Source organism: Ochrobactrum sp. MYb379 (genome assembly GCF_037479515.1).
Lineage (GTDB): Bacteria > Pseudomonadota > Alphaproteobacteria > Rhizobiales > Rhizobiaceae > Brucella.
This window is the reverse complement of record NZ_JBBGYW010000001.1, coordinates 743,503-797,529: the sequence shown is the minus strand read 5'-3', so window position 1 is coordinate 797,529 and position 54,027 is coordinate 743,503. Positions and strand designations below refer to the sequence as shown.

The following is a 54,027-nucleotide window of genomic DNA, read 5'->3' as shown; positions in this document are numbered from 1 at the left end:
CTCTTCGTGCAGATCGCATGTACGAATTCCTTGATCGCCTGATCACGATTGCGCTTCCGCGCGTTCGAGATTTCCGTGGTCTGAATCCGAAGAGCTTTGACGGTCGTGGCAACTTTGCCATGGGTGTTAAGGAACACATCGTGTTTCCAGAAATCAACTACGATAAAGTTGATCAGATCTGGGGCATGGACATCATCGTTTGCACGACCGCTAAGACGGATGATGAAGCCCGCGCTCTTCTGCGCGCCTTCAACTTCCCATTCCGGCAGTAACGGCAAGCGTAGCGAGGTATAATAATATGGCCAAGACTAGCGCAGTCGAAAACAATAAGCGCCGCGAAAAGTTGGTTAAGCGTCATGCTGACAAGCGTGCACGTCTGAAGGCGATCGTAATGGATCAGAGCCTTCCGTTGGATGAGCGTTTTCGCGCTACTATCCAGCTCGCCGAACTGCCGCGCAATTCCGCTAAGGTCCGTATTCGCAACCGTTGCGAAGTTTCGGGTCGCCCGCGTGGTTATTACCGTAAACTGAAGATGTCGCGTATTGCGCTTCGTCAGTTGGGTTCGCTTGGACAGATTCCAGGCATAGTTAAGTCGAGCTGGTAAGGAGTAGCATATGTCTGTGTCAGATCCTATCGGCGATATGCTGACCCGTATTCGTAACGCAGTAGGCCGCAAGAAGTCCAAGGTTTCGACCCCGGCTTCGAAGCTCCGCGCTCGCGTTCTGGATGTTCTTCAATCTGAAGGTTACATCCGCGGATACACGCAGAGTGAATTCGTGAACGGCAAAGCCGAGATCGAAATCGAACTGAAGTATTATGAAGGCGTTCCAGTCATTCGTGAACTGACCCGCGTTTCGAAGCCTGGCCGTCGCGTTTACGTGTCGGTTAAGTCGATCCCGCAGGTCGCGAATGGTCTTGGCATCTCGATCCTGTCCACTCCTAAGGGTGTGATGGCTGATCATGAAGCTCGTGAACAAAACGTTGGTGGTGAGCTGCTCTGCCGCATCTTCTGATGCGGCTGACAGTGAACAGATAGAAGACAGGTATAAAAATGTCTCGTATCGGTAAAAAACCCGTGCCGGTCCCGGCAGGCGTAACAGCCAGCGTTGAAGGTCAGACCGTCAAGGCTAAGGGCGCGAAGGGCGAATTGTCTTTCGTTGTGCACGATGAAGTACTGGTTAAGCTCGAAGACGGCGCTGTAAGCGTCGATCCTCGTGATCAGTCTAAAGAAGCTCGCTCCAAGTGGGGCATGTCGCGTTCGATGATCGTAAACATCTTCGAAGGCGTCGAAAAGGGCTTTGAAAAGAAGCTTGAGATTAGCGGCGTTGGTTACCGTGCTGCTATGCAGGGCAAGAATGTCCAGCTTTCTCTCGGCTTCTCTCACGAAGTTATCTATGACGTGCCAGCCGGCATCACTGTTGCTGTTCCAAAGCCGACGGAAATCGTCGTCACTGGTATCGACAAGCAGCAGGTCGGTCAGGTCGCCGCTGAGATTCGTGAATATCGCGGCCCCGAGCCTTACAAGGGCAAGGGCGTCAAGTATGCTGGCGAAAAGATCGTCCGCAAAGAAGGCAAGAAGAAGTAAGGGAAGCGCGTCATGGCATCGCCAAAAGAAACTTTGCAGCGTCGCGCTGCTCGTGTTCGCCGTCAGGTCAAGGCCGTCGCAAACGGCCGTCCACGTCTCAGCGTACACCGCTCTTCCAAGAACATCTACGTTCAGGTTATCGACGACGTTCGCGGTATTACCATCGCAGCGGCATCGACACTGGATGGCGACCTGAAGGGCCAGCTCAAGACCGGCGCCGACTCAGCAGCAGCTGCTGCCGTTGGTAAGCTTGTTGCAGAGCGTGCCGTTAAAGCAGGCGTCAGTGAAGTAGTGTTTGATCGTGGTGCATTTATTTACCACGGTCGCGTGAAGGCTCTCGCCGAAGCTGCCCGCGAAGGCGGTCTTAGCTTCTAATATTTTGTGCTTCCGGAAAATAATAAAGGAATAGGATATGGCACAGAGAGAACGTAACCGCGAGGACCGCGGTCGTGAGGAGCGTGACAGCGAATTCGTTGACAAGCTCGTTCACATTAATCGCGTCGCTAAAGTTGTTAAAGGTGGCCGTCGTTTTGGTTTCGCAGCGCTCGTCGTTGTTGGAGATCAGAAGGGTCGCGTAGGCTTCGGTCATGGTAAGGCTCGTGAAGTGCCTGAAGCGATCCGTAAGGCTACTGAAGCTGCCAAGCGCGATATGATTTTCGTACCACTGCGTTCGGGTCGTACACTGCATCACGATGTGCAGGGTCGTCACGGCGCTGGCAAGGTTCTGCTTCGTGCAGCTCCTGCTGGTAAGGGAATCATTGCTGGTGGTCCTATGCGTGCAGTGTTCGAAACGCTTGGCGTTCAGGACGTTGTTGCTAAGTCGCTCGGCTCGTCGAACCCTTACAACATGGTTCGCGCAACCTTTGACGCTCTGAAGCATCAGATGCATCCAAAGGATATCGCTGCACAGCGCGGCATCAAGTACTCGACCCTTCAGGCTCGTCGCCATGATGTGGTCGGTTCCGAAGAGTAGCCGATAGTTTGTGCCAGTCCGGTGCGAGAGCACCGGATACGCCATAGACAAGGGATTTGAGTGATGGCTGAGAAGAAGGGTAAGACGGTTACGGTCGAACAGATCGGAAGCCCTATCCGTCGTCCAGCCGAACAGCGCGCAACGCTGATCGGTCTGGGACTTAACAAAATGCACCGCCGCCGCACACTGGAGGATACTCCTTCAGTTCGTGGTATGATCGCCAAGGTTCAGCATCTCGTCCGCGTTGTGGACGAGGTCTGATAACGCAGGGGACAGAGACATGAAACTCAACGATCTGCGTGACAAGCCAGGTTCAGTAAAAGCGCGCAAGCGCGTTGGCCGTGGTATCGGCTCCGGCACCGGCAAGACCGCTGGCCGCGGCGTCAAGGGACAGAAGTCCCGTTCTGGCGTAGCGATCAATGGCTTTGAAGGCGGCCAGATGCCAATTTACCGTCGTTTGCCAAAGCGCGGTTTCACGAACATCTTCGCAAAGAGCTTCAATGTTGTATCGCTCGGCCGTGTTCAGGCTGCGATCGATGCAGGCAAGCTGGATGCGAAGGCTGTGGTGAACATTGAAACCCTCAAGGCTGCTGGCGTGATTCGCCGTGCGCTTGACGGTGTTCGCGTTCTTGCTGACGGTGAACTGAAGGCTAAGGTAGCTTTTGATGTTGCTGGTGCTTCCAAGGCTGCGATCGAAAAGATCGAAAAGGCTGGCGGTAGCGTAAAGCTTCCTGAAGCAGCTGCTGAATAAAGCATCGACATAAAAATAAAAGCGGCGGCCTTAGTGCCGCCGCTTGCACATTTATGCCAATGCGCATATCTGGGTAGAGTCTTTTGTCCGAAGGCATGCGGATTTTTAATGCGTGCTGTTGGGGTAGGGGGCCGGATACTTTTCACCGGAGTAATTTAATGGCATCGGCTGCTGAACAGCTAGTTTCCAATCTTAATTTTTCTGCTTTCTCGAAAGCTGAAGAACTCAAGAAGCGTATCTGGTTCACACTGGGCGCTTTGCTCGTGTACCGTTTTGGTACCTATATCCCGCTACCCGGCATCAATCCTGATGCGCTTGCGCAGGCTTTCCAGCAGCATAGCCAGGGTGTGCTCGGACTCTTCAACATGTTTGCCGGTGGTGCTGTTGGTCGTATGGCCATTTTTGCGCTTGGCATCATGCCTTACATTTCCGCTTCCATTATCGTGCAGCTTATGACGTCGGTTGTTCCGACGCTTGAAGCGCTGAAAAAGGAAGGCGAATCGGGCCGTAAGATCATCAACCAGTACACACGTTATGGTACTGTGCTTCTGGCGATCGTTCAGGCTTATGCGATTTCCGTTGGTTTGCAGGCTGGTAACGGCATTGTTACGAACCCGGGCCCAATGTTCCTCGTTTCATCGGTCATCACGCTTGTTGGCGGTACGATGTTCCTGATGTGGCTTGGTGAACAGATTACAGCGCGCGGTATTGGTAACGGTATCTCGCTGATCATCTTCGCAGGTATCGTTGCAAACCTTCCGCATGCTATTTCCGGTACACTGGAACTGGGCCGTACAGGCGCTTTGTCGACTGGCCTGATCCTCGGTGTTATCGTTCTTGCTGTGGCGCTGATTGCGATCATCGTGTTTGTTGAACGCGCTCAGCGTCGTCTTCTGATCCAGTATCCGAAGCGTCAGGTCGGCAACCGCATGTTCCAGGGCGATACATCGCACCTGCCACTTAAGCTGAACACTGCGGGTGTTATTCCTCCGATCTTCGCTTCGTCGCTTCTGCTTTTGCCTGCGACTGTTGCTGGTTTTGCAAATACGGCAGAAATGCCTGCTTGGGGCACGACTATCCTCAACGCTCTTGGCCATGGTCAGCCGCTTTATATGCTGTTCTATGCGGGCTTGATGGCATTCTTCTGCTTCTTCTATACGGCCATCGTGTTCAATCCTAAGGACACTGCTGACCAGCTTAAGAAGCACTCCGGCTTTATTCCGGGCATTCGTCCGGGTGAGCGTACAGCCGAATACATAGACTATGTGTTGACCCGCATTACGGTTGTCGGCGCCATCTATATCGTGCTTGTCTGCCTTCTGCCGGAATTCCTGATTTCTGCGACCGGTGTACCTTTCTATCTTGGTGGTACTTCGCTGCTGATCGTGGTCAGCGTTACGCTCGATACGGTTGCGCAAATTCAGGGACATCTTGTCGCCCATCAGTATGAAGGGTTGATCAAGAAGTCCAAACTCAGAGGTGGGAAACGCAGTAAATGAGACTAATACTTCTTGGGCCGCCCGGAGCAGGTAAGGGGACGCAGGCTGGACTTCTTACCAAGAAGCATGGAATACCTCAGCTTTCGACTGGTGACATGCTGCGTGCAGCAGTCGCTCAGCAGAGCGAAATCGGGAAACGCGCTAAGGCCGTCATGGATGCTGGTCAGCTCGTTTCTGATGAGATCGTAAACCAGATCGTTTCGGAGCGCATTGATGCTCCGGATTGCGCAAGTGGTTTCATTCTCGACGGATACCCGCGTACGGTTCCACAAGCGCAAGCGCTTGGTGAAATGCTTCGCGGCAAAGGCCTGAAGCTTGATGCGGTCATTGAGCTGAAAGTCGACGAAAACGCTTTGGTCAGCCGGATTGAAAGCCGCGTGGCTGAGACGATTGCTAAGGGTGGTCAGGTTCGTTCTGATGATAATCCTGAAGCTTTCCGCAAGCGTCTGGTCGAATATCGTGAAAAAACATCGCCGCTTTCGGAATATTATGCTGGAACTGGTGAACTGCGTGTTTTGAACGGTATGGCACCTGTTGAAGAAGTTACTGCTGAAATCGAGAGAATTCTCGTTCCCGCATAAGCGGTCAAGCATAAGGCTCACATGAGCCTTCAAGGATTACGGGCAGAGAAGCATTTTATGTTTTTCTGCCCGTTTATTGCTTCCAAAAGTTGCTTTTAATGTCTGCAAGGTTACTGCGGTGACGTTACGGACAGTTAAGAGTTGACTTTTTCGGGCGATTCCGTCAAAGACTGCGCCACTTCAATTTGTTTTGAATGGTCGGTTCTGGCGGAAATAGTAAGAGGCCGGGACCGGTCAAACAATGCTGTCTGGTTGATCGCATCTGCCAGATGGATTTTTATATAACCAAGGAGAACAGACGTGGCACGTATAGCTGGCGTCAACATCCCAACGAACAAGCGCGTTATCATTGCGCTTCAGTACATTCATGGGATTGGACCAAAATTTGCTCGTCAGATCGTAACGAAAGTTGGGATTGCTGACGACCGTCGTGTAAATCAGCTTTCGGATGCTGAAGTACTTCAGATCCGTGAAGCAATCGATGCTGATTACCGCGTTGAAGGTGATCTGCGTCGTGAAGTTTCCATGAACATCAAGCGTTTGATGGACCTTGGCTGCTACCGCGGTCTGCGTCATCGTCGTTCGCTGCCAGTTCGTGGTCAGCGCACGCATACCAATGCACGTACCCGCAAGGGTCCTGCAAAGGCTATCGCAGGTAAGAAGAAGTAATTTTCGGCAGAACCATTCGTTCTGCCGGGCTTGCCCTTGATTGGGTGGGTTCGGTGCTAGTCCTTTTCAAAGGACTGGTGGAGCCGCTGGAATTACGGCGGTGTCGAGATCGAGTTTTGAAAGGACTATCATGGCTAAGGAAGCCCAGCGTATTCGCCGTCGCGAGCGCAAAAACATCTCGTCGGGCGTTGCCCACGTAAATTCGACGTTCAACAACACCATGATCACCATCACGGATGCACAGGGCAATGCGATTGCCTGGTCTTCTGCAGGTGCTCAGGGTTTCAAGGGTTCGCGTAAGTCGACCCCGTTTGCCGCACAGATCGCTGCTGAAGATTGCGCCAAGAAGGCTCAGGAACATGGCATGCGCTCCCTCGAAGTCGAGGTTTGCGGACCGGGTTCAGGCCGTGAATCTGCGCTGCGCGCCCTTCAGGCTGCTGGCTTTGTGATCACGTCGATCCGCGATGTTACGCCGATCCCGCACAACGGTTGCCGTCCGCGCAAGAAGCGCCGGGTCTAATTTCTTTTATATGCTGCATGAACCCCGAAGGTGACTTCGGGGTTCCTCTGCGGTTCTTCACAGGATCGCTACGATTGGATAGTAGCGACAGTTGATAGAGGAAAAATACATGATCCAGAAAAACTGGCAGGAACTTATTAAGCCGAACAAGGTGGATTTCATCACCAACGGCTCCCGCACGCGTGCAACCGTTGTTGCTGAACCGCTGGAACGCGGTTTCGGTCTGACACTCGGTAATGCTCTGCGTCGCGTGCTTCTGTCGTCGCTTCGCGGCGCAGCAGTTACCGCTGTTCAGATCGACGGCGTTCTGCATGAGTTCTCTTCTATTCCGGGCGTCCGCGAAGACACCACGGATATTGTTCTGAACGTCAAGGAAATCGCCATCCGTATGGAAGGCGAGGGCCCGAAGCGCATGGTTGTCCGTAAGGAAGGCCCGGGCGTTGTTACGGCTGGTGACATTCAGACCGTCGGCGATGTCGAGATCCTTAATCCGGATCACGTCATCTGCACGCTGGATGAAGGCGCTGAAATCCGCATGGAATTCACCGTTAACACCGGTAAGGGCTATGTGCCTGCTGATCGTAATCGTGCGGAAGATGCTCCAATCGGCCTTATTCCGGTTGATAGCCTTTATTCGCCGATCCGCAAGGTATCGTACAAGATTGAGAACACCCGTGAAGGTCAGGTTCTTGATTACGACAAGCTGACGCTCAACATCGAAACCAATGGTTCGGTGAGCGGTGAAGATGCAGTTGCTTATGCAGCGCGTATTCTTCAGGACCAGCTGGCTGTCTTCGTTAACTTCGAAGAGCCGCAGAAGGAAGCTCCGCAGGAACAAGTTGCGGAACTCGCTTTCAATCCGGCTCTGCTCAAGAAGGTCGACGAACTCGAGCTGTCAGTACGTTCGGCAAATTGCCTGAAGAACGACAACATCGTCTATATCGGCGATCTGATCCAGAAGACGGAAGCCGAGATGTTGCGGACTCCGAATTTCGGCCGCAAGTCGCTCAACGAGATCAAGGAAGTTCTGGCGTCGATGGGTCTCCATCTTGGTATGGAAATCCCAGCCTGGCCGCCTGAAAATATCGAAGATCTCGCCAAGCGCTACGAAGACCAATATTAAGACCGGAAAATTCCGGCTGAACTGAATTAAAGGAGAAGGCCATGCGCCACGGTAATGGACAGCGTAAGCTGAACCGCACTGCCTCGCATCGCAAGGCAATGTTCGCCAACATGGCGGCTTCGCTCATCGAGCATGAACAGATTGTGACCACGCTTCCTAAAGCTAAGGAAATCCGTCCAATCGTAGAAAAGCTTGTCACGCTCGGCAAGCGCGGTGATCTGCATGCACGTCGTCAGGCGATTTCCGCCATCCGCGACGTACAGCTGGTTGCTAAGCTGTTCGACACACTTGCTACACGTTACGCAACCCGTAACGGCGGCTACATCCGCATCATGAAGGCAGGCTTCCGCACCGGTGACAATGCACCGATGGCAGTTGTCGAATTCGTTGAACGCGATGTCGATGCAAAGGGCAAAGCTGATCGCGCACGCGTTGAAGCTGAGCTTGCAGCAGAAGCAGACGCAGCGTAATTCACGCTTCGTAATGATTAAAAAGGGTCGCCTTGTGCGGCCCTTTTTGCTTTTCAGCCTTGCTCAAGCCAAGCATTACAAAGCCGTAATGCTGTTTGCCACAATACAGCCCTTTATCCTTGGCCTTGTTGCCTCCATACTATTTTCAACCTGATGAATCGGGTTTCGGAAAGAAAGCTGGAGTGAGCGGATGAATTTGCGGCGTTTGGGAATTACTGGTGTTGTTCTAACTTCTGTCAGTATGATGGTTTTGCCGACGTTGGCTCAGGACAATCCTGCTCCGGTTCAAGGAAAACAGATTCCGCTAAGCCGTGGCGATATGCAGCTATCGTTTGCGCCGCTCGTCAAAGAGACCGCGCCGGCTGTGGTGAATGTTTATGCTGCGCGCCAGGTGCAGCAGCAAGCGTCCCCGTTTGCGGGTGATCCATTTTTCGAGCAGTTCTTTGGGAAGCAATTTGGCGGCACCGGCAAACCACGCACGGAGCAATCGCTCGGGTCTGGTGTGATCGTCGATTCATCGGGAATTGTCGTGACCAACAACCACGTCATTAAGGACGCAGACGAGATCAAGGTCGCTCTGTCTGATGGTCGTCAGCTCGAAAGCAAGGTTTTGCTACGTGACGAGACCACCGATCTTGCGGTTCTTAAGATTGAAGCAAAAGAGAAATTCCCAGTCGTTTCGCTCGGTAACTCTGACGATGTTGAAGTTGGCGATCTTGTACTGGCAATCGGCAACCCATTTGCGGTCGGACAGACTGTCACCAGCGGTATTGTGTCGGCGCAGTCCCGGACGCAGGTCGGTGTTTCCGATTTTGACTTCTTCATTCAGACAGATGCAGCGATCAATCCCGGTAATTCGGGTGGCGGTCTGATTGATATGCGAGGCCGCCTGATAGGCATCAATACCGCTATTTACTCCCGCTCGGGCGGCTCCGTGGGTATCGGCTTTGCTATCCCATCGAATATGGTTCGCGCGGTTGTTGATGCAGCATTGAGCGGAAGCACGAGTTTCGAGCGTCCTTTTATTGGTGCAACCTTCCAAAACATCACACCTGATGTCGCCGAAGGCCTTGGGATGGATAAATCCTTCGGCGTTCTCGTCACGGCCGTTACCAAGGGCGGACCAGCGGAGCAGGCGGGCCTGAAAGTTGGTGATGTTGTTCTTTCGGTTCAGGATGTTCGCGCCGACAATATCGATGTCCTCGGCTATCGCCTTTCGACGGCTGGCATCGGCAATACTGTTACGCTCGACATCGTTCGCAACGGCAAGGACAGCAAGCTGCCGGTGAAACTGGCAAAAGAGCCTGAAGCCAAGCCACAACAGAAGCAGACGATTAAGGGCGATAACCCATTCGAGGGTGCTGTTGTTGAAGAGATTACCCCTGCAATGGCTTCGAAGATGCGACTGCGTGAAGGTTCGCGCGGCGTGATCGTCACCGATGTTGTTGTTAATTCGCAAGCGGCTCAGCTTGGCCTGCGCCAGCGCGATATCATTCGCGGGATTAACGGCAATCCGATCCGTACGATTAATGATTTGACGACGGCGCTTAATGGCGGACGGGGTCTGGCATGGCGTCTTGAGGTTGAGCGTAATGGTGCGTTGATTCGCCAGTTTGTGCGCTGATCTCGTATCTTAGCATTTAAAGTTGCATGTCGTTTCAGGCGGGACTATGCCTGAAACGACATTTGTTTTTATGGCATTGAGCGAAGCGTAATGAGCGATCTATTTTCCACTGCGGCTGATCCCAATGCCGACCGTAACAGGCCGCTTGCTGACCGCCTTCGCCCGCGCCAACTTTCAGAAGTTACAGGGCAGGAACATCTGACGGGACCGGAAGGCATTCTCACACGGATGATTGCCTCTGGTTCGCTTGGCTCGATGATTTTCTGGGGGCCGCCGGGAACTGGCAAAACTACTGTCGCCAGACTACTTGCAGGCCAAACTGAATTAGCCTTTGAGCAAATTTCGGCAATTTTCTCCGGTGTGGCCGATCTTAAAAAGGTATTTGAGGCTGCGCGAGCGCGCCGCATGTCGGGCCGTCAGACATTGCTGTTTGTGGACGAAATTCATCGTTTCAACCGCGCGCAACAGGATAGTTTTCTTCCCGTTATGGAGGATGGCACCGTTATTCTCATTGGTGCGACGACGGAAAATCCGTCCTTTGAGCTCAACGCCGCTTTGCTGTCGCGGGCGAGGGTGCTGACATTCCATTCGCACGACGCGTTGAGCATCGCGACCCTTCTGACACGCGCCGAAGAGCAAGAAGAACGTCCATTGCCGCTCGATGAGGAAGCGCGCGCAAGCCTTATCCGCATGGCGGATGGCGATGGCCGCGCATCATTAACGCTCGCAGAAGAAGTCTGGCGCGCCGCCCGACCGGGCGAGATATTTGATGCGGAAAAGTTGCAGGATGTCGTGCAACGTCGTGCGCCTGTTTATGACAAGGGGCAGGACGGCCACTACAATCTCATTTCCGCGCTGCATAAATCGGTGCGTGGATCTGACCCGGATGCGGCACTCTATTATCTCTGTCGCATGTTTGATGCAGGTGAAGACCCGCTTTATCTCGGGCGACGTCTCGTTCGCATGGCGGTAGAGGACATCGGTCTTGCAGATCCGCAAGCGCTGGCTATCTGCAATGCTGCCAAGGATGCCTATGATTATCTCGGCTCACCGGAAGGTGAACTGGCTTTGGCGCAGGCCTGCGTTTATCTGGCAACGGCTCCAAAATCCAATGCGGTTTATATGGCCTATAAAGCGTCTATGCGTGCCGCCAAAGAGAATGGTTCTCTATTGCCTCCTAAGCATATCCTCAATGCGCCAACCAAGCTTATGAAGAGCGAAGGCTATGGCGATGGCTATGCCTATGATCATGACCAGCCGGACGCTTTTTCGGGGCAGGACTATTTCCCGGAAGCGATGGGTCGTCAGGTTTTCTACGATCCACCGGAACGCGGTTTTGAGCGTGAAATTCGTAAGCGATTAGATTACTGGTCGCGATTACGTGCCGAACGTCAGGGTCGCAGATGAACGCTGATCGCTATATTTAATACTATTCGTGCGGCCTTAAAGTCACATTTCGGCCTTCATCTATCAGCTTAGAGCGAAGAAAACTGCAACCTATGGATTTAGTCCACAGGTGGCGTCATTTATTTATTCTCTAATAAATACAATGGTCCGGCAACCCAAAGCGGTATGCTTAAACAATCTGGTAACCATATACAGATCAGGCACTTAGCTTGAGTTGCACTTAATGTTTAAAATTCATCAAATTTTATAGATCCTACGAGGTTTGTTCATGACGCGCGTTTTGTTGCTCGTCGCGCTCGTTATTCTTGGTGGCTGCGCGACCGCCCCACGGCAGATCAGCAATGTATGCGCTGTTTTTGATCAACGGGATGGCTGGATAAATAACTGGCAGAAGGACGCTACACGTGTCTCTCGTGAGTATGGAGTTCCGGTTCACGTCCTTATGGCGACGATCTACGCTGAATCCGGCTTCCGCCCCTATGCACGTCCGCCGCGCACAAAGCTACTCGGCTTTATTCCATGGAAGCGTGCATCGACTGCCTATGGCTATTCGCAGGCACTTAATGGAACCTGGGATCGTTACAAGCGCGAGACGGGCCGTTGGACGGCATCACGCAGCAATTTTGGCGACGCCATTCATTTCATCGGCTGGTATCATAATGAAAGCAGCCGGAGAAATGGTATCAATCGGAATGATGCTTACAGCCTCTATCTTGCATATTATTCGGGTCATGGCGGCTATTCGCGCGGTGTCTGGCGTAACAATTCCACAGCATTAAATGGTGCAAAGCGCGCTCAAAATATGGCCAGCCGCTATGCTTCGCAACTGCGCTCTTGCGGGCGAATAGGCTAAAATGTCTTGGAGTGTGCTCTAAAATTGGCGATAAAAGGATTTAAAGCCACCATCCAGCCGCAATCGAAGTTATCATTCGCGGCGAATCGAACATTGAGGATGACGTTTTTTATGCTGAAGAAACTCGGAATTGTTTTAATCGGAGCCACATTTCTGGCAGGCTGTACATCGACTGACCCTTATACTGGCCAGGAAAAGATGTCGAACACCGCAGGTGGTGCCGCTATCGGCGCAGCCGTTGGTGCTCTCGGTGGTCTGATGGTCGGTGGTTCGAGCCGCGCACAGCGTAATGCTGTCTTGATCGGTGCTGGTATTGGCGCGCTTGGTGGCGGTGCTATCGGTAATTACATGGACCGTCAGGAATCCGAACTTCGAAATCAGCTTCAGGGCACAGGCGTCTCCGTCACCCGTAATGGCGATCAGATTATCCTGAATATGCCTTCGGCAATTACGTTCGACACTGATCAGGATCAGGTGAAAAGCCAGTTCTATTCGACGCTGAACTCGGTAGCGATTGTCTTGCGCAAATTCAATCAGACACTGGTTGATGTGTATGGCTTCACCGACTCGACCGGTAGTGCAAGCTACAATCAGGGTCTGTCGCAGCGCCGTGCAGCCTCCGTTGCAAGCTATCTTGGTTCGCAGGGCATTGATCCACGCCGCTTTGCTGTTATCGGTTACGGTGCAAGCCAGCCGGTTGCCAGCAACGCAACACCGGAAGGCCGTGCACAGAATCGTCGCGTAGAAATCCAGATTTCCCCGCTGCGCGGCGCACAGCAGTAATTCACGTTCGGCATTCTTAAGCAATTTGGCGCAGCCCTTCGAAAGAAGGGCTGCGTTTTCATTTGTGAGCAGCGAATCGAGCGGTAAATTTCCATGCTTTTTGCAACTAAAGCGTGGACAGTTTTGAAGATTATAGTTTTCTAATATATAAGAACAATAAAAGAACAAAAAATCTTAATTGTTTAAAAACAATAATTTAACCTTATTGCAAAATGAGAACAAAACAGATACAAATAGATATTGGCGATAAGCCCGATGGGCTTCTAGCGAGGCAAGAGGATGGTGTAAGATGTCTCAGAAATCATTGCGACTCGTTGAGGATAATTCAGTGGATAAGACTAAAGCTCTGGATGCGGCGTTGTCGCAAATTGAACGTGCGTTCGGCAAGGGCTCTATCATGCGGCTCGGTCAGAACGAGGTCGTTGATATTGAGACTGTGCCAACCGGCTCGCTTTCTCTCGATATAGCTCTGGGCGTCGGCGGTCTGCCCAAGGGACGTATCATCGAAATTTATGGACCTGAAAGCTCGGGTAAAACCACGCTTGCGCTGCATACAATTGCAGAAGCACAGAAGAAGGGCGGTATCTGTGCATTTGTGGACGCGGAACATGCACTTGATCCAGTCTATGCGCGTAAGCTGGGCGTTGATCTTGAAAACCTTCTGATCTCGCAGCCCGATACGGGTGAGCAGGCGCTTGAAATCACGGATACGCTCGTGCGTTCTGGCGCGATTGACGTTCTGGTTATCGACTCGGTTGCAGCCCTTACCCCGCGCGCTGAAATTGAAGGCGAGATGGGTGATTCTCTGCCAGGTCTACAGGCTCGTTTGATGAGCCAGGCACTGCGTAAGCTCACTGCTTCGATTTCACGTTCGAATTGCATGGTCATCTTCATCAACCAGATTCGTATGAAGATCGGCGTCATGTTCGGATCGCCTGAAACGACAACTGGCGGTAATGCTCTCAAATTCTACGCTTCGGTTCGTTTGGATATTCGCCGTATTGGCTCGATCAAGGAGCGCGATGAAGTTGTCGGCAACCAGACCCGCGTGAAGGTGGTTAAGAACAAGCTTGCTCCTCCGTTCAAGCAGGTCGAGTTCGACATCATGTATGGTGCCGGTGTTTCTAAGACCGGCGAACTGGTCGATCTTGGTGTGAAGGCTGGTATTGTTGAAAAGTCGGGCGCTTGGTTCTCTTATAATTCGCAGCGTCTGGGGCAGGGCCGTGAAAACGCCAAGCAGTACCTGAAAGACAATCCGGAAGTCGCAAAAGAGATTGAAACCACACTTCGTCAAAATGCAGGGCTCATCGCTGAGAAGTTCATCGAAGATGGTGGCCCGGAAGCTGACGACGGTCCGGATGCAGCTGAAGCATAAGCTTCGTGTTGATATGAAGCAAAGCAAGCCCTGCACGAAAGTGTGGGGCTTTTTGCTTTTCAGGTTCAATACTGTTGCATAGTTGCCGTTTTCTGCGTTTGCGGCAGAAATTGCTTTTATAGCGCACACTGCTTATCTGGACAGAAAAGCAGTGCCCCGTTAAAAGCGGACAACCGAAATTCCACCTCACGGGCTTTCCATTATAGGGCAGTCGAAGCGTGGCGGCAGAATATGCCGTAAGTTGACGCGTTCCTGCGGGTGGAGATTATAAAATTGATGCGTGTTCGATTGCGCATCTCATGCAGGGCAGAAAATGTCCAAGGGTGAATTATGGCTGGCGTCAACGAGATAAGGTCCACATTCCTCGACTATTTCCGTAAGAACGGACATGAAGTCGTTTCATCGAGTCCGCTCGTTCCGCGTAACGATCCGACGCTGATGTTCACCAATGCGGGCATGGTGCAGTTCAAGAATGTTTTTACTGGTCTTGAGCAGCGCCCTTACAGCCGTGCAACCACGTCGCAGAAATGCGTGCGTGCTGGCGGCAAGCATAACGATCTTGACAATGTGGGCTATACCGCGCGTCACCATACCTTCTTTGAGATGCTTGGTAACTTTTCCTTTGGAGACTACTTCAAGGAAGAAGCAATCACGCATGCTTGGAACCTGATTACCAAGGAGTTTGGCCTGAATAAGGACAAGCTGCTGGTCACGGTTTACCATACCGACGATGACGCCGCGAATTTCTGGAAGAAGATTGCCGGTCTTTCTGATGATCGTATCATCCGCATTGCCACGAATGATAATTTCTGGGCGATGGGTGATACTGGTCCTTGTGGTCCGTGCTCGGAAATCTTCTATGATCATGGCGATCATATCTGGGGTGGACCTCCCGGATCGGCTGATGAAGACGGCGACCGTTTCATCGAAATCTGGAACCTCGTTTTCATGCAGTTCGAGCAGCTCTCTCCGGAGCAGCGCATTGATCTGCCGCGTCCGTCAATTGATACCGGCATGGGCCTTGAACGCGTTGCAGCTGTGCTACAGGGCGTGCATGACAATTACGACATCGATCTGTTTAAGGCACTGATCCGTGCTTCGGAAGAAGCAACGGGCGTTAAGGCTGAAGGCGATTTCCGCGCTAGCCATCGCGTGATTGCCGATCACCTGCGTGCATCAAGCTTCCTGATTGCTGATGGCGTTTTGCCATCGAATGAAGGTCGCGGTTATGTGCTGCGCCGCATTATGCGCCGCGCCATGCGTCATGCGCAGTTGCTAGGCGCGAGCCAGCCATTGATGTGGCGTTTGTTGCCAGCTTTGCTGCGTGAAATGGGTCAGGCTTATCCTGAACTTATCCGTGCGGAAGCATTGATTTCCGAAACGCTGAAGCTTGAAGAAACTCGTTTCCGTAAAACCCTGGAACGCGGTCTCGGTCTTCTTTCTGATGCTTCGGAAAATCTCGTTGAAGGTGATCGCCTTGATGGCGAAACCGCGTTCAAGCTTTATGACACCTATGGTTTCCCGCTTGATCTGACGCAGGATGCTCTGCGCCAGCGCGGTGTCACGGTCGATACTGATGGCTTCAACACGGCTATGCAGCGCCAGAAGGCCGAAGCTCGTGCCAACTGGACCGGTTCGGGCGAAGCCGCAACCGAAACTATCTGGTTTGGTATCAAGGATAAAGTCGGCGCGACCGAGTTCCTCGGCTATGAAACCGAAAGTGCAGAAGGCGTTATTTCTGCTCTCGTGCGCGATGGTGCCGAAGTTTCTTCAGCTGCGGAAGGTGAAACCGTATCCGTGGTTGTCAACCAGACGCCATTCTATGGCGAATCCGGTGGTCAGCAGGGCGATACGGGTACGATCTCCGGCGAAGGCTTTGTCATTACTGTTCGCGAAACGCTCAAAAAAGGTGAAGGCCTTTTCGTCCATATCGGCGAAGTTACCAAGGGTTCGGCTAAGGTCGGCGATGCGGTTGAGCTGAAGGTCGATGGTGAGCGTCGTACGCGCATTCGCTCTAACCACTCGGCCACCCATCTTCTGCATGAAGCGCTGCGTGAAACACTCGGCTCGCATGTAGCCCAAAAGGGTTCGCTCGTTGCTCCTGATCGTCTGCGTTTCGACTTCTCGCATCCTAAGCCGATTTCGGCTGAAGAACTGACGGCTGTTGAAAATCTCGCCAATGAGATCATCTTGCAGAACGCGCAGGTTACCACGCGCCTGATGGCTGTGGATGATGCGATTGCTGAAGGTGCGATGGCACTTTTTGGCGAAAAATACGGCGATGAAGTGCGTGTTGTTTCGATGGGCACGGCCAAGCATGGTGAAAAGGCTGGCAAGCCTTATTCGGTTGAGCTTTGCGGCGGTACGCATGTTCGCCAGACTGGCGATATCGGTCTCGTTCGTATTCTCGCGGACAGTGGTGTTGCTGCCGGTGTTCGTCGTATGGAAGCGTTGACTGGTGAGGCAGCTCGCCTTTACCTCGAAGAACAGGACGAGCGCGTTAAGGCAATCGCCGGTGTGTTGAAAACCTCGCCATCGGAAGCTCTAGATCGCGTGAATGCTCTGGTTGACGAGCGCAAGAGGCTCGAACGCGAACTGACCGAAGCACGTCGACAGCTCGCGCTAAGTGGTGGTTCATCGGATGGTGGCAGCGCTGTTGAAACAGTCAACGGTGTCAATTTCCTCGGCAAGGTTGTGACTGGTGTTTCACCGCGCGATCTCAAACCGCTTGCTGACGAAGGCAAAAAGCAGGTTGGCTCCGGCGTTGTTCTCTTCGTTGGTGTTAGCGAAGATGGCAAGGCGAGTGCAGTTGCTGCTGTGACCGAAGATCTGGTTGGTCGGTTTAGTGCGGTTGATCTGGTACGTGCGGCATCGGGCGCTCTTGGTGGCGCTGGCGGCGGCGGTCGTCCTGATATGGCACAGGCAGGCGGTCCAGATGGCACTAAGGCGAATGACGCCATAGCGGCTGTAAAAGCGCTGATCGTCTGATAAGTTGCATATAGAAATGAAAAAGGCCGGGATTTTCCCGGCCTTTTTCATGCAGCATGCATCTTGCGACTATCGTCAGGTGCTTCTTCGCGTTGATCTAGCCCATAATCGCGTGCCACATTCGCAACACGCAGGCGGTAGTTTTCAAAAACGCCGCCACGCCCCTTCGTCTGCGCTATCCGATGAGTTGGCAGATTACGCCACTGCTTTACCGCCTCTTCATCGCGCCAAAAGGAGAGAGACAGCAGCTTTTCTGGCTCAACCAGACTTTGAAAACGCTCAATGGATATAAAACCATCGATTTGAACCAGATCGGCACGAAGGCTTGCGGCTATATCGAGATATTGGTCGCGCCGCTCATCATCCGCAGGCCAAACTTCAAATATGACAGCGATCATGGTTTGATAAACTCCGCATGTGGAGCTGATTGCAGCTTAAGAAATATGCGCTCTTCTGAGCGGATAAACTGTTCGCGCTTCGCAAACTCATAATTTGCCCGACCGATTGGGTCAGCGGCCAGACGTGCACGAAACTGTTCATAGGCGGCGAGATTTTCGACAGAGTAGACGCCATAGGCGGTCGTGGTTGAGCCTTCATGCGGACCGAAATAGCCAATGAGGTTTGCGCCGCAACGTGGGCTTGCTTGTCCCCAGTTGCATGCATATTCGGCGAAAGCATCGGCTTTGAATGGATCGATTTGATAGCGGATGAAGCAGGTAATCATTCATATCTCCTGATTGTTGAAGTTTCTGGAGATGGTTTTAGCTTATTGAATGTTATCCATGCTTCGGTTAGCATCGAAGTATGAAAGATGGACCAATCATAGCATCTGTTGCAGCCTTATTGGGCGATCCGGCGCGCGCCAACATGTTAACCGCGCTTATGGATGGGCGCGCTTTGACGGTAAGCGAACTCGCTGCCGCGGCAGGCGTGACGATCCAGACCGCCAGCGGACATCTCTCAAAACTTGATGCAGCCAATTTGCTGGTGGCTGAGAAGCAGGGCAGACATCGGTATTTCAGGCTGTCAGGGGCTGATGTAGCGCAGGTTCTGGAAGGGCTGATGGGGCTTGCGCAACGTACAGGTGCTGTTCGTGTTCGCACTGGTCCGAAAGACAATGCTCTGCGTAAGGCGCGCATTTGTTATGATCATCTCGCGGGCGAGCGCGGCGTGGAAATGCTGGACGCCTCTCACAGGCTTGGTTTGATTGACGAGACCAGTGAGCCAGCATTGACCCATGAGGGAAAAACATTCTTCTCGTGCCTTGGCATTGATGTCGATGCGCTGCAGAAAGGCAAGAGACCGCTCTGCCGTCATTGTCTTGACTGGAGCGAGAGACGCAATCACTTAGGCGGTGCGCTTGGTGCTGCCCTATTGAAAAGCTTTATCGACAAAGGTTGGGCGCGACGGGAAGAAGGTCGTGTTATTGCCTTCTCACCCAATGGCGCTCAAGCTTTTACAAAAGCTTTTCAGCTCTGATATTAGTCCTTCTCTACATATCAAGAAGTGGGAACTTCACTTCCTTAAAGCGCCTTACGATATTGAATGAAGCCGGACGCTTGCGCGATGTTGTCGTATAGACGCCGTGCAGTGGCGTTGCTTTCATGCGTGAGCCAGTAGAGACGTCCTGCACCTTCTGCGCGAGCGAGATCGGCGACCGCTTCGATCAGAGCGGCGCCTGTACCTTTTCCGCGCTGGCTGTTTTCAACATAGAGGTCCTGCAAATAGCAGGTCCATTTCGGCAGCCAGCACGAGCGGTGAAAGATCGCATGCACGATGCCAACAAGGCTTCCATCGTCATCGAATGCACCAAGAGCGTGCATGGGTTCCGCGCTATCGTGGAATCGTTGCCATGTTATGTCGGTGGTATCGGATGGAATATCGACTTCATAAAAGACCTGATAGGCTTTCCATAACGGCTCCCATGCAGCGCGGTCTTGTGGCGTCAAAGCCCGAATTGTCGACATATCAATCCTCCCTGTTTCTGTAACAACAGACTATCGAGGACTAATTGTGCTTGCGAGGGATAAATAGTGGCGCGCAAATAAAAAACGACGGGAAATTCCCGCCGTTTTCTTTGTTTATTCAGGTTGGCTTACACAGCCATTGCCTTCTGAAGATTTTCGTCGATCTTGTCGAGGAAACCAGTTGTCGAGAGCCATGGCTGATCTGGACCGATAAGCAGCGCCAGATCCTTGGTCATGTAGCCGCTTTCAACTGTGTCCACGCAGACCTTTTCCAGCGTGTCAGCAAATCGCTTCAGTTCTTCGTTGTTGTCGAGCTTTGCACGATGTGCAAGGCCACGGGTCCATGCGAAGATCGAAGCGATTGAGTTGGTCGAGGTTTCCTCGCCCTTCTGATGCTGGCGATAGTGACGGGTCACGGTGCCGTGTGCAGCTTCTGCTTCAACAGTCTTGCCATCTGGCGTCATCAGAACTGAGGTCATCAGGCCGAGCGAGCCGAAGCCCTGTGCCACGATGTCCGACTGCACGTCGCCGTCGTAGTTCTTACAAGCCCAAACATAACCGCCCGACCACTTGAGAGCCGATGCAACCATGTCGTCGATCAGGCGATGTTCGTACCAGATCTTTGCTTCTTTGAACTTGTCTGCGAATTCAGCCTGATAGACTTCTTCGAAGATGTCTTTGAAGCGACCGTCATAAGCCTTAAGAATTGTGTTCTTGGTCGAGAGATAAACCGGATACTTGCGCTGCAAACCGTAGTTCAGCGACGCGCGCGCAAATTCACGGATTGATTCGTCGAGGTTATACATGGCCATGGCCACGCCAGCAGCAGGAGCCTGATAGACTTCATGCTCGATGGTTTCGCCGTCTTCACCTACGAACTTAATCGACAGTGTACCTTTGCCCGGGAATTTGAAATCAGTCGCGCGGTACTGATCACCGAAAGCATGACGGCCAACGATGATTGGCTGTGTCCAGCCTGGAACCAGGCGAGGAACGTTCTTGCAGATGATTGGTTCGCGGAAAATAACGCCGCCGAGGATGTTGCGGATTGTGCCGTTTGGCGACTTCCACATCTTCTTGAGCTTGAATTCTTCAACGCGTGCTTCGTCTGGCGTGATGGTTGCGCATTTTACGCCAACGCCGTGTTCCTTGATGGCGTTTGCAGCATCAATGGTAACCTGATCGTTGGTTTCATCGCGGTACTCGACCGACAGATCGTAATATTTCAGATCGATGTCGAGGTAAGGATGGATCAGCTTGTCCTTGATGAACTGCCAGATGATGCGGGTCATCTCATCGCCGTCAAGTTCAACGACCGGGTTTGCAACCTTGATTTTTGCCATTGATAATGCCTCTCATTGAATGCGTCGCGCCCGTATAGCATCGGTAAGCGCTGAGGCAAAGTGTCAGAGGCTTATTCTTTGGCCTATAGGCGATTTTTCATGCCGCGTGGTGTGCAGATTTTTGCCAGCTGGAATGCGGATCGCGATAGGTTTCCTTTTCGCGCCGCAATATTTCTTCCGTATCAAGTGTGGATATTGCGGTTGTTCTGTCGGTCGGAATAAGTCCATTGACCTGAAGTGCGAGATAGCGCCCGCAACACACACGCAGAAATGATGCGAAATTGTCGAGGTCGTGGCCTTCTGCGCGCGATTCCTCATAGAGTTTGCCCAGTAGACGGCTGACACTCATGTCATCACGCCCGGCAATATCTTCCAGTGCTGACCAGAAAAAGTTCTCCAGCCGTACACTGGTCACGACGCCATCAATGCGCAGTGAACGCGTGACGCTTTGCCAAAGCTGCGGTTCTGCCCCGATGAACAATCTGCACATGACTTCCTCCCAAAAATCTCTTCCGGCAGTGTCGCGCAGATTTTAGCTGCCTGCAACTTACTTCAACGGTTGAACCGTATAAGTGATGCTTCCAGCTGTCGCTTCATCAATGTTGAAGGTGAGGTCGCGGATTGTGACCTGCCGTTGATCAGCGGGGAATTCTATCGTCTGACCACTTGCTGGAAATTCCAGGCTATCAATTGAGTAGCCTCTGACTTCAAATTGCATCTGGTCTGCTTGAACGCCGACAAAAACAACATCATAGATTCTTCCGCTTTCATTAGACTGGTAGTCGTCTTTGGAAGGGAGCCCGGTTCCTTTGCTGTAGTCGCGCGGAGGAACGATTGGGTTGCCGGACAGCACGAACTGAGCTTTGCCGAAAGTATCGGGCGAGGGTGCCGGATATTGCTCTGAAATGGCCGCCACTTCTGCGCCAGCGGCTTCCTGCGCTTGGGCCATATCTGATGCGTTAGCAAAAATTGCGCTGATGCATGCAGCAAAAGAGAGAGCGAGGAATTTGGTGGTTTTCATCAAGGCTTCCATCATACTTCAAGAAAACCTCTCCGACAGTTTTGCCGGAAAGGTTCTGATTTGGCATTTTTAGCGAAATGCCTTGCATGATGAAAGGCGTGGTTTCAGCGTTTGCTCAGCTATGCGTGATTTTTGTTCCGAGAACTGCGAGGAACTGCGAAAGCCATGCAGGATGCGCAGGCCATGCGGGAGCTGTCACGAGGTTTCCGTCTGTTACGGCCTGATCGACTGGGATATCGGCATAGGTTCCGCCTGCAAGTTCAACCTCGGGACGGCAGGCCGGATAAGCGGAGCAGGTGCGGCCTTCGAGTACACGAGCGGCGGCGAGTAGTTGCGCCCCATGGCATACGGCTGCAACAGGCTTATTTGCTTCAAAGAAATGCTCAACAATGGCGATGACTTTGTCATCGAGGCGCAGATATTCCGGTCCGCGTCCGCCGGGAATGACCAGCGCGTCGTAGCTCTCGGCTTTCACATCTGCAAATGTCGCATTGAGAGTGAAATTATGACCGGGCTTTTCAGTGTAGGTCTGGTGGCCTTCGAAGTCGTGAATAGCAGTCGCAATCGCGTCGCCAGCCTTTTTGCCGGGGCATACGGCATGGACTTTATGTCCAACGGCCAGAAGCGTTTGAAACGGAACCATGGTTTCGTAATCTTCGCAGAAATCACCACAGATCATGAGAATCTTTTTGCCGGACATGATTTTCCTCCCTGTCAGATATGATGTAGGTAGCAGTAGTCTGGCATGGAAGGCCGGGAGACTGGTGTTATTCCGCTACTACACGCGATTTTTGACGATGTTTGTAAGGGGAATCTTTGCGATTTTCTTTCAAACATGTCAGGGAAACGCCACGATCCTAAAGCATAAGCGGAAATTATCATGGCAGGAACAGACAAACAGCGCCCGTTGATCACCGAAGGCCCGGCGATCATTCTGGTTAATCCCCAATTGCCGGAGAATATCGGCATGGTGGCGCGCGCCATGGCAAATTTTGGTCTTGCCGAATTGCGTCTCGTGCAGCCGCGTGAAGAGTTTCCAAGCGAGAAAGCACGTGCGGCAGCCAGTAAAGCCGATCACATCATCGATAATGCAGTGGTTTACGATGATCTCCCATCGGCGCTCGCAGATCTGAATTTCGTCTATGCCACTACAGCACGCGAGCGCGATGGTTTTAAACAGGTGCGCAGCCCTGTGGAAGCGAATGGCGAATTGCGTCGTCGTTTCACGGCAGGCGAAAAGACCGGCATCATGTTCGGGCGCGAGCGTTTTGGTCTTAGCAATGAGGAAGTTGGCCTTGCGGATGAACTGGTGACGTTCCCGGTTAATCCAGCCTTTGCATCGCTCAATATCGCCCAAGCCGTTTTGCTCATGTCTTATGAGTGGATGAAATCGGGTCTTGCAACCGAGACTGATACGGTTTTCCGTGGACCGGAAATGGAAGCAGCACCCAAGCTCGAATTGCAGAGTCTTTTCAATCATCTGGAAGAAGCGCTTGATATTCGGGGTTATTTCCGCCCCGAAGCCAAGAAAGAAATCATGGTCAATAATCTGCGTTCGGTGTTGACGCGCGCAGGTTTTGCATCGGCAGAACTGAAGCTTCTGCGCGGCGTGATCACCTCGCTTGATGTGTTTACACCAAAAAAGCCGCGTGGTTCTGGCGCACCGGAAAGTCGTGCACGTAAGCCCGCAACAGAGGACAAGGCTGAATGAAACCAGCACCCGCAGCAGAGCATTTCAGCAAGTCTTTTACCGTGATGGAAAGACCGATTTTGGTCTTTGACAGCGGTATCGGCGGTCTGACGGTTTTGCGCGAGTTGCGGGTGATGATGCCGGATCGGCGATTTGTTTATATCGCTGATGATGCCGGGTTTCCCTACGGGGATTGGGAAGAAGAAGCGTTACGCGCGCGCATTGTCGAACTGTTCGGTAAGTTTATCGCCGAGCATAATCCTGAAATTGCGGTGATCGCGTGCAACACGGCCTCAACGCTGGTGTTGGATGATTTGCGCCGCGCTTATCCATTAGTGCCGTTTGTCGGAACAGTTCCGGCAATAAAGCCTGCTGCCGAGCGCACGTCGTCGGGGCTTGTTTCTGTTCTGGCAACACCGGGGACTGTCAAGCGTGCTTACACGCGTGATCTGATCCAGTCATTTGGCTCACAATGTCATGTGCGGCTTGTTGGAGCTGACCGGCTTGCAGGTGTTGCAGAAGCACATATTCGCGGCGAGAAGATTGATGAGGCGCTGGTCGTTGAACAGATCACGCCGTGTTTTGTCGAAATGGACGGTAAGCGCACGGATATTATCGTGCTTGCCTGCACGCATTATCCGTTTCTCGTCAATGTTTTTCGCCGGCTGGCACCATGGCCGGTTGATTGGCTCGACCCTGCCGAAGCGATTGCAAGACGCACGGTTTCACTTTTGTCGCCACGCGAGATTGATGAGGCGCTGCATCATCACGATGATCTGGCAGTGTTCACATCGAATAAGCCGGATTATGCCATTCGTCGTTTGATGCAGGGCTTTGGATTGCAGTTTTCAGAATAAAATCATAAAGCTATTATCTAATAAAATATTATAAATTATTGTTTTTAAAAATAAATCACCCGAAAATGAAACGCATTTTCGGGTGATTGTGAAAGTTGATTAGCTTGCTGCTTCCTGTCGGGAATCGCGTTTTGCTTGCGCTACGCTGGCGGCTTTTTTCAAACGACCGCGCTCCATGGGGCGAATGAGGCTATCGGCTTTTTCATTGGGAATATTGCGCATTCCATGACGCGCGTGCCGCGTGTTGAAAGTCGTTTCGCTCTTTTCGCTGGCTTTCTTCGTTGCCAAAGCCTTTTTCGCATTAGCGATAAGATCGTTGCTTGACGACATGCTGCGGCGGCGATCAACTTCTGCATTGATGCGGCGCATAGCCATGGCTAGAACAGAAACTTTCAGATGCGAGCCTTCGTCAGCTTTTGATGCAGATGCGCCTCGTGCAGTTCCTTTTCCTCGCATTTCGCGGCGGCGCTGATGGGCCTGATCGCGGGCTTTGCTGCGGCGGTCGCGCAAAAGCTTTGCAAGCTGCGAGAGCTCAGAGTCGGGAACTTCCTGAAGAATTGGGTGGTGGGATTTTTCTACCAGTTCGCGTTCTTCTGCATTCAACGCGCGGGCTTCTTCCTTTCGTGTGATGGCCATGAGATGTCCTTTCTGGTTGTAATAAATGCAGGTGCATTTTTGATATAGGCATCAGAAGTTGCAGGGAAAGGTGAGCGCCGCAGTTTTTGAGGGAACAATCCACGCGATGCTCCGTTTTCATTACAGATAAATGCGGAGGTGAAATCATGGATATCGTTGAAACTCGTGTGAGTTCCCTTGGTGGATTTGCAACCTATCTGGTCGAGTTTGTAACCGAGGGCGAAGAGCGCATTTCGGTTAAAGTCGAGAATGAGACCGGAGCAGAGCTTCCTCGCGATGCAGTGATACGCAAAGCCGCGCTAAAGCTGGGTGAGGCGCTCGGCGTGGCATGTCTTGAATGCGGCATTGAGCCAGTAAACCAGATCACGCTTCCAAGTGCGCGCCGGGCTGGGGATCGTTCAGAACTTGAGCGTCAGCTGGATGAGGGCTTGGAAGATAGTTTTCCGGCAAGCGATCCTGTCTCTGTGACAAGTTCGGCCATTGCCGGTTTTGCGGGACCCAAGAACTGACTGGTCTCCAAATGATGAAGCCGGACTGTTAGTCCGGCTTGTTAAGTTGCTCATAAAAAGAGTCTCTTATGCGTTATATCTTGCTGATATTATTCAGAGATTACGACGCTTGCCTTCCATGAGATCAAGCACTGCGCGCGCGCAATCAAGCACGTTTGTTCCGGGACCGAAGACTGCCGAGACACCATGGTCAAACAAATACTGGTAGTCTTGACGCGGAACCACACCGCCACAAACGACGATGATATTTTCGGCGCCTTTTTTGCGAAGTGTTTCGACAAGCTGCGGAAGCAGTGTCTTGTGCCCGGCTGCCAGCGATGACACGCCCAGCACATGCACCTTTGCCTTGATTGCCATGTCAGCTGCTTCATCGGGCGTTTGGAATAACGGGCCAGCCAGCACCTCAAAGCCAATATCGCCAAAGGCGGAGGCAATAATCTTTGCGCCGCGGTCATGCCCATCCTGACCGAGCTTTGCCACCATCAGACGAGGCTTGTCGCCTGTGTGCTTGGAAAATTCTTCAAGTCGCTCCACAAGCGTCAAATATTCCGGTTCATTCTCGTAAGCCGCACCATAGACGTCTTTGACAACCTTGGGCACCGCAGCATGATCACCAAATGCTTTGCGCATCGCATCTGAAATTTCACCAACTGTTGCGCGTGCGCGCGAGGCCTCGACAGCTGCTGCGAGAATATTGCCTTCACCAGTCTTCGCGACCTTTTCAAGTTCTGAAAGTGCTGCTTCGACTTTAGCTTTGTTGCGGGTTTCTTTGATGCGGTTGAGCCGCGCGATCTGCGATTTGCGCACGGCGGTGTTATCGATTTCGAGAATGTCGATATTGTCTTCCTGTTCGAGACGAAACTTGTTGACGCCGACAATCACTTCTTCGCCCTTATCGACTGCGGCCTGCCTTCGGGTGGCTGCTTCTTCGATCAGGCGCTTTGGCAAGCCGCTTTCAACGGCCTTGGTCATGCCGCCTAAGCCTTCCACTTCTTCAATCAGCGCCCAAGCTTTTTCGGCCAGCTCGTTGGTCAGACTTTCAATGTAGTAGGAACCTGCAAGTGGATCGACGACTTTAGTAACGCCGGTTTCATTTTGCAGAATAAGCTGTGTGTTGCGGGCAATGCGCGCAGAAAATTCTGTCGGCAAAGCAATGGCTTCGTCAAAAGAATTGGTATGCAGCGATTGCGTGCCGCCCAGCGCTGCCGACATAGCCTCAAAAGCTGTGCGCACGATGTTGTTGTAAGGGTCTTGCTCCTGCAATGACACGCCCGATGTCTGGCAGTGCGTGCGTAGCATCAGCGATCCCGGCTTTTTCGGGTCAAATTCCTTCATGATGCGCGACCAGAGCAGGCGGGCTGCGCGCAGCTTGGCGATTTCCATGAAAAAGTTCATGCCAATGGCGAAGAAGAACGACAAACGCCCTGCAAACTCATCGACATTCAGGCCTTTGTTGAGCGCCGCTCGCACATATTCGCGCCCATCGGCCAGCGTGAAGGCCAGTTCCTGTACCAGCGTGGCACCGGCTTCCTGCATGTGATAGCCGGAGATGGAAATCGAATTGAATTTCGGCATTTCCGTTGCGGTATATGCAATGATGTCCGCAATGATCCGCATGCTCGGTTCCGGCGGATAGATATAGGTGTTGCGGACCATGAACTCTTTCAGAATATCGTTCTGAATGGTGCCGGACAGCAGATCGCGCGAAACGCCCTGTTCTTCACCCGCGACGATAAAATTGGCGAGGATCGGGATGACAGCGCCGTTCATCGTCATGGAGACGGAAATCTTTTCAAGCGGGATGCCATCAAAGAGGATTTTCATGTCCTCAACTGAATCAATCGCCACACCTGCCTTACCCACATCGCCTTCAACGCGCGGATGATCGCTGTCATAGCCGCGATGCGTCGCAAGATCAAAAGCAACCGATACGCCCTGCTGGCCAGCTGCGAGTGCCTTGCGGTAGAAGTTGTTCGATGCTTCGGCAGTCGAAAAGCCCGCATATTGGCGGATGGTCCACGGACGTCCTGCATACATGGTGGCACGCGGGCCACGCAGAAACGGTTCAAAGCCGGGCAGGGTGTCGAGATGCTCGATTGGAGTCAAATCATCAGCCGTGTAAAGCGGCTTTACGTCAATGCCTTCCGGTGTGTGCCAGACAAGGCTATCTGCAGGGCGCTTCAGTTCCTTTTCGGCCAGTTTCGACCAATCCTGTTTTGTGGGGCGCTCGCTCATATCGGTCCTCACACAAATTCCATGATAAGCTCATCAACGGCAAGGCTTGCACCTTCTTCCGCAGCGATGCGCTTAACCGTTGAACGGCGTTCGGCGCGCAGTACGTTTTCCATTTTCATGGCTTCTACGGTTGCCAGTGGCTGACCGGCTTCGACCGTATCACCATCTTTGACGAGAACAGATGTAATCACGCCGGGCATCGGACAGAGCAGCATTTTTGATGTGTCCGGCGGCAGTTTTACCGGCATAAGCTTTGCAAGTTCCGCCACACGTGGTTTGCGGATATGGGCGATTGTATCGATCCCGCGCCAGCGCAGTCGCCAGCCCGTCCCTGAACGCAAAACCTTCATGGCTATTGCCTTGCCGTCAACGGTGAAAGAGGCAAGCTGTTTGCCGGGATGCCAGTCGCTGGCAACAGGCAGGCTTTTACCATCGGGAAAGCTGATGACGGTGCCGCCTTCGCCTTCTGAGATTTTGATCGGCAGGCAGTGGCCGCCAAGCGTCACTACCCATTCAGTCGCAACGGACTGTGCTTGTGACGAAATACGACCAGAAATTTGCGCGTTGCGTTGTTCGACAACCATGTTGATTTGGGCGGCGACGGTGGCGAGTACATGCGCATCATCTTCCGAAACGGAAACGCCCGCAAATCCATCTGGATATTCTTCTGCGATGAAAGCCGTTGTCAGTGCGCCAGCACGAAAACGTGGATGCTCCATAACGGCTGAAAGAAAAGGCAGATTGTGGCCGATGCCTTCGACTTCAAATGCATCAAGTGCGCCGCTCATGGCAATAATTGCGCTGGTGCGATCCGGTCCCCAACTGCATAGTTTTGCAATCATGGGATCATAATACATGGAAATTTCACCGCCCTCAAAGACGCCGGTGTCATTACGAATGACAGTGCCGTTTGCATTACGTCCCTCGACGGGTGGGCGATAGCGAGTCAGTCTGCCAATGGAAGGCAGGAAATTGCGATAAGGGTCTTCGGCATAAAGGCGGCTTTCAATAGCCCAGCCGTTGAGTTTCACGTCGGCTTGGCTAAGTCGCAGCTTTTCGCCAGACGCGACGCGGATCATTTCCTCGACCAGATCAATGCCAGTTATGAGTTCGGTCACTGGATGCTCGACCTGCAACCGTGTGTTCATTTCCAGGAAATAGAAGTTGCGATCTCCATCGACGATGAATTCGACGGTGCCTGCGGAGAAATAGCCAACCGCTTTGCTGAGTGCGACCGCCTGTTCGCCCATCGCCTTGCGGGTTGCTTCATCCAGAAACGGCGAGGGCGCTTCTTCAATCACTTTCTGGTTGCGGCGCTGAATGGAGCATTCGCGCTCGCCAAGATAAATGACATTGCCGTGCTGATCGCCCAGAACCTGAATTTCGATATGGCGCGGCTGGGTGACGAATTTTTCGATGAATATACGGTCATCGCCGAAGGAGGATTTCGCCTCGTTGCGTGAAAGCTGGAAGCCTTCGCGGGCTTCGTCATCATTCCATGCAATACGCATGCCTTTGCCGCCGCCGCCTGCGGAAGCTTTGATCATTACTGGATAGCCGACCTTGCGCGCGATTTGCACGGCTTCTTCCGCGTCTTCAATCAACCCCATATGGCCGGGAACAGTAGAGACACCGGCTTCGCTTGCCAATTTTTTGGAAGTGATCTTGTCGCCCATTGCTTCAATAGCGTTCACTGGCGGGCCGATGAAGGTCACATTGGCAGCTTTCAGCGCTTCGGCAAAGCGTGGGTTCTCTGATAAAAAGCCATAGCCCGGATGCACCGCATCTGCGCCAGTCGCTTTGATTGCCGCGAGAATTTTGTCGATGACGATATAAGACTGGTTTGAGGGCGCTGGTCCGATATGGATTGCCTCGTCGGCCATTTTGACATGCAGCGCATTGCGGTCTGCGTCCGAATAGACTGCGACCGTCGCAATGCCCATTTTCTTCGCCGTTTTGATAACCCGGCATGCGATTTCGCCGCGATTGGCAATGAGGATTTTTTTGATCATCTCTATCGTACCCGTAGCAATCTTACAGCGGAATGGTGTCGTGTTTCTTCCATGGCGTGTTCTGGCTTTTGTTACGAAGCGCAGAGAACGCACGGGCGATACGGCGGCGGGAAGAATGCGGCATGATTACTTCATCAATGAAGCCGCGTTCGGCAGCAACGAATGGATTGGCGAAGCGCTCTTCATATTCTTTGGTACGGGCGGCGATTTTTTCCGCGTCGCCTAGCTCCGAGCGGTACAGGATTTCGGTGGCTCCCTTGGCTCCCATCACTGCGATTTCCGCTGTCGGCCACGCATAATTCATATCCGCGCCGATATGTTTTGATGCCATCACGTCATAAGCGCCGCCATAAGCTTTGCGTGTGATGAGCGTCACCATCGGGACGGTGGCTTGTGAATAGGCGAAGAGCAGCTTGGCACCGTGTTTGATCACGCCGCCATATTCCTGTGCGGTACCCGGTAGAAAGCCCGGAACATCAACCAGTGTCAGGATCGGAATGCTGAATGCGTCGCAGAAGCGAACAAAGCGTGCGGCCTTGCGCGATGAATCAATATCGAGACAACCTGCGAGCACCATCGGCTGATTGGCGACGACACCGATCGTCTGCCCTTCCATGCGGATGAAGCCGGTGATGATGTTTTTGGCAAAAGCTTCCTGAATTTCAAAGAAGTCGCCTTCATCCGCCAGAGCGAGAATCAGTTCTTTCATGTCGTAAGGTTTGTTGGCGCTGTCTGGGATCAGCGTATCAAGGCGCATTTCAAGGCGAGCCGGGTCATCATGGAACGGACGGGTCGGCGCTTTCTCGCGATTGTTCAGCGGCAGAAAGTCGAAAAGCATGCGAACCTGTTCAAGCGTTTCGATATCGTTTTCGTAAGCGCCATCTGCAACGGATGATTTTTTTGTATGGGTCGATGCGCCGCCTAATTCTTCTGCCGTGACGATTTCGTTGGTGACGGTTTTCACCACATCAGGGCCAGTTACGAACATGTAGGAACTGTCGCGCACCATGAAGATGAAATCGGTCATAGCTGGTGAATAGACCGCGCCACCCGCACATGGGCCCATGATAACAGAAATCTGCGGAATGACGCCCGATGCATCGGCGTTGCGTTTGAAAACATCGGCATAGCCTGCAAGGGACGCCACGCCTTCCTGAATGCGTGCGCCGCCAGAATCATTCAGCCCAATGACTGGAGCGCCATTCTGCAAGGCCATATCCATGATCTTGCAGATTTTCTGTGCGTGCGTTTCAGAAAGCGAGCCACCAAGAACGGTAAAGTCCTGACTGAACACATAGACCTGACGGCCATTGATGGTGCCCCAACCTGTCACCACGCCATCGCCCGCGATCTTCTGCTTTTCCATGCCGAAGTCAGTACAGCGGTGGGTGACATACATATCAAACTCTTCGAACGATCCTTCGTCGAGAAGCACGTCTAATCTTTCGCGGGCGGTGAGCTTGCCTTTGCCGTGTTGCGCATCGATGCGCTTCTGTCCGCCGCCAAGACGGGCTTCGGCACGACGGGCTTCAAGCTGTTCGAGAAGTTCCTGCATTCGCTATGACCTTGGAAAGCTAAGAAATTACGGAATTATTGTCTCAATGCTTAGAGCCAGTATGCCGCATTCTGAAAGCTTGAAAAGGTGCGATTGTGTAATTTATAAATTTGCAAATAGCGAAATGCAAATTTGCAAATATGGCACCCTGTTATGGCACCCAAAAAACTCTATGTTGGCAGGAAGATCCGCGACATACGCGAGCAGCACAAGGCAACCCAGTCTGGTTTTGCTGAACGCTTAGGTATTTCAACGAGTTATCTCAATCAAATTGAAAACAATCAGCGGCCTGTATCTGCCGCTGTGCTGCTGGCACTGGCAGAAAATTATCAGATTGATATTGGTGCCATTTCGCTGGGCGATGATGATCGGTTGTTATCGGCTGTATCGGAAGCGTTGGCCGATCCGGTGTTCGATAATTACAAGCCGAATTTGCAGGAATTAAAGCTGATCACGCAGAATGCGCCTGGGCTGGCTCATGCGCTGATTGCCTGTCATCAGGCTTATCGACGTAACAGTGAGCAGCTCGCGAGCCTTGATCACCAGCTTGGTCGTGCGCCGTCAGTGGCAGAACCTGCGCCTTATGAAGAGGTGCGCGATTTTTTCCATTTTATCGATAATTACGTGCACGAGCTTGATATCGCTGCAGAAAAACTTGCAGACGAGTTGAGGATTCCATTTCGCGACATCGGCGTGGCACTGCCGCAATATATGGAAGAGCGTTATCGTGTCCGTGTAGCACGCGCTGATCCCGATGAAGCCATTTTGCGGCGATTCGATCCCGTTGCCCGGGTGCTTTATCTCAATCCCTATTCGCCAGCCTCGACGCGCAATTTCCAGATTGCGTTTCAGATTGCCGAATTGGAAATGGAAGAGCTTGTCACCGCAATAGCAAAACGTGCTGATTTTCGCTCAGCCGAGGCAGTCGAGATTTGCAAAATCGGCCTACGCAATTATTTCGCTGGTGCGCTGGTCTTGCCCTATCAGACGTTTCTGTCGGCTGCCAAAGAGCTGCGGCATGATCTGGAATTGCTGGCATCGCGCTTTGGAGCCAGTCTGGAGCAGGTCGCGCATCGTCTGAGTACATTGCAACGCTCTGGTCAGCGCGGTGTGCCGGTATTTTTTGCACGTATTGATCGTGCCGGGAATATCACTAAGCGGCACAGTGCCGCCAAGCTGCAATTTGCGCGTTATGGTGCTGCTTGTCCGTTGTGGAATGTGCATCAGGCGTTTGAGACGCCGGGGCGGATTATCCGCCAGCTTGCCGAGACACCGGATGGGGCGCGTTATCTCTGCGTTGCAACCGAACTGACCAAGAGTGAGGGCGGCTTTCACGCGCCGCAGCGCCGCTATGCCATTGCTCTGGGCTGTGAAGTCACGCATGCGCAGGATTTTGTCTATGCGGATGGGTTGGACATTGCCACACGCTCGGCATTCGATCCGATTGGCGTTTCCTGCCGAATTTGCGAGCGGGCGGAATGTGTTCAGCGTGCCGTGCCACCGCTGAAAAGCAGGCTGGCGGTCGATCACGACCGCCGTGGAATCCTGCCATATAAACTTCTTTAAAAATTAAAATCCGGAATGCTCTTTGAGAAATTCGGCTTCTTCCGCTGTTGTTTCGCGGCTCAGAACCTTGTTGCGGTGCGGGAAACGACCAAAACGCTCAACAATATCGTGGTGCTGGCGGGCAAAACCCAGTGAAAACTCGTTGCCGAGCTTTTCATAAAGATCGAGGCAGCGCTTCTGATCGCTCAGATCTTCGCTGTGCATGAAAGGCAGATAGAAGAACTGGCGCTCATCAGCAGAAAGATTGCGATCAAAATCGTGGTCCAGCGCCCGTGTCGCCACATCACGAGCAAGGCCATCGCTTTCAAATGAGCGTGGCGAACCGCGGAACATGTTGCGCGGAAACTGGTCAAACAGAATCGTCAGCGCGAGTGCGGTTTCTGGCTGTTGCTTCCAGTCTTCAAATTTGTCGGCACGCGCATCTTCATAGGCTGCCAGAAACTTTTCGCGAATTTCCGCATCGATTTCATCGCTCTTGGTGAACCAGTTTTCGCGCATTTTTGCTGAAAACCAGAAATCAAGGACGTCTTTTGGTTGAATGGTCATGGCGGCTCGCTTTGTTTATGGGGTCTGGTTCGGATTGTCTGGCGAAGGGCACGGCGTTTCGCCCTTCATATTGCGGGACATGCAGCCAAATCGGTCAAAGCCTTTGCCTGCATCCATCGCCGCTTTGCCTGCTCCGCAGCCCGAAAGAACTGCCAGCGACATAAGTAGGACAACTTTATTCATCTGGGTTTCCTGTTGGGTGTCTGGTTCGGATATAGGCAATGTGATTTGTGCGGCAATAGATACAGGTTTTTGCGATTAGCCGCGACCGCGATAATTGGGTACAGACTGTTCAGGAATCCAGACATTTTTCGGTGTTTCGCCAGTCTGGTAGAATACATCAATCGGAATGCCGCCGCGCGGATACCAATAGCCGCCAATGCGCAACCATTCTGGCTCTAGCAGTTCAACAAGCCGCTTAGCGATAGTGACGGTGCAGTCCTCATGGAATGCGCCATGATTGCGGAATGAAAACAGGAACAGCTTGAGTGACTTGCTTTCAACCAGCCACTTGCCCGGCACATAATCAATCATCAGATGCGCGAAATCCGGCTGTCCGGTCATAGGGCAAAGTGAAGTGAACTCCGGTGCGGTGAAGCGAACGCAGTAAGGCGTTCCTGCTTGCGGGTTTGCAACTCGTTCGAGAATTGCTTCTTCAGGAGACTGCGGGGCAGCGGTGTTTGAACCGAGCTGCTTAAGATCAGAATATATCGTCTTTTCAGACATTTACGTGCCTTTACTTAAAGCCACGGTGCAGTCTTAACGCTTAAAGATAAAGCGCTTGTCCTTGTTTTAACCGGGTAGGCTGCGACCGGTGGCAGATTGCCAATGGCTCCGAGTAGCAGTCTTGGCATGGCTGGTAAACCCCATAGAAAAAGCCCGCGCTGGGAGGGCGCGGGCTTTTGCGTAAAACGAATAGTGTTTAGCGGCGGTCGGACAATACGCAGCCAATTGCCACGCCAATTGCAATGCCGATAAGACCAGCCGTGCCAAACAGCGTGGTCGCTGTGCCGGGATTTTCTTTTACCGTTTCGGCGACGGCCTGTCCGCGTTCGCGAACAACCTGTGCTGCATGACGAAAACGACCCGAAGCATCATCGAATGCATCTTCTGCACTATCGCGCAAATCGTTCGAGCGGGAAGCCAAAGACTTAGACAGGCGCTTCAGCTCACCGCGCAAATCAGCAACCTGCTGTTCCAAAGCCTGCTGAACGTCATTAGCTGTCTTGTTATCGGCCATTTCAAACCTCCATTGGAATTGATGAACATAAAACGATCATGCAACCTTTTGGTTCCGTTGGAGGAAAAGTTTTTATTTCGATTTTTCTGTAAAGATGGGAAGTAAGCTGAGGCCGCGCCCGATGCATACGCCAGCCATTGCGCCGACCGCTTTGAAGACAAAATCGGCAAACTCGCCATGCCGTCCGGGTGCCAGCCGTTGCAGCAGTTCAAACATGCCGGCGCATCCGATCGTGAGCAGCAGCACAGCGATCCAATGGCGGGGATAAGCAAGTGCGAATAGAAAGCCCACGAGGAAGAAGGCTGCAAAGCGTTCAAGATCGGCGGGTTCACCCGTTATGGGACGAAACTGAATCGGGCTGATGGTCACGATAAGGATGAGAGCCAGTACCAGCCATGCGGCAAGGCGAAAAAGTCGTGTCATTCGGTATGGCCTTTTATTCTGCCGTATAATTGCCGACAGGTTCATCCTGAGCCGGATCGCCACACCGAGAATACATCTGGTCGGTTATCGACTTTTTGAGTGCATTGCCAAATGGCAATTCATAATTTGCGATAACATCGACGCCCATGCACCATTTCACATTGTCTGGAGAGAGGCCGTAATTGGTTTCTAAAAAGCCAATCGCATAGGTCATGCCTTCTTCGCAATTATCTGTTGTGCAGAAATTACCGTCTTTTGCGAGTTGGCGGATTGATCCTTCGCCGATCTTTTTGACAATGGGCTCAATCGCAAAAGGTGCAGCACCGCCAAGTGCAATAATGACCAGTCCGATGATCGTAAATTTAATGGAGCGCCGCATGAATCGCTGTCAATTATTGATACTGTTATCATTTTATAACGCATGAGCGGCATGATAATGGCAAGTGCATCACCAAATGTACCTGCAACTTATAATCATTATGACTAATTGTGACGGTTTAATATTGACTTTTACGTAAGTCCGGCTGCACAACAATCGCCTGCATACTGCAAGGCCGGGATATAGTTGTGCGCGAATATTATACGATCACAGAGCTGACACGGGAATTCGGGATTTCTACCCGGACTTTGCGTTTCTACGAGGATGAGGGTTTGATTGCGCCTGTAAGGCGTGGTCGCACACGCTTGTTCAGGCCTTCTGACAGGCATCTTCTCAAGCAAATCATGCGTGGCAAGCGCCTTGGTTTCTCAATCGCCGAAATCCATGAGATCGTGCAGATGTATCGTGAGCCGCCCGGTGAGACCGGGCAGCTCAAGCTCTTGATGAAGCGCGTGGAAGAAAAGCGTGCCGATCTTCGTCAGAAGCGCCGGGATATTGACGAGACGCTCACCGAGCTTGATCAGGTGGAAGAAGCTTGCATCGAACGTCTTGCAGAACTCGGCGTTTCTACCTGATTTTTATTGATTATCCGGTACGGGTGAGCACATCTGCGCGATTTGCTGAACCGTACTGTTGTTGTTTTGATCAGCCTTGCCGCTAAAGACATCATCAAAAAGTTTCGCTTTATCAAGCTCACTGACCACGCAGCCGCAGAATGCATTGCACAGCGCTTCGCTGCCACTTGGCAGGCATGATGCGACGCAGGATTGTGTAAAGACGGGGCGCTGGTCGGGCGGCGAGATTTGCGCAAAGCAATAAACGAGCGCGATCAGCACAGGTTGGTGGATCAGATAGAATGCGAGGCTGTGGCGACCAATGAAGGTTAATGGCTTTTGCAGCAGATGCGGTTGAATGCCGCCTGCGAGTGTTGATAGCCAGTTGAACCGCTCAAAGATGCGGGCTGTTGCAATGCCAATGAGCACCGCACCAAACCACGGAAAAAGCGGCACATAGTCGTTTGAACGTGGCGGGATTGTTGAAAGCCCAACCCATGCAAGCCACATCTGATTGAAAAAATCGGCCTGTACATATAGCGGCGCGGTGATGACGAATGCTGCCACGATCAGCGTTATCACTGGCGGGACGCGCAGGAATAAGAGCCCGAGCAAGCTCGCCAGTGCGATCTGGTGCAGAATGCCAAAGAAGATGAAGTTATCCGGCGACATGTAATAGGTGACGGCGGAAATCGCAGCAGCGGCAGCGGCTATCTGTAGAAAGCGTTTTCTGACTGCGTTCCAGCGAATAGCGCGGCCATGCGCCAGAACCAGACTGAAACCGACCAGAAACAGGAAGCTTGACGCAATGCAGCGTGCAAAGAGCTTCCAGCCGCCGTGTCCGGTAGTTCCCGCTGCCATGTAGCCGAAAAACTCGAGATCCCAGCCGAAATGATAAATCGCCATCGCAACCAGCGCCAAACCGCGCGCTATATCGATACGTTCGAGACGTGGGCGGCTTGATGACGTCAGTTTGATTTCGGCATTGCTCTGCATAATGCGTCCCGGGCTTTGACAGTGAGAGTCGCGAAGATTCTTATCACAAGCCATTCAATGGCTATAGTATGTCGAAGAACCGGATTCGTCCGACCCGTTTGAAATCAGCAGCGTTTGTTGGAGATCAGTTTGTTTTTCAGTGTTTCGAAACTTTTCTGGCTGTTTTTCCAGCCGCTGACGATCATCTTTGTATTTCTGCTGCTCGCACTCATATTGGTATGGACCGGCTTCCGAAAGCTCGGTCTTGCGGCGACGATAAGCGCCGCGATTGTTCTGTTTTTCAGTGCATATACAACACTTGGAAGCTTGCTTCTCGTGCCGCTGGAGGATCGCTTTCCGAAGCAGGCAGAACTGCCGTCCCATGTGGATGGGATTGTGGTGCTTGGTGGCTATATGAATGGCGATATTAATGCGGGAAGGCCGGGGTTTGAGTTAAATAGCGCCGCAGATCGCATCTTTGAAACCATGCGGCTTGCTAAGCTTTACCCAGACGCAAAAGTGATTGTGTCCGGTGGTGATGGTGCTTTTTTTGAAGAAGCTGTACCCGAAGCTGAGAGCACGCGCATGATGCTTGCTGATTTAGGCTTTTCCGGCGATCGTTTCATTTTTGAGAATAAGTCGCGCAACACCGTTGAAAATGCCGAGTTTTCGAAAGAGCTGGCTCAACCGAAGCCTGGTGAGACATGGCTGCTTGTCACCTCAGCCTATCATATGCCGCGATCAATCGGCTGCTTCCGTAAGGCCGGATTCGATGTCGTTGCCTGGCCGGTAGATTACAAAACGCCAGCCAAACAGAATTTCTCACTTTACTTTGAATCGCCCAATGAAGGTCTGTCACGCTTTAGCGTAGCCATGCGTGAATGGGTTGGCCTTACCGCTTACTGGTTGACGGGCAAGACAGATATGCTCCTTCCACAACCCTGATGCCCCAATTCTGCCGTGACTTTAAAGCTTTTGTTAAACATACGCCTTGTTAACGTTTTGATACTAAATGGATTTTTGAAACGTGCTGCGATGGGGTGGATTTACGCGCCGTATTTCTGCCATTTTTCACAGTTGCGTTTCATATGTGTCAGGGCTATATCTCAGGTAACAGCGTTGTGAAGGACGCTGCTTGCAAGAGTTGCACAACAAGGTTGTAAAAAATCTCCATGGACGAAACCGTTCAAAAATCCTGCTGGGGCGTTACGCTCTGGGCAGTCGTTGGCCTCGCTACAATCATTCTTATGGCTTACCTCTTCTCGGTCTGATGCCGAGAAGGATGCGTAAAGCGGAAACTTAATGCCGCATTTCGGCAATCGGTTTGCGTTGTTCCGCACTTAAACTATCTATATGGTGTAATATCATTTTGCTGCCTGCTTTGCGTGGTTGGCATGTGGAATTGCGCAGCCCGTTTTGGGTTGGATAGGTGTAGAATGTTTCTGTCGGTATTCGATCTTTATAAAATTGGCATTGGTCCTTCGAGTTCACATACGATGGGCCCGATGACTGCCGCACATATGTTCCTTAAAGAACTGATCGGTGGCGATTGGCCAAAACCTGCCAATGCCAAAGTATATCGACTGAAAGCCAGCCTCCATGGCTCGCTGGCCTATACCGGCATAGGGCATGCCACAGATCGCGCAGTGATTCTCGGCCTTTGTGGCTTCACGCCCGATTCGATCGATCCTGATATTATGGATAGCGAAGTCGAAAAGGTTTCTCGCGCAAAAACCGTGCAGCCCGCTGGTCATCCTGCTTATCAATTTGATCCGAAAACCGATCTGGTTTTGGATCGTAAGACGCCATTGCCGGGCCACGCCAATGGCATGGCGTTTGAAGCTTACGATAAAAGTGATCGGTTGTTGCTGCGTCGCGTTTATTTCTCGATTGGTGGCGGCTTCGTTGTTACAGCCGAGGAATTAAGCCGCGTGCAGACCAGCGGTGGCCAGCGTGAGGAAAAGGCTGATGTGCCTTATCCGTTCAACAATGCGGCTGAAATGCTCACCATGGCGAATAAAAGCGGCCTCTCTATTGCCGATATGAAACGCGCCAACGAAGAGTGCCATATGTCATGCCTTGATCTCGATGAAGGGCTGGACCGCATTTGGGGCGCGATGCGTGGCTGTATTGAGCGTGGTTTGAGCCGCGATGGTATTATGCCGGGTGGCCTGAAAGTGCGTCGCCGTGCGCGTCAGCTTTTTGAACGGCTTGAAGACGACTGGCGTAACAACAAGGTCAACCCGCTGCTAGCAAATGACTGGCTGTCTGTTTATGCAATGGCGGTCAATGAAGAGAATGCCTCCGGTGGACGTGTTGTGACTGCCCCAACCAATGGTGCGGCTGGCGTCGTGCCTGCGGTTTTGCGCTATTATCTGCATTTCCATGATGATGCAGATGCAAAGGGTATTCGTGATTTTCTGCTCACCTCTGCCGCAATTGGCGGTGTGATCAAGCATAATGCTTCGATTTCAGGCGCGGAAGTTGGTTGTCAGGGTGAGGTCGGTTCGGCTTCTGCTATGGCGGCAGCGGGTCTCGCTGCTGTTATGGGCGGTACACCTGAGCAGATCGAAAATGCTGCTGAAATAGCACTTGAGCATCATCTTGGCATGACATGCGATCCAGTTGCCGGTCTTGTGCAGGTGCCATGTATTGAACGCAATGCGCTGGGTGCGGTTAAGGCCGTCACCGCTGCCTCGCTTGCAGTTAAGGGCGATGGTCAGCATTTCGTGCCGCTCGATGCCTGTATCGAAACCATGCGTCAGACCGGACACGATATGAGCGAGCGCTACAAGGAAACCAGTCAGGGCGGTTTGGCCGTGAATGTGGTCGCCTGCTGAAGATAAAATTCTTATGACTTGAAGACTGCATTCGGCTTGGCTAAATCATCGCCATGGCACTCAATCTCGTAAAACTTTGCGTCGGTTGCGACAGTATCGAAGATCTCGCAGCCTGGATCGATTTTCGGCTGGCGGAACAACGTGCTGCTGGACTGGTCCCGGAACAGTTTCATACGACACGTATGGTTCCCAAGCGTGCCGATGAATTGCTCGACGGTGGCTCACTCTATTGGGTGATCAAAGGCAATGTGCAATGTCGACAGCGTTTTCTGGATATACGACCGTTTACGGATGAGCAGGGCATCAATCGTTGCCATCTGGTGCTGGAGCCAAAAATTCATCCGACGGATTGGCAGCCACGTCGTGCTTTTCAGGGGTGGCGCTATCTTAATGAAAATGAAGTTCCGCTCGATGAAGCTGCAGGCAAATCGGGAAGGGCTGCTTTGCCTTCCGAATTGCGACAAGAACTAGCGGCCTTGGGTTTGCTGTGAGCAAATAAAAAAGCCTGCCGAACCGGCAGGCTTTTTTGATGAAATTTTTTTAAATCAGTTTTCGATTGTGAGACGTACCGAAACCTTATCAGCCGTAACGGGTAACGTCATGCGCATCATTGTGCGCGGCTTAACCATGCGGCGATTGCGGGCGGCGTGGCTGACCAGCACGCCTACCAGATCGCGCGTATGAAACGCCTTGCCATGGCGCACGTCAGCAATACGAAGTGCGGCCTGCTTCAAGGCTTGTACTGAAAACAGCGACCCGAGTGTGGACGGGCGGTGTGCCTCATCTGTCCACAGGTTGGGTGCCAAAGCATGTTGTGTCAGTGTCTCGTTCATATTCGACATCTCGAAACCCTCTACGCAATACAAATTTCGGGTTTAAAGCTATGCGGGAAAGCGAACTCTCCCACGTTTGTTAGTTTGCGACTGCGTAGCAGCCAAAGTTCTTCTTTTTCAGCGATGCACATGCATCCCATGCGGCTTGTTTTGAATTAAAGCCGACAAAACGGGCACGGTAGAAAGTCGCGTTACCCTTCACAAAAGTCTCGGTATATGGCGATGCCGAACGCAGCGGCGCGCCAACCGACGACGAAACCTTGGTCAGCATATCGCGGGCCTGACCTTCGCTTGGTAGCGATCCGACCTGAATAGCCCAGCCACCAGATGCAGGTGCAGACGCTGTCGTTACTGGATCAATTTCATGTGGCACTGGTGCGGAAGGAACAGCTGCCTTTGGCGTTGGGCGAACTGCTGCCTGCGCGGCCATTGCTGCGGGACGCTGGGTAGGAGCTGCAAGCGCCAGTACCTGTGGCTGCTCATTGTCACCTTCACCAGTTTCATTGTTGATCACGTCTTCAACGGCGACGACCTGACGGGCGACTGGAACAGGCGCGTTGCGTGCCTTTGGCAATGCGGCAGAGGCTACGACCTGCGGCACTTCACTACGCATCGCAATGAGAGGCTCAGATGCACGGCCACGCGTTGCTGCTGGCAGATATTGCTTGATAAGCTGTGCCATATGCGCATCGCGGCTTGCGCCAGTGTTGCCGCCCATAACGACTGCTACGATACGACGACCATCAAGATTGACTGATGAAGCAAGGTTGTAACCGGATGCATTGGTATAACCGGTCTTGATTCCGTCAACGCCTTCAATACGGCCAAGAAGACGGTTGTGACCGCGAATGGTTTGACCGCGATAGTCAAAGCTGCTGCGCGAGAAATAAGCGAAGTCGCGCGGGAAATGCTGACGAAGGGCGATGCTGAGAATCGCCATATCACGCGCAGTAGTCACCTGCTGCATGTTTGGAAGGCCGGAGGCGTTGCGGAATGTGGTGTTGCTCATGCCAAGGCGACGCGCTTTTGCCGTCATCATCTGGGCAAAACGCTCTTCTGAACCGCCGAGGAATTCGCCGGATGCTGCTGCAACGTCGTTGGCGGACTTTGTCACCATCGCAAGAATTGCATCTTCAACGCGAATGGTCTGGCCTTTTTTGAACCCGATTTTTGTCGGCGGGCGAGCCGCTGCATAGGCTGAAACTGGAATACGCGTGTCTTTGTTGATGCGGCCGGTCTGCACTGCTTCAAGTAGCATGTAGATGGTCATCATCTTTGTCAGCGACGCCGGATAGCGTTTTGCATCTGCGCTTGAGGCAAACAGGGTTTTACCCGTGTTCGCATCGACAACAATGGCGGCATATCTGTCATTGGCGACAGCTGGAACGGTCGTCGAGGCCGTAGAGCAGCCTGTTACAACAGCTAGAAGAAGGGTGGCTTGCGCCGCTCTTTTCAAGGCATATGCTACGTTACTGAATGCTATACGCACGATAATGACCTGCCTGTATCCCGGTTTTTTTTAGCTGCGGCACAAAGGGCACACAGCAATCTAATTCGGGAACCTTACTGTCATCAGCGTTACCAATCCGTTTATGGTAACCGCATTATTTATAATTTCTAAAAAAAAGTTGATGGGCAAGCTGTGAAGTTGTGCGCAACAAATACGCAATTCGGTGAGCAAAGCCTTCTGCGCCGGGCGTTCAAATTTTCATTATTGATGCAAACTGGCCAAGATAATTGTGCCAATGCGGCACCTTGCAAGAAGTCTCGGTTGCAAGTGGCAAGGAAGGGCTTAAAATCATCGCATGACGCCCTACATAAAAGGGCAAGCAGGCCATAGAGTTGGGCATCGGGTGATAGGTTACATGCGGCATTTAAATCCAGTCATGCAAAGCAAAGCAAACGGCGGGAACGGACCAGATAATGGGACCGTTGTGGTCACGCGCACGCAGACCAAAACCAAGAAGCCAAGTCTCTATCGTGTTCTGCTTCTCAATGATGACTATACTCCTATGGAGTTTGTCATTCATGTCCTGCAACGTTTTTTCCAAAAAGACATGGACGACGCGACGCGTATCATGTTGCATGTCCATAATCATGGTGTCGGTGAGTGCGGCGTATTCACATACGAGGTTGCCGAAACCAAGGTTAGTCAGGTCATGGATTTTGCCCGCCAAAACCAGCATCCATTACAATGTGTAATGGAGAAAAAGTGAGGTCATATGCCATCGTTTTCTCCCAGCCTTGAAAGGGCGCTGCATCAAGCGCTTACCATCGCGAACGAGCGGCATCACGAATATGCCACGCTCGAACATCTTTTACTTGCCCTGATCGACGATCAGGATGCGGGCGCAGTGATGCGCGCTTGTAACGTCGATCTTGAGCATCTTAAAAAGATCGTTACCGATTATATTGACCGTGAACTGGACAACCTTGTCACCGGCTACGACGAGGATTCCAAGCCGACGGCGGCTTTCCAGCGCGTGATCCAGCGCGCTGTCATCCATGTTCAGTCGTCAAACCGCGAAGAAGTGACCGGCGCAAATGTGCTGGTGGCTATTTTCGCTGAACGCGAAAGCCATGCTGCCTACTTCCTGCAAGAGCAGCAGATGACGCGTTATGATGCTGTGAACTATATTTCGCACGGCATTTCCAAGCGCACGCAGGGCAGCGAACCACGCACCCCGCGCGGTGCTGAAAGTGCGAGCGAAGAGCGCACAAGCGTAGAACCGGAAGAAAGCGCGAAGAAAAAGCAAGATGCCCTGACCGCCTATTGCGTCAATCTGAACGATAAAGCCAAATCAGGCCGCATCGATCCACTGATTGGTCGCGATAGTGAAGTCAGCCGGACCATTCAGGTTCTTTGCCGCCGTTCCAAGAATAACCCGCTTTATGTGGGCGATCCTGGCGTTGGTAAAACCGCGATTGCCGAAGGTCTTGCAAAGCGTATCGTTGAAGGCGATGTGCCGGAAGCGCTTGCTGACGCCACGATCTTCTCGCTTGATATGGGTACGCTGCTCGCTGGAACACGCTATCGCGGTGATTTTGAAGAGCGCTTGAAGCAGGTTGTTAAAGAGCTCGAAGAATATCCGGGCGCGGTTCTGTTCATCGACGAAATTCACACAGTCATCGGTGCCGGAGCGACTTCCGGCGGCGCGATGGATGCATCGAACCTGTTGAAGCCTGCTCTGTCTTCGGGTGCGATCCGTTGCATCGGTTCGACGACCTATAAGGAATATCGTCAGTTCTTCGAAAAGGACCGCGCACTGGTGCGTCGTTTCCAGAAGATCGATGTTAATGAGCCATCGATCCCGGATGCGATTGAGATCATGAAGGGGCTGAAGCCGTATTTTGAAGACTTCCATAAGGTCAAATATACGGTTGATGCTATCAAGTCGGCTGTGGAGCTTTCGGCACGCTATATCTCTGACCGCAAATTGCCTGACAAAGCGATCGACGTGATCGATGAAACGGGCGCAAGTCAGATGCTTCTTCCGCAGAACAAGCGCAAGAAGACGATTGGCGTCAAAGAAATCGAAGCAACGATTGCCACAATGGCACGGATTCCGCCTAAGTCTGTTTCGAAGGATGACGAGCAGGTGCTCGCACATCTTGATGCCGAGCTTAAGCGTGTCGTCTATGGTCAGGATCTGGCGATTGAAGCGCTTTCGTCAGCAATCAAACTCGCGCGTGCTGGTCTTCGTGAAGCAGATAAGCCAATCGGCTCCTATCTGTTCTCAGGTCCAACTGGTGTCGGTAAGACGGAAGTTGCCAAGCAGCTTGCTTCGTCGCTGGGTGTCGAACTGCTTCGTTTCGACATGTCGGAATATATGGAGCGTCACACCGTATCGCGTTTGATCGGTGCACCTCCCGGCTATGTTGGCTTCGATCAGGGCGGTCTTCTGACCGATGGAGTCGATCAGCATCCGCATTGTGTGTTGTTGCTCGATGAAATCGAAAAGGCGCATCCAGATCTCTACAACATTCTGTTGCAGGTTATGGATCATGGCTCGCTCACTGATCACAACGGCAAGAAGATCGATTTCCGCAATGTGATCTTGATCATGACCACCAATGCCGGTGCTTCCGACATGGCAAGGGCGGCGATTGGTTTTGGTTCGACACGGCGTGAAGGCGACGACATGGAAGCGATCAACCGGCTGTTCACGCCGGAATTCCGCAACCGTCTCGATGCAATCGTTCCATTCGGCCCGCTGCCAGTTCCGGTCATCCATCAGGTCGTGCAGAAGTTCGTGCTTCAGCTTGAAGCGCAGCTTGCTGAACGTGGCGTGACATTTGAGTTGACCGAGCCTGCCATCGCATGGCTTGCTGACAAGGGTTACGACGAGCGCATGGGCGCACGTCCGCTGGCTCGCGTCATTCAGGAACACATCAAGAAGCCACTGGCCAATGAAGTGCTGTTCGGCAAGCTCAAGCATGGCGGTACGGTGCGGGTCGATGTGATCACGAAGGACGACGGCAAGACTGATCTTGCTCTTGAGACTGTTTCTGACACCACGGTTGTTCCTAAGAAGGATATTCCGGCTGAAAAGAAGCAGCCCGTGCGCAAGAAGGCAGCACCGAAGAAGGTCGAGAAGGAAAAGGTTTTGGCTGGCAAGGACGAGGCCGCACCAAAACCCGCCGCAAAGGCTTCCGCGACGAAGTCCTCGGTACCGAAAGTGCCGCGTAAGAAATAACAACTGCAAAAGGCCCTTCTCACGAAGGGCCTTTTTTCATGGTGCAAGTTTCCGTGTAAATGGCCTAATCTCAACCATGTCTTCGAGTCGCTCCACCATTCCCGGTTCATCATCGCCTGAACAAAATAGCCATCTTGCTTGGTTTTTCCGTGGTACGAGCCGCATCGCGAGCGTGCCCGCTATTTTGCTAATGAGTTCGTTCATCGGCTTTTCAGGGCTGGCAATTGAAAGCGGCATAACAGTTGGGCAAGCGGTGTTTATGACACTGACCATCTGGGCTTTGCCTGCAAAAGTGGTGTTGATCGGCGCAATCAGTGCGGGAGCGTCGATCCCAGCCGCTGCTTTGGCTGTAGGCTTGTCTTCTGTGCGTCTGATGCCGATGGTGGTGGCGCTTCTTCCTGAATTGAAAGGGCCTGAAACACGTAAGCTGACACTTGCTGCCCTTTGCCATTTTGTGGCGGTGACAGCCTGGGTAATGGCGATGGACGAGCTGCGCAACGTACCGCGCAATATGCGAACGAGCTATTTTGCAGGTATTGGCACAGTGCTTGTCGGTACGAACGCGCTTGTGGTCGCTTTGGTATATACGCTGTCGGCGTCATTTCCGCCGGTGGTGTTTGCAGCACTTTTCATGCTCACACCGATGTATTTTCTAACGTCGCTTTGGAGATCGGCGCGTGAACGGGCAGGGCAGATTGCCATGGTGTCCGGGATTGTGCTTTTCCCGATCTTTCACCAGTTTGCACCCGGCTATGATCTTCTCATGACCGGAATTGTTGGTGGCGTGATCGCATTCGCCGTTCATCGTGCGCGCAAGCCAACGGAGCCCGTCCAATGAACTGGGATAGTTACTCAGACTGGTGGTGGCCGCTTCTTTTCATCCTGCTTGCAGGTGCGCTTCCAACATATCTTTTCCGCGTCATGGGTGTAATTGTCGGTGGGCGGGTCCGTGAAGATTCGGAAGTTCTGGTATTCGTGCGCTGCGTTGCGACGGCACTTGTTGCGGGCGTTATTGCGCAGCTTATACTTTATCCGAACGGGGAACTTGCAAACTCCCCCATGTGGCTGCGTGTCGGCTCGGCAGCAGCGGGCTTTATTGCTTATCTCATTGCCGGAAAGCGTTTGCTTGTTGGCATCATAGTGACAGAAGCCCTGCTCGTCACAGGGCTTCTAAGCTTATAAAGCGCACTCTTATCAAAGTGCTGCGCGTATTTTCTCAGCATTTGCTGTAAGGACGGCTGCGTCTTCCATATTTCCCGTATGAGGCTTCAGTTCTACGCCTTCAAAACGCGGGATGACGTGGAAATGCAGGTGGTAAACTGTCTGTCCGGCAGCAGGCTCATTGAACTGAATGACGGTGATGCCATCGGCATCAAAGGCCGTCTTCACGGCATTTGCGATCTTCTGAACGACCTTGATTGTCTCGGCCAGAGCTTCGGGCTTTGCATCCAGTAGATTGCGTGACGGCGCTTTTGGAACAACCAGTGTATGGCCGTTTGCTTGCGGCATGACATCCATGAAAGCCACAACGTCATCGTTTTCATAGACGCGGATGGATGGGATTTCGCCGCGCAGGATTTTTGCGAAGATGTTGTTGTCATCATAGGTGGCGGACATGCTGGTCTCTCCGGTTTAGTCAATTATAGTAGTCGTTACGTTTGCCTGAAAGGCGTGTGCTCTTCCAGTGCTGAATGTATCTGATCGATCTCGCGGCGTTCACGCTCAAGGTAATCACTGACGGCTCGGCGAAAACCTTCGTGCGCAATGTAATGCGCGGAATGAGTTGTCACCGGAACATAGCCGCGTGCAAGTTTGTGTTCGCCTTGCGCTCCGGCTTCGACAACGCGCAGTTTACTATCAATCGCAAAATCAATTGCCTGATGATAGCAAACCTCAAAATGCAGATATGGGTGATCCTCGATGCAGCCCCAGTGGCGACCATATAGCGTGTCGCTGCCAATGAAATTGATCGCGCCTGCAATATAGCGTCCATTACGCTTTGCCATCACGAGCAGAATGTCGTCGGCCATGCTCTCGCCAATCAGCGAGAAAAAACTACGGTTGAGATAGGGGCGTCCCCACTTGCGATTGCCGGTATCGACATAGAATTCGTAAAAGTCATCCCAGACCGATTCAGTCAGCTCCTTGCCGGTTAGCCAATCGATTTCAATACCTTCTGAAAGCGCGTCGCGACGTTCTTTTTTAAGCGCTTTTCGTTTGCGGGAAACAAGCTCATTCAGAAAATCATTATATTCTGAAAAGCCATTGTTTATGAAATGAAACTGTTGATCGGTTCGATGCAGAAATCCGGCTGCTTCGAGCGATGAAATCTCGGTCTGAGGCGCGAATGTAACGTGAGCAGAAGAAGCGCCTGTCTGATCGGTTAGTTGACGTAACCCGGTTCCCAGCGCGACCTGAATGGCCTCTGGTTCAAAATCGCGATGATGAAGCAGACGTGGCCCGGTTGCGGGTGTGAACGGAATGGATGCCTGAAACTTGGGGTAGTAACGTCCGCCCGCGCGCTCAAAGGCATCTGCCCAGCCATGATCGAAAACATATTCGCCTTGGCTATGCCCTTTTAAGTAATTGGGGACCGCACCAATAAGAAAACCTTTGTCATCTTCAAGACGCAGATAGTGCGGCAGCCAGCCAGCGTGTTGTGACACAGAGCCTGATTGTTCCAGTGCCAGAAGAAAAGCGCGGGAAATGAAGGGATTATAGGAGCCGCCTTGCCGGGATGTCCCGGCAAGGCGGTTCCATTCGTCTTCAGAAAAATCGCCAACGCTTTCGACAACCCGGAGAGCGAAGCTTTGTTCAGTCTGCCTTTCGTCGTCATTCATGGCGAAGTGTCCTGCTAGGCGACTAAAGTGCGCGGATCAAAACCCTCAAAGGTGATCTGATCCACGTTCAGATCGCTATGTGTTTTCATTTCAGGATTGCGCACTGTCCAGCTGATGACCGGAAGGTCGAGCTTTTCGCGCACAAAGCTGACAAACGGGTTTGGCAGGTGATGCACATTATAGGACACGAAGGAAATCTGATGCGCGAGCATCGAGAAGTGCGCTTCGAAGTGCTTCATCTGTGTGCCTTCTGCAGTGAGCCCGCCCGGAATTCCCGGAGCATCGCTTGGAAAAAGCCTGACCAGATAATGGTCGAACGACATGATTGCAGCTTCGCCTTCGTAAGAGGCGAGGTCTTTAGCAACCGCTGCAACAAGACCGTCATCGCGGCCTTCTATACCTTTCAGCTCAATCACGACCGGCACGCGACCGGCAACCAGATCAAGCATCTCCCGCAATGATGGCGCGTGGTCATTTGTGCCGCCAATTTTCAGAGCTGTTGCTTCCGCAAGTGTCAGATCGCTAATGCGACCTTTCTGACCTGTGAGGCGTTCAAGATCGTCATCGTGGAACACAATCACGCTGCCGTCTTTGGTCAGGTGCACATCGCACTCGATCGCAAACCCTGCTTTTGCAGCTGCGTCGAAAGCTGCAAGCGTGTTTTCCCAGCGCGTATTGTTGAGGTCGTGGAGGCCGCGATGTGCAATCGGCTGCTTCTTGAGCCATTCCGGGGATGACATTATGCAACCTCGATAATGGCTTCGATTTCAACTGGCGCATTAAGCGGCAAGCTTGCGACGCCGACAGCCGAACGAGCATGCTTGCCTGCATCGCCGAGAACAGCAACGAGAAGGTCAGATGCGCCGTTGGCAACCAGATGCTGTTCCACGAAATCGGTGGTCGAAGAAACGAATACGGTAATTTTTACGATACGCTTGATCTTGTGCAGGTCGCCAAGCGCTGCTTTCGCCTGTGCAAGAATGTTGACCGCGCAAGCGCGTGCCGCAGCCTGACCATGGGCAACCGTCAGTACATCACCGACCTGGCCGGTATGAACGAGTTTGCCATTTTCCAGCGGAAGCTGACCTGAAGTCAGCAGCAGCGAACCAGTTTGTGCGAAAGGTACGTAGTTTGCGGCTGGTGCCGCAGCTTCTGGCAAAGTTATACCCAAATTTTGCAGGCGGCTGTCGATGGTGTCGGTCATTCCATTAATCCTTGCTAACTTAGTGCCGTAATAGATAGAATCGGTGAAGCTTTTGGGAAAGGTGCGTTTTTTGCCTCGCTTCCGCCACGAGTTTTTTTATCATGCTGCTCAACAGTTCGGGAGATTCTTATATGCATTTTTTGAGAATGGCGTTTGCGGCGAGTGGAGCGGCAGTTTGTGTTTGGGGTGGCGTTGCCAATGCTGCTTCTACAGTGTCGCTGATTCCGCATCGCGCCGTTTATGATCTCACATTGGATCGTGCCGATGAGAAGTCTGGGATCAGCGGGCTTACAGGGCGCATGGTCTATGAGTTCAATGGTTCTGCGTGTGAAGGCTATACGACGAATTTCCGTTTTGTAACGCGTATCGATATGGATGAGCAGCCACAGCGTGTGACCGACCAGCAGACGACAAGCTTTGAGAGTGCTGATGGAAAAGACTTCCGCTTTGCCAATAAGACCTTTGTCGACAAAGAGCTGGTTAAGGAAGTGCGTGGCGATGCCAAGGTCGAAGACGGGAAAACCGTTGTCGCATTGTCTAAGCCCAAAGAAGATAAGCTTGATCTGAAAGCCACGCAGTTCCCGACAACGCATATGGAAGAGTTGATTGCAAAGGCAGCAGCTGGCGAAAAATTCTATCAGACGACACTTTATGATGCTTCCGAAGATGCGGATCGTGTTGTCGCGACCACCGTTGTTGTCGGCAAAGAACAGGAAGCCAAGAACGACGAAACCAAGGCTATGGGCAAGTTCACGCAGGACAATGTCTGGCCGGTGACGATTTCCTACTTCGATGACAAAGAAAAGCAGGATGGCCTGCCGATCTATCGCATCAACTTCAAGCTTTATAAGAATGGCATCACCCGCGACCTGACCATGGACTATGGTGATTTCTCGATGCGCGGCAAGCTGGTTAAGCTCGATCTATACGATGATAAGGCTGCAAGCGCTGACTGCAAGTGAGGCATTTGCCGAAGCTATATGCGTTAAAATCGGCGCAAGACTTGCATTTATCGGCGTGTTGGTTTAACAGCGCGCCTATTCCACACACGGGATTGGGCTTTTGCCGGGAGAAATCCGGCCTCAGCCTCCGGTGGCGAGAAATCGCCTCAGCCCGTGGAGGTTAAACCGGAAAAGGAAAATACACATGGCATTGCCAGAATTCAGCATGCGTCAGCTTCTTGAAGCTGGTGTTCACTTCGGTCACCAGACTCACCGCTGGAACCCAAAGATGGCCCCATTCATCTATGGCGCACGCAACAACATCCACATTCTCGATCTGTCCCAGACCGTTCCTCTGCTGCACAATGCTCTGAAGCTCGTTTCAGACACTGTTGCTCGCGGTGGTCGCGTTCTGTTCGTTGGTACGAAGCGTCAGGCTTCTGACATTATTGCTGATGCTGCAACACGTTCGGCTCAGTATTATGTCAATGCACGCTGGCTCGGCGGCATGATGACCAACTGGAAGACGATTTCGAACTCGATCCAGCGTCTGCGCAAGCTCGACGAAATTCTCGCTGGCGACGCTCAGGGTTACTCGAAGAAGGAACGCCTGACTCTCGAACGCGAACGCGAAAAGCTTGATCGCGCTCTCGGCGGCATCAAGGACATGGGTTCGGTTCCTGATCTTATGTTCATCGTTGATACCAACAAGGAAGCAATTGCTATTCAGGAAGCCAAGCGTCTTGGCATTCCAGTTGTTGCGATTATCGATTCGAACTGTAACCCAGATCAGATCGACTTCCCAATTCCAGGCAACGACGATGCTGCTCGCGCTATTTCGCTTTATTGCGATCTGATCGCTCGTGCTGCTCTTGACGGCATTGCACGTCAGCAGGGCGCTATGGGCATCGACGTTGGTGCGCAGGTTGAAGCTCCTGTTGAGCCAGCTCTCGAAGCTCCGGCTGCAAGCGCATAATCAGCGCTTATGATTTTCATCCATCCGTCACATGACGGGTGGATAACTTCATTCATTCCGATGCAATCAGCGTCGGTTAAAAGTTGGCACACCCATCCGGTGTGCCTTCGCTTTCGTGAAAGGCGACACAATGAGCATTTCCGCATCACAGGTTAAAGAACTCCGCGAACTGACCGGCGCAGGCATGATGGACTGCAAGGCAGCGCTTGCTGAAACCAATGGCGACATCGAAGCCGCTGTTGATTACCTGCGCGCTAAGGGCATGGCTAAAGCTGACAAGAAGGCTGGCCGTACGGCTGCTGAAGGTCTGGTTGGCGTTGTGGCTTCCGGCAACAAGGCTGTTGTTGTTGAAGTTAACTCCGAAACCGACTTCGTTGCACGTAACGACGCTTTCCAGGATCTCGTTCGTCAGATCGCAAACGCAGCAGTCACCACCGATGGTTCGTCGGAAGCTGTTGCTGAAGCAAACATCGACGGTAAGACTGTTACGCAGGCTGCAAAAGACGCAGTTGCAACCATTGGTGAAAACATCAGCTTCCGTCGTTCGGCAGCTCTTGAAGTTTCCAAGGGTACAGTTGCTACTTACGTTCACAACGGCGTTGCAGATGGCCTCGGCAAGCTCGGCGTTCTCGTTGCAATCGAAACCGATGGCGACGTAGAAGCTGCTGCCGCATTTGGTCGTCAGGTTGCAATGCACGTTGCTGCTATCAACCCGCTCGCTCTGACTGCTGCTGACGTTGATCCAGCTGCTGCTGAACGCGAAAAGGCAATCTTCATCGAGCAGGCCCGTGAATCGGGCAAGCCAGATGCAATCATCGAAAAGATGATCGAAGGCCGCATGCGCAAGTTCTACGAAGAAGTTGTTCTTCTTTCGCAGGCTTTCGTTATTAATCCTGATCTGACTGTTGAAGCTGCTCTTAAAGAAGCTGAAAAGTCGATCGGCGCGCCTGCAAAGATCACTGGCTTTGCACGTATCGCTCTCGGTGAAGGCATCGAAAAAGAAGAAAGCGACTTCGCTGCTGAAGTTGCTGCTGCTGCCAAGGGCTAATAATCTTTCAGCGCGCTCTTTTCAGAATGCGCTTTAAGATTTTTCTGCCGCATTCACCCGCGCAAAAGTCCAAATTACTTTTGCTGGAAATGCTCAAAAGGCTTTTGATTATGAAGGGCATCGCGTGACAACGCGGTGCCCTTCGTGTATCGCAACGTCTATTATTCATTGATCACTATCTGCGGAGAACACTCCATGTCCGTTAAGTCCGCCTACAAACGCGTTCTTCTGAAAGCCTCAGGCGAGGCATTGATGGGCAGTCAGGGGTTTGGCATTGATGTTTCGGTTGCCGACCGTATTGCCAATGACATTAAGCAGGCACGTGCACTTGGTGTTGAAGTTGGCGTTGTCATCGGTGGCGGCAATATTTTCCGCGGTGTGGCCGTCGCATCCAAGGGTGGCGACCGTGTGATTGGCGATCATATGGGCATGCTTGCCACGATAATTAACTCACTGGCGCTGCGTACCTCATTGCACAAGATTGGCGTGGACGCCGTTGTTCTCTCTGCTATAGCAATGCCTGAAATCTGCGAGAGTTTCTCTCAGCGGCAGGCAACTGCTTATATGGATGAGGGCAAGGTTGTGATCTTCGCAGGCGGCACGGGTAACCCGTTCTTTACGACCGATTCTGCTGCTGCACTGCGCGCGGCGGAAGTTGGAGCGGATGCTCTTCTGAAGGGTACACAGGTTGACGGTATTTACACCGCCGATCCGAAGAAAGATCCGACAGCGACCCGTTTTGATACGCTTACCCATAAGGAAGTTCTGGATCGTGGACTGGCTGTCATGGATACCACGGCAGTTGCCCTTGCGCGTGAGAACAACATTCCGATAATAGTCTATTCTATCCATGAAAGCGGCGGTTTGGCCGAAATTCTGCAAGGCAAAGGACGCTGCACGATCGTTTCCGATAAATGATCGTTGATTTTGCCAAGCACTGAAGGAGAATTTGCATGAGCGATGTTTTCGACATCAACGACCTGAAGCGACGCATGGAAGGCGCGATCAGTTCCCTTAAGCACGACCTTGGTGGTCTGCGTACGGGCCGCGCTTCTGCAAGCTTGCTCGAACCAATCACGATTACGGCCTATGGTTCGGAAATGCCGATCAATCAGGTTGCGAATATCACTGTACCTGAATCGCGCATGTTGTCGGTCTCTGTATGGGACAAGACAATGGTTGGCGCGGTCGAGCGTGCGATTCGTGATTCCGGTCTTGGTCTCAATCCAATTACCGATGGCATGACGTTGCGCATTCCGCTTCCAGAGCTGAACGAACAGCGCCGTAAGGAGCTGGTCAAGATCGCTCATCAATATGCGGAGCAGGGCCGTATTTCTGCGCGTCACGTTCGCCGTGACGGTATGGATACGTTGAAGAAGCTCGAAAAAGACGGCGACATCAGTCAGGATGATAGCCGTGGCTTCTCGGAAAAAGTACAGAAGCTGACTGACGATACCATTGCAGAAATGGACAAGATCGTTTCGGTCAAAGAAGGAGAAATCATGCAGGTTTAGGCCTGACATGATTTTCCATCAAGGGGAGCTTCGACATGTCTGATCCGCGCCACATAGCCATTATCATGGATGGTAATGGCCGTTGGGCTAAGGCGCGTGGTTTGCCGCGTAGCGCTGGCCACAGGGCCGGCGTCGAAGCTTTGCGTGAAACGGTAAGGGGCGCGGGTGATCGCTGCCTTGGCTATCTCACGCTATTTGCATTTTCGTCCGAAAACTGGTCACGTCCCAGCGGTGAAGTTGGCGATCTCATGGGATTGCTGAAGCTCTTCATACGGCGCGATCTGGCTGAACTTCATCGCAACAATGTCCGTGTACGGATTATTGGCGAACGCGAAGGATTGGCGGCAGATATTTGCGGCTTGCTTGGCGAGGCAGAGTCGCTCACCCGCCAGAATACAGGCCTCAATCTGATCATCGCCTTCAAT

General features: G+C 52.4%; 63 protein-coding genes (2 of these 63 cut by a window edge). 39 read left to right on the top strand and 24 right to left on the bottom strand.

Annotated features, from left to right (window positions below; genetic code table 11):
• The 20 genes from rplE to alaS all read left to right on the top strand — a co-directional run.
• Window positions 1-272: the final stretch of a 50S ribosomal protein L5 gene (gene rplE, locus WH356_RS04020; protein ID WP_339508893.1), read on the top strand. 286 nt of this gene lie to the left of the window's left edge; only the last 272 of its 558 coding nucleotides appear in the window; the start codon falls outside the window, past its left edge; its stop codon occupies window positions 270-272.
• A 26-nt stretch (window positions 273-298) separates the two neighbouring features.
• Entirely contained in the window at window positions 299-604 is a 306-nt protein-coding gene (rpsN, locus tag WH356_RS04015; RefSeq protein ID WP_024897020.1) for a 30S ribosomal protein S14, read from the top strand.
• 10 nt (window positions 605-614) lie between these two features.
• Window positions 615-1,013, top strand: a complete 399-nt coding sequence (rpsH, locus tag WH356_RS04010) for a 30S ribosomal protein S8 (RefSeq protein ID WP_140904462.1) — start codon at window positions 615-617, stop codon at window positions 1,011-1,013.
• A gap of 38 nt (window positions 1,014-1,051) precedes the next feature.
• Window positions 1,052-1,585: a 50S ribosomal protein L6 gene (rplF, locus tag WH356_RS04005; protein ID WP_339508892.1), complete on the top strand. Its 534-nt coding sequence runs from the start codon at window positions 1,052-1,054 to the stop codon at window positions 1,583-1,585.
• A 12-nt stretch (window positions 1,586-1,597) separates the two neighbouring features.
• Window positions 1,598-1,960, top strand: coding sequence for a 50S ribosomal protein L18 (gene rplR, locus WH356_RS04000; protein ID WP_339508891.1), 363 nt, complete (start codon window positions 1,598-1,600; stop codon window positions 1,958-1,960).
• A gap of 37 nt (window positions 1,961-1,997) precedes the next feature.
• Window positions 1,998-2,558: a 30S ribosomal protein S5 gene (gene rpsE, locus WH356_RS03995; protein ID WP_024897023.1), complete on the top strand. Its 561-nt coding sequence runs from the start codon at window positions 1,998-2,000 to the stop codon at window positions 2,556-2,558.
• Between the two features lie 63 nt (window positions 2,559-2,621).
• Entirely contained in the window at window positions 2,622-2,819 is a 198-nt protein-coding gene (rpmD, locus tag WH356_RS03990) for a 50S ribosomal protein L30 (RefSeq protein WP_094504974.1), read from the top strand.
• Between the two features lie 19 nt (window positions 2,820-2,838).
• Window positions 2,839-3,309, top strand: a complete 471-nt coding sequence (gene rplO, locus WH356_RS03985) for a 50S ribosomal protein L15 (protein ID WP_339508890.1) — start codon at window positions 2,839-2,841, stop codon at window positions 3,307-3,309.
• Between the two features lie 158 nt (window positions 3,310-3,467).
• On the top strand, window positions 3,468-4,808 hold the full coding sequence (gene secY, locus WH356_RS03980; RefSeq protein WP_339508889.1) for a preprotein translocase subunit SecY: 1,341 nt from the start codon (window positions 3,468-3,470) through the stop codon (window positions 4,806-4,808).
• Window positions 4,805-5,389 (top strand): adenylate kinase, encoded by a 585-nt coding sequence (locus WH356_RS03975; RefSeq protein WP_339508888.1) that lies wholly within the window; start codon window positions 4,805-4,807, stop codon window positions 5,387-5,389. Before secY ends, WH356_RS03975 begins: the two co-directional genes overlap by 4 nt.
• 300 nt (window positions 5,390-5,689) lie before the next feature.
• Entirely contained in the window at window positions 5,690-6,058 is a 369-nt protein-coding gene (rpsM, locus tag WH356_RS03970; protein ID WP_024897027.1) for a 30S ribosomal protein S13, read from the top strand.
• Between the two features lie 130 nt (window positions 6,059-6,188).
• Window positions 6,189-6,578: a 30S ribosomal protein S11 gene (gene rpsK / locus WH356_RS03965; protein ID WP_024897028.1), complete on the top strand. Its 390-nt coding sequence runs from the start codon at window positions 6,189-6,191 to the stop codon at window positions 6,576-6,578.
• A gap of 109 nt (window positions 6,579-6,687) precedes the next feature.
• Window positions 6,688-7,701, top strand: a complete 1,014-nt coding sequence (locus tag WH356_RS03960; protein ID WP_187544615.1) for a DNA-directed RNA polymerase subunit alpha — start codon at window positions 6,688-6,690, stop codon at window positions 7,699-7,701.
• A gap of 41 nt (window positions 7,702-7,742) precedes the next feature.
• Window positions 7,743-8,171 (top strand): 50S ribosomal protein L17, encoded by a 429-nt coding sequence (gene rplQ / locus WH356_RS03955; protein ID WP_339508887.1) that lies wholly within the window; start codon window positions 7,743-7,745, stop codon window positions 8,169-8,171.
• A gap of 190 nt (window positions 8,172-8,361) precedes the next feature.
• Window positions 8,362-9,795, top strand: coding sequence for a DegQ family serine endoprotease (locus WH356_RS03950; RefSeq protein WP_339508886.1), 1,434 nt, complete (start codon window positions 8,362-8,364; stop codon window positions 9,793-9,795).
• A 90-nt stretch (window positions 9,796-9,885) separates the two neighbouring features.
• Window positions 9,886-11,202, top strand: coding sequence for a replication-associated recombination protein A (locus WH356_RS03945; protein WP_339508885.1), 1,317 nt, complete (start codon window positions 9,886-9,888; stop codon window positions 11,200-11,202).
• Between the two features lie 268 nt (window positions 11,203-11,470).
• On the top strand, window positions 11,471-12,055 hold the full coding sequence (locus WH356_RS03940) for a transglycosylase SLT domain-containing protein (RefSeq protein ID WP_339508884.1): 585 nt from the start codon (window positions 11,471-11,473) through the stop codon (window positions 12,053-12,055).
• Window positions 12,056-12,166: 111 nt separating this feature from the next.
• Complete coding sequence (locus tag WH356_RS03935) at window positions 12,167-12,838, top strand: OmpA family protein (protein WP_339508883.1); 672 nt, start codon at window positions 12,167-12,169, stop codon at window positions 12,836-12,838.
• 289 nt (window positions 12,839-13,127) lie between these two features.
• On the top strand, window positions 13,128-14,213 hold the full coding sequence (gene recA / locus WH356_RS03930; RefSeq protein WP_339508882.1) for a recombinase RecA: 1,086 nt from the start codon (window positions 13,128-13,130) through the stop codon (window positions 14,211-14,213).
• Between the two features lie 330 nt (window positions 14,214-14,543).
• Window positions 14,544-17,201, top strand: a complete 2,658-nt coding sequence (alaS, locus tag WH356_RS03925) for an alanine--tRNA ligase (protein WP_339508881.1) — start codon at window positions 14,544-14,546, stop codon at window positions 17,199-17,201.
• A gap of 47 nt (window positions 17,202-17,248) precedes the next feature.
• Here the strand turns inward: alaS and WH356_RS03920 are convergent, their stop codons facing one another.
• Both WH356_RS03920 and WH356_RS03915 read right to left on the bottom strand, forming a co-directional pair.
• Entirely contained in the window at window positions 17,249-17,599 is a 351-nt protein-coding gene (locus WH356_RS03920; RefSeq protein ID WP_339508880.1) for an antibiotic biosynthesis monooxygenase family protein, read from the bottom strand.
• A complete protein-coding gene (locus tag WH356_RS03915) occupies window positions 17,596-17,925 on the bottom strand; it encodes an NIPSNAP family protein (protein ID WP_339508879.1) in 330 nt (109 codons plus the stop codon). The genes WH356_RS03920 and WH356_RS03915 overlap by 4 nt, the downstream gene beginning before the upstream one ends.
• Window positions 17,926-18,005: 80 nt before the next feature.
• Here WH356_RS03915 and WH356_RS03910 point away from each other — a divergent pair, with 80 nt between their 5' ends.
• Window positions 18,006-18,680: an ArsR/SmtB family transcription factor gene (locus WH356_RS03910; RefSeq protein ID WP_339508878.1), complete on the top strand. Its 675-nt coding sequence runs from the start codon at window positions 18,006-18,008 to the stop codon at window positions 18,678-18,680.
• A 44-nt stretch (window positions 18,681-18,724) separates the two neighbouring features.
• Here WH356_RS03910 and WH356_RS03905 read toward each other — a convergent pair whose 3' ends face one another.
• From WH356_RS03905 to WH356_RS03885, 5 genes are all read right to left on the bottom strand, one after another.
• On the bottom strand, window positions 18,725-19,168 hold the full coding sequence (locus WH356_RS03905) for a GNAT family N-acetyltransferase (protein WP_339508877.1): 444 nt from the start codon (window positions 19,166-19,168) through the stop codon (window positions 18,725-18,727).
• A gap of 128 nt (window positions 19,169-19,296) precedes the next feature.
• Entirely contained in the window at window positions 19,297-20,511 is a 1,215-nt protein-coding gene (locus tag WH356_RS03900; RefSeq protein WP_339508876.1) for an NADP-dependent isocitrate dehydrogenase, read from the bottom strand.
• Between the two features lie 97 nt (window positions 20,512-20,608).
• A complete protein-coding gene (locus WH356_RS03895) occupies window positions 20,609-21,001 on the bottom strand; it encodes a ribbon-helix-helix domain-containing protein (protein WP_339508875.1) in 393 nt (130 codons plus the stop codon).
• 57 nt (window positions 21,002-21,058) lie between these two features.
• Window positions 21,059-21,532 (bottom strand): hypothetical protein, encoded by a 474-nt coding sequence (locus tag WH356_RS03890; protein WP_339508874.1) that lies wholly within the window; start codon window positions 21,530-21,532, stop codon window positions 21,059-21,061.
• Window positions 21,533-21,647: 115 nt separating this feature from the next.
• Window positions 21,648-22,232, bottom strand: coding sequence for a DJ-1/PfpI family protein (locus tag WH356_RS03885; protein WP_339508873.1), 585 nt, complete (start codon window positions 22,230-22,232; stop codon window positions 21,648-21,650).
• A 180-nt stretch (window positions 22,233-22,412) separates the two neighbouring features.
• On the opposite strand from WH356_RS03885, the gene WH356_RS03880 reads away from it, so the two are divergent.
• Window positions 22,413-23,243, top strand: coding sequence for an RNA methyltransferase (locus tag WH356_RS03880; protein ID WP_339508872.1), 831 nt, complete (start codon window positions 22,413-22,415; stop codon window positions 23,241-23,243).
• Window positions 23,240-24,079, top strand: a complete 840-nt coding sequence (gene murI / locus WH356_RS03875) for a glutamate racemase (protein ID WP_339508871.1) — start codon at window positions 23,240-23,242, stop codon at window positions 24,077-24,079. Before WH356_RS03880 ends, murI begins: the two co-directional genes overlap by 4 nt.
• Before the next feature lie 99 nt (window positions 24,080-24,178).
• Here murI and WH356_RS03870 read toward each other — a convergent pair whose 3' ends face one another.
• A complete protein-coding gene (locus WH356_RS03870; RefSeq protein ID WP_339508870.1) occupies window positions 24,179-24,715 on the bottom strand; it encodes a hypothetical protein in 537 nt (178 codons plus the stop codon).
• 146 nt (window positions 24,716-24,861) lie between these two features.
• On the opposite strand from WH356_RS03870, the gene WH356_RS03865 reads away from it, so the two are divergent.
• Window positions 24,862-25,224 (top strand): hypothetical protein, encoded by a 363-nt coding sequence (locus WH356_RS03865; protein ID WP_339508869.1) that lies wholly within the window; start codon window positions 24,862-24,864, stop codon window positions 25,222-25,224.
• Window positions 25,225-25,317: 93 nt separating this feature from the next.
• On the opposite strand, the gene scpA is transcribed toward WH356_RS03865, so the two are convergent.
• The 3 genes from scpA to WH356_RS03850 are packed head-to-tail and all read right to left on the bottom strand — an operon-like array spanning window position 25,318 to window position 31,026.
• On the bottom strand, window positions 25,318-27,459 hold the full coding sequence (gene scpA / locus WH356_RS03860; protein WP_339508868.1) for a methylmalonyl-CoA mutase: 2,142 nt from the start codon (window positions 27,457-27,459) through the stop codon (window positions 25,318-25,320).
• 8 nt (window positions 27,460-27,467) lie between these two features.
• The gene (locus WH356_RS03855; RefSeq protein WP_339508867.1) at window positions 27,468-29,471 is read right to left on the bottom strand and encodes an acetyl/propionyl/methylcrotonyl-CoA carboxylase subunit alpha; all 2,004 of its coding nucleotides are present in this window, start codon (window positions 29,469-29,471) and stop codon (window positions 27,468-27,470) included.
• Window positions 29,472-29,493: 22 nt separating this feature from the next.
• On the bottom strand, window positions 29,494-31,026 hold the full coding sequence (locus tag WH356_RS03850; protein ID WP_339508866.1) for an acyl-CoA carboxylase subunit beta: 1,533 nt from the start codon (window positions 31,024-31,026) through the stop codon (window positions 29,494-29,496).
• Window positions 31,027-31,179: 153 nt separating this feature from the next.
• Here WH356_RS03850 and WH356_RS03845 point away from each other — a divergent pair, with 153 nt between their 5' ends.
• Window positions 31,180-32,592, top strand: coding sequence for a helix-turn-helix domain-containing protein (locus tag WH356_RS03845; protein ID WP_339508865.1), 1,413 nt, complete (start codon window positions 31,180-31,182; stop codon window positions 32,590-32,592).
• A gap of 3 nt (window positions 32,593-32,595) precedes the next feature.
• On the opposite strand, the gene WH356_RS03840 is transcribed toward WH356_RS03845, so the two are convergent.
• The 6 genes from WH356_RS03840 to WH356_RS03815 all read right to left on the bottom strand — a co-directional run bounded on the left by WH356_RS03840 (window position 32,596) and on the right by WH356_RS03815 (window position 35,180).
• The gene (locus WH356_RS03840) at window positions 32,596-33,138 is read right to left on the bottom strand and encodes a DUF924 family protein (protein WP_339508864.1); all 543 of its coding nucleotides are present in this window, start codon (window positions 33,136-33,138) and stop codon (window positions 32,596-32,598) included.
• 15 nt (window positions 33,139-33,153) lie between these two features.
• A complete protein-coding gene (locus WH356_RS03835) occupies window positions 33,154-33,321 on the bottom strand; it encodes a hypothetical protein (RefSeq protein ID WP_339508863.1) in 168 nt (55 codons plus the stop codon).
• 75 nt (window positions 33,322-33,396) lie between these two features.
• Complete coding sequence (gene queF / locus WH356_RS03830; RefSeq protein ID WP_339508862.1) at window positions 33,397-33,864, bottom strand: preQ(1) synthase; 468 nt, start codon at window positions 33,862-33,864, stop codon at window positions 33,397-33,399.
• A 196-nt stretch (window positions 33,865-34,060) separates the two neighbouring features.
• Entirely contained in the window at window positions 34,061-34,378 is a 318-nt protein-coding gene (locus tag WH356_RS03825; protein ID WP_250040939.1) for a DUF883 family protein, read from the bottom strand.
• 72 nt (window positions 34,379-34,450) lie between these two features.
• Window positions 34,451-34,801 carry a VanZ family protein gene (locus tag WH356_RS03820; protein WP_339508861.1) on the bottom strand — a complete coding sequence of 117 codons (351 nt, stop codon included), beginning with the start codon at window positions 34,799-34,801 and terminating at the stop codon, window positions 34,451-34,453.
• 13 nt (window positions 34,802-34,814) lie between these two features.
• Complete coding sequence (locus tag WH356_RS03815) at window positions 34,815-35,180, bottom strand: hypothetical protein (protein ID WP_339508860.1); 366 nt, start codon at window positions 35,178-35,180, stop codon at window positions 34,815-34,817.
• Between the two features lie 188 nt (window positions 35,181-35,368).
• Here WH356_RS03815 and WH356_RS03810 point away from each other — a divergent pair, with 188 nt between their 5' ends.
• Window positions 35,369-35,755 carry a MerR family transcriptional regulator gene (locus WH356_RS03810; RefSeq protein WP_094507367.1) on the top strand — a complete coding sequence of 129 codons (387 nt, stop codon included), beginning with the start codon at window positions 35,369-35,371 and terminating at the stop codon, window positions 35,753-35,755.
• Between the two features lie 3 nt (window positions 35,756-35,758).
• Here the strand turns inward: WH356_RS03810 and WH356_RS03805 are convergent, their stop codons facing one another.
• Window positions 35,759-36,730, bottom strand: coding sequence for a DUF1624 domain-containing protein (locus WH356_RS03805; RefSeq protein ID WP_339508859.1), 972 nt, complete (start codon window positions 36,728-36,730; stop codon window positions 35,759-35,761).
• Window positions 36,731-36,859: 129 nt separating this feature from the next.
• On the opposite strand from WH356_RS03805, the gene WH356_RS03800 reads away from it, so the two are divergent.
• From WH356_RS03800 to WH356_RS03790, 3 genes are all read left to right on the top strand, one after another.
• The gene (locus WH356_RS03800; RefSeq protein ID WP_339508858.1) at window positions 36,860-37,654 is read left to right on the top strand and encodes a YdcF family protein; all 795 of its coding nucleotides are present in this window, start codon (window positions 36,860-36,862) and stop codon (window positions 37,652-37,654) included.
• A 491-nt stretch (window positions 37,655-38,145) separates the two neighbouring features.
• Complete coding sequence (locus WH356_RS03795; RefSeq protein WP_339508857.1) at window positions 38,146-39,549, top strand: L-serine ammonia-lyase; 1,404 nt, start codon at window positions 38,146-38,148, stop codon at window positions 39,547-39,549.
• Between the two features lie 53 nt (window positions 39,550-39,602).
• A complete protein-coding gene (locus WH356_RS03790; RefSeq protein ID WP_339508856.1) occupies window positions 39,603-40,040 on the top strand; it encodes a DUF1489 family protein in 438 nt (145 codons plus the stop codon).
• Window positions 40,041-40,094: 54 nt separating this feature from the next.
• Here the strand turns inward: WH356_RS03790 and WH356_RS03785 are convergent, their stop codons facing one another.
• A complete protein-coding gene (locus WH356_RS03785) occupies window positions 40,095-40,391 on the bottom strand; it encodes a hypothetical protein (RefSeq protein ID WP_339508855.1) in 297 nt (98 codons plus the stop codon).
• A gap of 70 nt (window positions 40,392-40,461) precedes the next feature.
• Window positions 40,462-41,871, bottom strand: coding sequence for a D-alanyl-D-alanine carboxypeptidase (locus WH356_RS03780; protein WP_339508854.1), 1,410 nt, complete (start codon window positions 41,869-41,871; stop codon window positions 40,462-40,464).
• A 376-nt stretch (window positions 41,872-42,247) separates the two neighbouring features.
• Between WH356_RS03780 and clpS the strand changes: the two genes are divergently transcribed.
• From clpS to WH356_RS03760, 4 genes are all read left to right on the top strand, one after another.
• A complete protein-coding gene (clpS, locus tag WH356_RS03775) occupies window positions 42,248-42,598 on the top strand; it encodes an ATP-dependent Clp protease adapter ClpS (RefSeq protein ID WP_250040925.1) in 351 nt (116 codons plus the stop codon).
• Window positions 42,599-42,604: 6 nt separating this feature from the next.
• Window positions 42,605-45,079, top strand: a complete 2,475-nt coding sequence (gene clpA, locus WH356_RS03770) for an ATP-dependent Clp protease ATP-binding subunit ClpA (RefSeq protein WP_339508853.1) — start codon at window positions 42,605-42,607, stop codon at window positions 45,077-45,079.
• A gap of 76 nt (window positions 45,080-45,155) precedes the next feature.
• On the top strand, window positions 45,156-45,917 hold the full coding sequence (locus tag WH356_RS03765) for an AzlC family ABC transporter permease (RefSeq protein ID WP_339508852.1): 762 nt from the start codon (window positions 45,156-45,158) through the stop codon (window positions 45,915-45,917).
• On the top strand, window positions 45,914-46,261 hold the full coding sequence (locus WH356_RS03760; protein WP_339508851.1) for an AzlD domain-containing protein: 348 nt from the start codon (window positions 45,914-45,916) through the stop codon (window positions 46,259-46,261). Before WH356_RS03765 ends, WH356_RS03760 begins: the two co-directional genes overlap by 4 nt.
• Window positions 46,262-46,273: 12 nt before the next feature.
• Here the strand turns inward: WH356_RS03760 and WH356_RS03755 are convergent, their stop codons facing one another.
• Genes WH356_RS03755 through WH356_RS03740 form a run of 4 tightly spaced genes read right to left on the bottom strand, consistent with a single transcriptional unit; the run spans window position 46,274 to window position 49,123 of the window.
• A complete protein-coding gene (locus tag WH356_RS03755; RefSeq protein WP_339508850.1) occupies window positions 46,274-46,696 on the bottom strand; it encodes an HIT family protein in 423 nt (140 codons plus the stop codon).
• A 35-nt stretch (window positions 46,697-46,731) separates the two neighbouring features.
• Window positions 46,732-47,919 carry a GNAT family N-acetyltransferase gene (locus WH356_RS03750; RefSeq protein ID WP_339508849.1) on the bottom strand — a complete coding sequence of 396 codons (1,188 nt, stop codon included), beginning with the start codon at window positions 47,917-47,919 and terminating at the stop codon, window positions 46,732-46,734.
• A gap of 14 nt (window positions 47,920-47,933) precedes the next feature.
• Window positions 47,934-48,659, bottom strand: coding sequence for a glycerophosphodiester phosphodiesterase (locus tag WH356_RS03745; RefSeq protein WP_339508848.1), 726 nt, complete (start codon window positions 48,657-48,659; stop codon window positions 47,934-47,936).
• Entirely contained in the window at window positions 48,659-49,123 is a 465-nt protein-coding gene (locus tag WH356_RS03740; protein WP_339508847.1) for a RidA family protein, read from the bottom strand. The genes WH356_RS03745 and WH356_RS03740 overlap by 1 nt, the downstream gene beginning before the upstream one ends.
• Before the next feature lie 131 nt (window positions 49,124-49,254).
• Here WH356_RS03740 and eipB point away from each other — a divergent pair, with 131 nt between their 5' ends.
• From eipB to WH356_RS03710, 6 genes are all read left to right on the top strand, one after another.
• Window positions 49,255-50,085, top strand: a complete 831-nt coding sequence (eipB, locus tag WH356_RS03735; RefSeq protein ID WP_339508846.1) for a cell envelope integrity protein EipB — start codon at window positions 49,255-49,257, stop codon at window positions 50,083-50,085.
• Window positions 50,086-50,269: 184 nt separating this feature from the next.
• Complete coding sequence (gene rpsB / locus WH356_RS03730; protein WP_339508845.1) at window positions 50,270-51,040, top strand: 30S ribosomal protein S2; 771 nt, start codon at window positions 50,270-50,272, stop codon at window positions 51,038-51,040.
• Between the two features lie 130 nt (window positions 51,041-51,170).
• Window positions 51,171-52,088 (top strand): translation elongation factor Ts, encoded by a 918-nt coding sequence (gene tsf, locus WH356_RS03725; protein ID WP_339508844.1) that lies wholly within the window; start codon window positions 51,171-51,173, stop codon window positions 52,086-52,088.
• Between the two features lie 195 nt (window positions 52,089-52,283).
• On the top strand, window positions 52,284-53,006 hold the full coding sequence (gene pyrH / locus WH356_RS03720) for a UMP kinase (protein ID WP_339508843.1): 723 nt from the start codon (window positions 52,284-52,286) through the stop codon (window positions 53,004-53,006).
• A gap of 35 nt (window positions 53,007-53,041) precedes the next feature.
• The gene (gene frr / locus WH356_RS03715) at window positions 53,042-53,602 is read left to right on the top strand and encodes a ribosome recycling factor (RefSeq protein WP_339508842.1); all 561 of its coding nucleotides are present in this window, start codon (window positions 53,042-53,044) and stop codon (window positions 53,600-53,602) included.
• 35 nt (window positions 53,603-53,637) lie between these two features.
• Window positions 53,638-54,027: the 5' portion of an isoprenyl transferase gene (locus WH356_RS03710; RefSeq protein WP_339508841.1), read on the top strand. 366 nt of this gene lie beyond the right edge of the window; only the first 390 of its 756 coding nucleotides appear in the window; it begins with the start codon at window positions 53,638-53,640; its stop codon lies off the right edge, out of view.

What these genes read in the sequence shown, in the direction of transcription:
- WH356_RS03835 (WP_339508863.1), bottom strand. Translation starts at nt 33,321, where the DNA reads ATGAATAAAGTTGTCCTACTTATGTCGCTGGCAGTTCTTTCGGGCTGC.
- recA (WP_339508882.1), top strand. Translation starts at nt 13,128, where the DNA reads ATGTCTCAGAAATCATTGCGACTCGTTGAGGATAATTCAGTGGATAAG.
- rplF (WP_339508892.1), top strand. Translation starts at nt 1,052, where the DNA reads ATGTCTCGTATCGGTAAAAAACCCGTGCCGGTCCCGGCAGGCGTAACA.
- WH356_RS03920 (WP_339508880.1), bottom strand. Translation starts at nt 17,599, where the DNA reads ATGATCGCTGTCATATTTGAAGTTTGGCCTGCGGATGATGAGCGGCGC.
- WH356_RS03755 (WP_339508850.1), bottom strand. Translation starts at nt 46,696, where the DNA reads ATGTCCGCCACCTATGATGACAACAACATCTTCGCAAAAATCCTGCGC.
- rpsE (WP_024897023.1), top strand. Translation starts at nt 1,998, where the DNA reads ATGGCACAGAGAGAACGTAACCGCGAGGACCGCGGTCGTGAGGAGCGT.
- WH356_RS03840 (WP_339508864.1), bottom strand. Translation starts at nt 33,138, where the DNA reads ATGACCATTCAACCAAAAGACGTCCTTGATTTCTGGTTTTCAGCAAAA.
- rplR (WP_339508891.1), top strand. Translation starts at nt 1,598, where the DNA reads ATGGCATCGCCAAAAGAAACTTTGCAGCGTCGCGCTGCTCGTGTTCGC.
- WH356_RS03950 (WP_339508886.1), top strand. Translation starts at nt 8,362, where the DNA reads ATGAATTTGCGGCGTTTGGGAATTACTGGTGTTGTTCTAACTTCTGTC.
- WH356_RS03765 (WP_339508852.1), top strand. Translation starts at nt 45,156, where the DNA reads ATGTCTTCGAGTCGCTCCACCATTCCCGGTTCATCATCGCCTGAACAA.
- WH356_RS03825 (WP_250040939.1), bottom strand. Translation starts at nt 34,378, where the DNA reads ATGGCCGATAACAAGACAGCTAATGACGTTCAGCAGGCTTTGGAACAG.
- WH356_RS03785 (WP_339508855.1), bottom strand. Translation starts at nt 40,391, where the DNA reads ATGTCGAATATGAACGAGACACTGACACAACATGCTTTGGCACCCAAC.
- rpsH (WP_140904462.1), top strand. Translation starts at nt 615, where the DNA reads ATGTCTGTGTCAGATCCTATCGGCGATATGCTGACCCGTATTCGTAAC.
- WH356_RS03945 (WP_339508885.1), top strand. Translation starts at nt 9,886, where the DNA reads ATGAGCGATCTATTTTCCACTGCGGCTGATCCCAATGCCGACCGTAAC.
- WH356_RS03750 (WP_339508849.1), bottom strand. Translation starts at nt 47,919, where the DNA reads ATGAATGACGACGAAAGGCAGACTGAACAAAGCTTCGCTCTCCGGGTT.
- alaS (WP_339508881.1), top strand. Translation starts at nt 14,544, where the DNA reads ATGGCTGGCGTCAACGAGATAAGGTCCACATTCCTCGACTATTTCCGT.
- WH356_RS03795 (WP_339508857.1), top strand. Translation starts at nt 38,146, where the DNA reads ATGTTTCTGTCGGTATTCGATCTTTATAAAATTGGCATTGGTCCTTCG.
- frr (WP_339508842.1), top strand. Translation starts at nt 53,042, where the DNA reads ATGAGCGATGTTTTCGACATCAACGACCTGAAGCGACGCATGGAAGGC.
- WH356_RS03815 (WP_339508860.1), bottom strand. Translation starts at nt 35,180, where the DNA reads ATGCGGCGCTCCATTAAATTTACGATCATCGGACTGGTCATTATTGCA.
- WH356_RS03880 (WP_339508872.1), top strand. Translation starts at nt 22,413, where the DNA reads ATGGCAGGAACAGACAAACAGCGCCCGTTGATCACCGAAGGCCCGGCG.
- WH356_RS03885 (WP_339508873.1), bottom strand. Translation starts at nt 22,232, where the DNA reads ATGTCCGGCAAAAAGATTCTCATGATCTGTGGTGATTTCTGCGAAGAT.
- WH356_RS03850 (WP_339508866.1), bottom strand. Translation starts at nt 31,026, where the DNA reads ATGCAGGAACTTCTCGAACAGCTTGAAGCCCGTCGTGCCGAAGCCCGT.
- WH356_RS03745 (WP_339508848.1), bottom strand. Translation starts at nt 48,659, where the DNA reads ATGTCATCCCCGGAATGGCTCAAGAAGCAGCCGATTGCACATCGCGGC.
- rpsB (WP_339508845.1), top strand. Translation starts at nt 50,270, where the DNA reads ATGGCATTGCCAGAATTCAGCATGCGTCAGCTTCTTGAAGCTGGTGTT.
- WH356_RS03845 (WP_339508865.1), top strand. Translation starts at nt 31,180, where the DNA reads ATGGCACCCAAAAAACTCTATGTTGGCAGGAAGATCCGCGACATACGC.
- queF (WP_339508862.1), bottom strand. Translation starts at nt 33,864, where the DNA reads ATGTCTGAAAAGACGATATATTCTGATCTTAAGCAGCTCGGTTCAAAC.
- scpA (WP_339508868.1), bottom strand. Translation starts at nt 27,459, where the DNA reads ATGAGCGAGCGCCCCACAAAACAGGATTGGTCGAAACTGGCCGAAAAG.
- rpsK (WP_024897028.1), top strand. Translation starts at nt 6,189, where the DNA reads ATGGCTAAGGAAGCCCAGCGTATTCGCCGTCGCGAGCGCAAAAACATC.
- WH356_RS03790 (WP_339508856.1), top strand. Translation starts at nt 39,603, where the DNA reads ATGGCACTCAATCTCGTAAAACTTTGCGTCGGTTGCGACAGTATCGAA.
- rpmD (WP_094504974.1), top strand. Translation starts at nt 2,622, where the DNA reads ATGGCTGAGAAGAAGGGTAAGACGGTTACGGTCGAACAGATCGGAAGC.
- WH356_RS03760 (WP_339508851.1), top strand. Translation starts at nt 45,914, where the DNA reads ATGAACTGGGATAGTTACTCAGACTGGTGGTGGCCGCTTCTTTTCATC.
- clpS (WP_250040925.1), top strand. Translation starts at nt 42,248, where the DNA reads ATGCGGCATTTAAATCCAGTCATGCAAAGCAAAGCAAACGGCGGGAAC.
- WH356_RS03940 (WP_339508884.1), top strand. Translation starts at nt 11,471, where the DNA reads ATGACGCGCGTTTTGTTGCTCGTCGCGCTCGTTATTCTTGGTGGCTGC.
- WH356_RS03890 (WP_339508874.1), bottom strand. Translation starts at nt 21,532, where the DNA reads ATGAAAACCACCAAATTCCTCGCTCTCTCTTTTGCTGCATGCATCAGC.
- WH356_RS03935 (WP_339508883.1), top strand. Translation starts at nt 12,167, where the DNA reads ATGCTGAAGAAACTCGGAATTGTTTTAATCGGAGCCACATTTCTGGCA.
- rplQ (WP_339508887.1), top strand. Translation starts at nt 7,743, where the DNA reads ATGCGCCACGGTAATGGACAGCGTAAGCTGAACCGCACTGCCTCGCAT.
- WH356_RS03740 (WP_339508847.1), bottom strand. Translation starts at nt 49,123, where the DNA reads ATGACCGACACCATCGACAGCCGCCTGCAAAATTTGGGTATAACTTTG.
- rpsN (WP_024897020.1), top strand. Translation starts at nt 299, where the DNA reads ATGGCCAAGACTAGCGCAGTCGAAAACAATAAGCGCCGCGAAAAGTTG.
- WH356_RS03915 (WP_339508879.1), bottom strand. Translation starts at nt 17,925, where the DNA reads ATGATTACCTGCTTCATCCGCTATCAAATCGATCCATTCAAAGCCGAT.
- WH356_RS03870 (WP_339508870.1), bottom strand. Translation starts at nt 24,715, where the DNA reads ATGGCCATCACACGAAAGGAAGAAGCCCGCGCGTTGAATGCAGAAGAA.
- tsf (WP_339508844.1), top strand. Translation starts at nt 51,171, where the DNA reads ATGAGCATTTCCGCATCACAGGTTAAAGAACTCCGCGAACTGACCGGC.
- pyrH (WP_339508843.1), top strand. Translation starts at nt 52,284, where the DNA reads ATGTCCGTTAAGTCCGCCTACAAACGCGTTCTTCTGAAAGCCTCAGGC.
- WH356_RS03895 (WP_339508875.1), bottom strand. Translation starts at nt 21,001, where the DNA reads ATGTGCAGATTGTTCATCGGGGCAGAACCGCAGCTTTGGCAAAGCGTC.
- WH356_RS03855 (WP_339508867.1), bottom strand. Translation starts at nt 29,471, where the DNA reads ATGATCAAAAAAATCCTCATTGCCAATCGCGGCGAAATCGCATGCCGG.
- WH356_RS03820 (WP_339508861.1), bottom strand. Translation starts at nt 34,801, where the DNA reads ATGACACGACTTTTTCGCCTTGCCGCATGGCTGGTACTGGCTCTCATC.
- WH356_RS03805 (WP_339508859.1), bottom strand. Translation starts at nt 36,730, where the DNA reads ATGCAGAGCAATGCCGAAATCAAACTGACGTCATCAAGCCGCCCACGT.
- WH356_RS03960 (WP_187544615.1), top strand. Translation starts at nt 6,688, where the DNA reads ATGATCCAGAAAAACTGGCAGGAACTTATTAAGCCGAACAAGGTGGAT.
- clpA (WP_339508853.1), top strand. Translation starts at nt 42,605, where the DNA reads ATGCCATCGTTTTCTCCCAGCCTTGAAAGGGCGCTGCATCAAGCGCTT.
- secY (WP_339508889.1), top strand. Translation starts at nt 3,468, where the DNA reads ATGGCATCGGCTGCTGAACAGCTAGTTTCCAATCTTAATTTTTCTGCT.
- WH356_RS03900 (WP_339508876.1), bottom strand. Translation starts at nt 20,511, where the DNA reads ATGGCAAAAATCAAGGTTGCAAACCCGGTCGTTGAACTTGACGGCGAT.
- WH356_RS03865 (WP_339508869.1), top strand. Translation starts at nt 24,862, where the DNA reads ATGGATATCGTTGAAACTCGTGTGAGTTCCCTTGGTGGATTTGCAACC.
- WH356_RS03910 (WP_339508878.1), top strand. Translation starts at nt 18,006, where the DNA reads ATGAAAGATGGACCAATCATAGCATCTGTTGCAGCCTTATTGGGCGAT.
- rplO (WP_339508890.1), top strand. Translation starts at nt 2,839, where the DNA reads ATGAAACTCAACGATCTGCGTGACAAGCCAGGTTCAGTAAAAGCGCGC.
- eipB (WP_339508846.1), top strand. Translation starts at nt 49,255, where the DNA reads ATGCATTTTTTGAGAATGGCGTTTGCGGCGAGTGGAGCGGCAGTTTGT.
- WH356_RS03905 (WP_339508877.1), bottom strand. Translation starts at nt 19,168, where the DNA reads ATGTCGACAATTCGGGCTTTGACGCCACAAGACCGCGCTGCATGGGAG.
- murI (WP_339508871.1), top strand. Translation starts at nt 23,240, where the DNA reads ATGAAACCAGCACCCGCAGCAGAGCATTTCAGCAAGTCTTTTACCGTG.
- WH356_RS03975 (WP_339508888.1), top strand. Translation starts at nt 4,805, where the DNA reads ATGAGACTAATACTTCTTGGGCCGCCCGGAGCAGGTAAGGGGACGCAG.